This window comes from Deltaproteobacteria bacterium (assembly GCA_016874755.1).
In the GTDB taxonomy this organism is placed as follows: Bacteria; Desulfobacterota; Binatia; order UBA9968; family UBA9968; genus DP-20.
In genome coordinates this window covers 1-54773 of record VGTH01000038.1, presented here as the reverse complement: position 1 = coordinate 54773, position 54773 = coordinate 1, and the positions used below count along the sequence as shown (strand labels likewise).

General features: G+C 57.2%; 56 protein-coding genes and 1 tRNA gene. 23 read left to right on the top strand and 34 right to left on the bottom strand.

The window, feature by feature from the left end; all coding sequences use genetic code 11:
* Positions 1-92: 92 nt before the first annotated feature.
* Positions 93-314: a cold shock domain-containing protein gene (locus FJ145_20125; protein MBM4263719.1), complete on the bottom strand. Its 222-nt coding sequence runs from the start codon at positions 312-314 to the stop codon at positions 93-95.
* 310 nt (positions 315-624) lie between these two features.
* On the opposite strand from FJ145_20125, the gene FJ145_20120 reads away from it, so the two are divergent.
* Positions 625-1647: a homoserine kinase gene (locus FJ145_20120; GenBank protein MBM4263718.1), complete on the top strand. Its 1023-nt coding sequence runs from the start codon at positions 625-627 to the stop codon at positions 1645-1647.
* Between the two features lie 14 nt (positions 1648-1661).
* On the opposite strand, the gene FJ145_20115 is transcribed toward FJ145_20120, so the two are convergent.
* A complete protein-coding gene (locus tag FJ145_20115) occupies positions 1662-2051 on the bottom strand; it encodes a hypothetical protein (protein MBM4263717.1) in 390 nt (129 codons plus the stop codon).
* A 105-nt stretch (positions 2052-2156) separates the two neighbouring features.
* Here FJ145_20115 and FJ145_20110 point away from each other — a divergent pair, with 105 nt between their 5' ends.
* Both FJ145_20110 and FJ145_20105 read left to right on the top strand, forming a co-directional pair.
* Positions 2157-2885 (top strand): serine/threonine protein phosphatase, encoded by a 729-nt coding sequence (locus tag FJ145_20110; protein ID MBM4263716.1) that lies wholly within the window; start codon positions 2157-2159, stop codon positions 2883-2885.
* Between the two features lie 34 nt (positions 2886-2919).
* Positions 2920-2996: transfer RNA gene (locus tag FJ145_20105), tRNA-Met, on the top strand.
* Between the two features lie 10 nt (positions 2997-3006).
* Here the strand turns inward: FJ145_20105 and FJ145_20100 are convergent.
* Positions 3007-3522 (bottom strand): long-chain fatty acid--CoA ligase, encoded by a 516-nt coding sequence (locus FJ145_20100; GenBank protein ID MBM4263715.1) that lies wholly within the window; start codon positions 3520-3522, stop codon positions 3007-3009.
* 216 nt (positions 3523-3738) lie between these two features.
* Between FJ145_20100 and FJ145_20095 the strand changes: the two genes are divergently transcribed.
* The 3 genes from FJ145_20095 to FJ145_20085 all read left to right on the top strand — a co-directional run bounded on the left by FJ145_20095 (position 3739) and on the right by FJ145_20085 (position 8150).
* On the top strand, positions 3739-6831 hold the full coding sequence (locus FJ145_20095; GenBank protein MBM4263714.1) for a hypothetical protein: 3093 nt from the start codon (positions 3739-3741) through the stop codon (positions 6829-6831).
* Positions 6832-7209: 378 nt separating this feature from the next.
* Complete coding sequence (locus FJ145_20090) at positions 7210-7545, top strand: hypothetical protein (protein ID MBM4263713.1); 336 nt, start codon at positions 7210-7212, stop codon at positions 7543-7545.
* Positions 7546-7697: 152 nt separating this feature from the next.
* Positions 7698-8150: a GNAT family N-acetyltransferase gene (locus tag FJ145_20085; GenBank protein ID MBM4263712.1), complete on the top strand. Its 453-nt coding sequence runs from the start codon at positions 7698-7700 to the stop codon at positions 8148-8150.
* A 107-nt stretch (positions 8151-8257) separates the two neighbouring features.
* On the opposite strand, the gene FJ145_20080 is transcribed toward FJ145_20085, so the two are convergent.
* On the bottom strand, positions 8258-8980 hold the full coding sequence (locus tag FJ145_20080) for a lipoate--protein ligase family protein (protein MBM4263711.1): 723 nt from the start codon (positions 8978-8980) through the stop codon (positions 8258-8260).
* Between the two features lie 60 nt (positions 8981-9040).
* On the opposite strand from FJ145_20080, the gene aceE reads away from it, so the two are divergent.
* The 9 genes from aceE to FJ145_20035 all read left to right on the top strand — a co-directional run bounded on the left by aceE (position 9041) and on the right by FJ145_20035 (position 20259).
* Positions 9041-11758, top strand: a complete 2718-nt coding sequence (gene aceE, locus FJ145_20075) for a pyruvate dehydrogenase (acetyl-transferring), homodimeric type (GenBank protein MBM4263710.1) — start codon at positions 9041-9043, stop codon at positions 11756-11758.
* Between the two features lie 30 nt (positions 11759-11788).
* Complete coding sequence (locus FJ145_20070; protein MBM4263709.1) at positions 11789-13105, top strand: 2-oxo acid dehydrogenase subunit E2; 1317 nt, start codon at positions 11789-11791, stop codon at positions 13103-13105.
* A 2-nt stretch (positions 13106-13107) separates the two neighbouring features.
* Complete coding sequence (gene lpdA / locus FJ145_20065) at positions 13108-14538, top strand: dihydrolipoyl dehydrogenase (protein MBM4263708.1); 1431 nt, start codon at positions 13108-13110, stop codon at positions 14536-14538.
* A gap of 45 nt (positions 14539-14583) precedes the next feature.
* Positions 14584-15462 (top strand): hypothetical protein, encoded by an 879-nt coding sequence (locus FJ145_20060; GenBank protein ID MBM4263707.1) that lies wholly within the window; start codon positions 14584-14586, stop codon positions 15460-15462.
* A 325-nt stretch (positions 15463-15787) separates the two neighbouring features.
* A complete protein-coding gene (locus FJ145_20055; protein MBM4263706.1) occupies positions 15788-17008 on the top strand; it encodes a M20/M25/M40 family metallo-hydrolase in 1221 nt (406 codons plus the stop codon).
* Between the two features lie 51 nt (positions 17009-17059).
* The gene (locus FJ145_20050) at positions 17060-18505 is read left to right on the top strand and encodes a hypothetical protein (GenBank protein ID MBM4263705.1); all 1446 of its coding nucleotides are present in this window, start codon (positions 17060-17062) and stop codon (positions 18503-18505) included.
* Positions 18506-18513: 8 nt separating this feature from the next.
* Positions 18514-19503: a hypothetical protein gene (locus tag FJ145_20045; GenBank protein ID MBM4263704.1), complete on the top strand. Its 990-nt coding sequence runs from the start codon at positions 18514-18516 to the stop codon at positions 19501-19503.
* Between the two features lie 26 nt (positions 19504-19529).
* The gene (locus tag FJ145_20040) at positions 19530-19889 is read left to right on the top strand and encodes a hypothetical protein (protein MBM4263703.1); all 360 of its coding nucleotides are present in this window, start codon (positions 19530-19532) and stop codon (positions 19887-19889) included.
* 1 nt (position 19890) lies between these two features.
* On the top strand, positions 19891-20259 hold the full coding sequence (locus FJ145_20035) for a hypothetical protein (GenBank protein ID MBM4263702.1): 369 nt from the start codon (positions 19891-19893) through the stop codon (positions 20257-20259).
* 42 nt (positions 20260-20301) lie between these two features.
* Here FJ145_20035 and FJ145_20030 read toward each other — a convergent pair whose 3' ends face one another.
* The 3 genes from FJ145_20030 to FJ145_20020 all read right to left on the bottom strand — a co-directional run bounded on the left by FJ145_20030 (position 20302) and on the right by FJ145_20020 (position 22922).
* Positions 20302-20889: a hypothetical protein gene (locus FJ145_20030; protein ID MBM4263701.1), complete on the bottom strand. Its 588-nt coding sequence runs from the start codon at positions 20887-20889 to the stop codon at positions 20302-20304.
* 508 nt (positions 20890-21397) lie between these two features.
* Positions 21398-22180, bottom strand: coding sequence for a prolipoprotein diacylglyceryl transferase (locus tag FJ145_20025; protein MBM4263700.1), 783 nt, complete (start codon positions 22178-22180; stop codon positions 21398-21400).
* 37 nt (positions 22181-22217) lie between these two features.
* A complete protein-coding gene (locus FJ145_20020; protein MBM4263699.1) occupies positions 22218-22922 on the bottom strand; it encodes a hypothetical protein in 705 nt (234 codons plus the stop codon).
* Between the two features lie 61 nt (positions 22923-22983).
* On the opposite strand from FJ145_20020, the gene FJ145_20015 reads away from it, so the two are divergent.
* The 6 genes from FJ145_20015 to FJ145_19990 all read left to right on the top strand — a co-directional run bounded on the left by FJ145_20015 (position 22984) and on the right by FJ145_19990 (position 28700).
* Positions 22984-23421: a D-tyrosyl-tRNA(Tyr) deacylase gene (locus FJ145_20015; protein MBM4263698.1), complete on the top strand. Its 438-nt coding sequence runs from the start codon at positions 22984-22986 to the stop codon at positions 23419-23421.
* 3 nt (positions 23422-23424) lie between these two features.
* The gene (gene trmL, locus FJ145_20010) at positions 23425-23877 is read left to right on the top strand and encodes a tRNA (uridine(34)/cytosine(34)/5-carboxymethylaminomethyluridine(34)-2'-O)-methyltransferase TrmL (GenBank protein MBM4263697.1); all 453 of its coding nucleotides are present in this window, start codon (positions 23425-23427) and stop codon (positions 23875-23877) included.
* 53 nt (positions 23878-23930) lie between these two features.
* A complete protein-coding gene (locus FJ145_20005; protein MBM4263696.1) occupies positions 23931-25250 on the top strand; it encodes a hypothetical protein in 1320 nt (439 codons plus the stop codon).
* The gene (locus FJ145_20000; protein MBM4263695.1) at positions 25247-26179 is read left to right on the top strand and encodes an ABC transporter ATP-binding protein; all 933 of its coding nucleotides are present in this window, start codon (positions 25247-25249) and stop codon (positions 26177-26179) included. The genes FJ145_20005 and FJ145_20000 overlap by 4 nt, the downstream gene beginning before the upstream one ends.
* 2 nt (positions 26180-26181) lie before the next feature.
* Complete coding sequence (locus FJ145_19995; protein MBM4263694.1) at positions 26182-27105, top strand: ABC transporter permease; 924 nt, start codon at positions 26182-26184, stop codon at positions 27103-27105.
* 173 nt (positions 27106-27278) lie between these two features.
* On the top strand, positions 27279-28700 hold the full coding sequence (locus FJ145_19990) for a UbiD family decarboxylase (GenBank protein ID MBM4263693.1): 1422 nt from the start codon (positions 27279-27281) through the stop codon (positions 28698-28700).
* Between the two features lie 115 nt (positions 28701-28815).
* On the opposite strand, the gene FJ145_19985 is transcribed toward FJ145_19990, so the two are convergent.
* The 21 genes from FJ145_19985 to FJ145_19885 all read right to left on the bottom strand — a co-directional run bounded on the left by FJ145_19985 (position 28816) and on the right by FJ145_19885 (position 44510).
* Positions 28816-29292, bottom strand: a complete 477-nt coding sequence (locus FJ145_19985; protein MBM4263692.1) for a (2Fe-2S)-binding protein — start codon at positions 29290-29292, stop codon at positions 28816-28818.
* 31 nt (positions 29293-29323) lie between these two features.
* A complete protein-coding gene (locus FJ145_19980) occupies positions 29324-30178 on the bottom strand; it encodes a xanthine dehydrogenase family protein subunit M (protein MBM4263691.1) in 855 nt (284 codons plus the stop codon).
* 1 nt (position 30179) lies between these two features.
* Positions 30180-30632, bottom strand: coding sequence for a hypothetical protein (locus FJ145_19975; protein ID MBM4263690.1), 453 nt, complete (start codon positions 30630-30632; stop codon positions 30180-30182).
* A 129-nt stretch (positions 30633-30761) separates the two neighbouring features.
* On the bottom strand, positions 30762-31721 hold the full coding sequence (locus FJ145_19970; GenBank protein ID MBM4263689.1) for a sigma-70 family RNA polymerase sigma factor: 960 nt from the start codon (positions 31719-31721) through the stop codon (positions 30762-30764).
* A 128-nt stretch (positions 31722-31849) separates the two neighbouring features.
* The gene (locus FJ145_19965; protein MBM4263688.1) at positions 31850-32044 is read right to left on the bottom strand and encodes a DNA-directed RNA polymerase subunit omega; all 195 of its coding nucleotides are present in this window, start codon (positions 32042-32044) and stop codon (positions 31850-31852) included.
* A gap of 106 nt (positions 32045-32150) precedes the next feature.
* Positions 32151-32357: a hypothetical protein gene (locus FJ145_19960; protein MBM4263687.1), complete on the bottom strand. Its 207-nt coding sequence runs from the start codon at positions 32355-32357 to the stop codon at positions 32151-32153.
* Between the two features lie 186 nt (positions 32358-32543).
* Entirely contained in the window at positions 32544-32945 is a 402-nt protein-coding gene (locus FJ145_19955; GenBank protein ID MBM4263686.1) for a RidA family protein, read from the bottom strand.
* A gap of 17 nt (positions 32946-32962) precedes the next feature.
* A complete protein-coding gene (locus FJ145_19950; GenBank protein ID MBM4263685.1) occupies positions 32963-33979 on the bottom strand; it encodes an LLM class flavin-dependent oxidoreductase in 1017 nt (338 codons plus the stop codon).
* 7 nt (positions 33980-33986) lie between these two features.
* Positions 33987-34592 (bottom strand): thiamine pyrophosphate-binding protein, encoded by a 606-nt coding sequence (locus tag FJ145_19945; GenBank protein ID MBM4263684.1) that lies wholly within the window; start codon positions 34590-34592, stop codon positions 33987-33989.
* An 11-nt stretch (positions 34593-34603) separates the two neighbouring features.
* On the bottom strand, positions 34604-35125 hold the full coding sequence (locus tag FJ145_19940) for a sulfopyruvate decarboxylase (protein MBM4263683.1): 522 nt from the start codon (positions 35123-35125) through the stop codon (positions 34604-34606).
* Between the two features lie 34 nt (positions 35126-35159).
* Positions 35160-35402 carry a hypothetical protein gene (locus FJ145_19935; GenBank protein ID MBM4263682.1) on the bottom strand — a complete coding sequence of 81 codons (243 nt, stop codon included), beginning with the start codon at positions 35400-35402 and terminating at the stop codon, positions 35160-35162.
* A gap of 123 nt (positions 35403-35525) precedes the next feature.
* Positions 35526-35948: an acyl-CoA thioesterase gene (locus FJ145_19930; GenBank protein MBM4263681.1), complete on the bottom strand. Its 423-nt coding sequence runs from the start codon at positions 35946-35948 to the stop codon at positions 35526-35528.
* A 20-nt stretch (positions 35949-35968) separates the two neighbouring features.
* The gene (gene queG / locus FJ145_19925) at positions 35969-37123 is read right to left on the bottom strand and encodes a tRNA epoxyqueuosine(34) reductase QueG (protein MBM4263680.1); all 1155 of its coding nucleotides are present in this window, start codon (positions 37121-37123) and stop codon (positions 35969-35971) included.
* A 22-nt stretch (positions 37124-37145) separates the two neighbouring features.
* Positions 37146-37595 (bottom strand): DUF2203 family protein, encoded by a 450-nt coding sequence (locus tag FJ145_19920; GenBank protein ID MBM4263679.1) that lies wholly within the window; start codon positions 37593-37595, stop codon positions 37146-37148.
* Between the two features lie 12 nt (positions 37596-37607).
* Positions 37608-38897 carry a UDP-3-O-[3-hydroxymyristoyl] N-acetylglucosamine deacetylase gene (gene lpxC, locus FJ145_19915; protein MBM4263678.1) on the bottom strand — a complete coding sequence of 430 codons (1290 nt, stop codon included), beginning with the start codon at positions 38895-38897 and terminating at the stop codon, positions 37608-37610.
* Positions 38898-38908: 11 nt separating this feature from the next.
* On the bottom strand, positions 38909-41149 hold the full coding sequence (locus tag FJ145_19910) for a HAMP domain-containing protein (protein ID MBM4263677.1): 2241 nt from the start codon (positions 41147-41149) through the stop codon (positions 38909-38911).
* 14 nt (positions 41150-41163) lie between these two features.
* Positions 41164-41376 (bottom strand): DUF2905 domain-containing protein, encoded by a 213-nt coding sequence (locus FJ145_19905; GenBank protein MBM4263676.1) that lies wholly within the window; start codon positions 41374-41376, stop codon positions 41164-41166.
* A 10-nt stretch (positions 41377-41386) separates the two neighbouring features.
* Complete coding sequence (ruvB, locus tag FJ145_19900; GenBank protein MBM4263675.1) at positions 41387-42406, bottom strand: Holliday junction branch migration DNA helicase RuvB; 1020 nt, start codon at positions 42404-42406, stop codon at positions 41387-41389.
* 28 nt (positions 42407-42434) lie between these two features.
* The gene (gene ruvA / locus FJ145_19895; GenBank protein MBM4263674.1) at positions 42435-43028 is read right to left on the bottom strand and encodes a Holliday junction branch migration protein RuvA; all 594 of its coding nucleotides are present in this window, start codon (positions 43026-43028) and stop codon (positions 42435-42437) included.
* A 145-nt stretch (positions 43029-43173) separates the two neighbouring features.
* Positions 43174-43758, bottom strand: coding sequence for a crossover junction endodeoxyribonuclease RuvC (ruvC, locus tag FJ145_19890; protein MBM4263673.1), 585 nt, complete (start codon positions 43756-43758; stop codon positions 43174-43176).
* Between the two features lie 5 nt (positions 43759-43763).
* Positions 43764-44510: a YebC/PmpR family DNA-binding transcriptional regulator gene (locus FJ145_19885; GenBank protein MBM4263672.1), complete on the bottom strand. Its 747-nt coding sequence runs from the start codon at positions 44508-44510 to the stop codon at positions 43764-43766.
* A gap of 131 nt (positions 44511-44641) precedes the next feature.
* Here FJ145_19885 and FJ145_19880 point away from each other — a divergent pair, with 131 nt between their 5' ends.
* Positions 44642-45364 (top strand): septal ring lytic transglycosylase RlpA family protein, encoded by a 723-nt coding sequence (locus FJ145_19880; GenBank protein ID MBM4263671.1) that lies wholly within the window; start codon positions 44642-44644, stop codon positions 45362-45364.
* 107 nt (positions 45365-45471) lie between these two features.
* Here FJ145_19880 and FJ145_19875 read toward each other — a convergent pair whose 3' ends face one another.
* The 4 genes from FJ145_19875 to FJ145_19860 all read right to left on the bottom strand — a co-directional run bounded on the left by FJ145_19875 (position 45472) and on the right by FJ145_19860 (position 50675).
* On the bottom strand, positions 45472-45678 hold the full coding sequence (locus FJ145_19875) for a hypothetical protein (protein MBM4263670.1): 207 nt from the start codon (positions 45676-45678) through the stop codon (positions 45472-45474).
* A gap of 46 nt (positions 45679-45724) precedes the next feature.
* Entirely contained in the window at positions 45725-46534 is an 810-nt protein-coding gene (locus tag FJ145_19870; protein ID MBM4263669.1) for an MBL fold metallo-hydrolase, read from the bottom strand.
* Positions 46535-46707: 173 nt separating this feature from the next.
* Positions 46708-49398, bottom strand: a complete 2691-nt coding sequence (gene acnA, locus FJ145_19865; protein MBM4263668.1) for an aconitate hydratase AcnA — start codon at positions 49396-49398, stop codon at positions 46708-46710.
* An 800-nt stretch (positions 49399-50198) separates the two neighbouring features.
* Positions 50199-50675: a hypothetical protein gene (locus FJ145_19860; GenBank protein ID MBM4263667.1), complete on the bottom strand. Its 477-nt coding sequence runs from the start codon at positions 50673-50675 to the stop codon at positions 50199-50201.
* Between the two features lie 155 nt (positions 50676-50830).
* Between FJ145_19860 and FJ145_19855 the strand changes: the two genes are divergently transcribed.
* Positions 50831-52132, top strand: a complete 1302-nt coding sequence (locus FJ145_19855; GenBank protein MBM4263666.1) for an anaerobic glycerol-3-phosphate dehydrogenase subunit C — start codon at positions 50831-50833, stop codon at positions 52130-52132.
* 97 nt (positions 52133-52229) lie between these two features.
* On the opposite strand, the gene FJ145_19850 is transcribed toward FJ145_19855, so the two are convergent.
* Together FJ145_19850 and gor are read right to left on the bottom strand one after the other, a co-directional pair.
* Positions 52230-52976 (bottom strand): iron-containing redox enzyme family protein, encoded by a 747-nt coding sequence (locus FJ145_19850; protein ID MBM4263665.1) that lies wholly within the window; start codon positions 52974-52976, stop codon positions 52230-52232.
* Positions 52977-53201: 225 nt separating this feature from the next.
* A complete protein-coding gene (gene gor / locus FJ145_19845) occupies positions 53202-54557 on the bottom strand; it encodes a glutathione-disulfide reductase (protein ID MBM4263664.1) in 1356 nt (451 codons plus the stop codon).
* Positions 54558-54773: the final 216 nt, after the last annotated feature.

Genomic DNA, 54773 nt, shown 5'->3' with positions numbered 1-54773 from the left:
AAGAGCTTCCGCAAACTGAACGCACCACAGCTTGTCGGAAAAGTAGCGCGCGGGACGAAGTATGACAATGGCAAAGAGATGAGGGTCGCCGCCTAGTATCTTTTTACACACCTATTGACAACGGCTCGGATCGCCTGCGGTCCCTTGTCTCCATCCTTAATCTCGAACTGGACCAGGTCCCCTTCGGCAAGCGACTTAAAACCATCGGAGAGAATCGAACTATAATGAACAAAAACATCAACGCTGCTGCCCTCGCGCTCAATGAACCCAAAGCCCTTTTGATTGTTGAACCACTTCACCTTTCCTGTCGTCATCGCCCAGCCTCCTTTTCGAATTCGACAGGCCGCCTGTTGTGCAACCAGCACGGCTGCCGATCAGGGCGGGACATTAAATAACCACGCCGGTCATTGTCAAGGGAAAATTTCCTAGATTTAGGAAGAATCGAGTCATGGGCACCAATCGCAAATTGGCCGGGACACCGATCCAACGGCAGCCACTTTTTCCAAATTGTTACCTGAGAAAATGTCGAGAACTATCCTAAAAACCACAGATAAATCTTTTTATATTGACTTAGGCATATTTTTTCATTATATTTAGCGTAGTTAGAAAGACCCGTAACAACCCATGGCGATTTACACCACGCTCACTAAAAAGGACATTAGCGGAATCGTTGAAGAGTTCGCATTGGGCGATCTTGTGGCCTTTTCCGGCGTTAAGAATGGTTCAGTCAACACCCACTATCTCATCGAAACCAAGCGCGGGCGTTTCTTTGCGAAGATTGATGAGGTGAAAAGCGAAGTCGAAGTAAAGCAAGAGCTTGATCTGTTGTTTCATTTGAGAAAACAGAGTTTTCCATGCCTGCAACCCCTGAAAAGCAAAAGCGGCCGACTCTACATGACCTTCGAAGGAAAATGTCTGACCGTCAGCCGGTTTGTCGAAGGGACAGAGATCGCGGTTGAGGCGCTCACCAATGCTCAACTGAACGCGCTTGGACACACCTTAGCCAACCTGCACCTGATCGGTCGCACCTACAAGAAAGGCATCGACAACCGGTTCGGGTTTAGCCGAATAACCGCCATCTATCGTGATGTCCGCCGGCAGTTGCCGACTCATCTTAAGCATATCATTCGCGTACTCGACGACGAGTTCGTTTATCTGGAGAATTATCTCGACAACAATCTGCCGAAGGGCATCATCCACGGTGACCTGTTCCCCGACAATGTCAAATTCAAGGGTGGGCGGCTTACCGGCGTGATGGATTTCGAGGCGGCCTGCCGCGGCAAATTGATCTACGATTTGGCAACCGCAGTCAACGCACTATGCTATATTGACGAGCGCTATCGAATCGATCGTTTCGAGGCGTTGATTGCCGGCTATGAAAGCCTGCGTCCGCTTTCCTTGCCGGAATGGGACTCTTTCCCCAACGAACTGCGTTTCTCCGCGTTGCGCTTTACGGTGACGCGGATCAAAGATTTTTTCCTGCGCAAGCTCGACGAGAACCAGCGGGTTTACAAAGATTACAAGGAATTTTACGACCGCCTGTCGATCCTGCGGCGCGAAAAAAACGGCGGCATGGAAGACATTCTGCTGGCTATGGCAACCGGCTACGACTACCGGAAATACCAAAAATCCAAGACTCTAAAGTAGGCCTCATCCAAGCATCAATCCCGCTGCGCCGCGAGCTTCTCTATTTTAAAAGCGCTGTCGCGCCGTATCAGCCCCACTAAAGAAAACAGAGTTAACGCGGCGCCGGCCAGACAAAACAATTTGCCGCCGGCGGCAACCACGTAGTAAAAATTCAACTTCACTTTTGCCGCGTTGTATTTCTCGCGATCGGCATTGATGCGCCGCAGCACTTCTTGATTTTTCTGATGATCGAGCTCACGGAAATGTCGGTAGGAATCCTCCAAGCCGGTGCGCGCAGTCTTGTGAATGATGCCGTGAAAGCGATTGGTTTCATGGGCTCCGACGCCCCAGTTCGCCGCGCCCAGTATTAACAACACCGCACCGGCGAGGAACGGCCGGCTGGAGTAGAGATCGCGCAGCGTCATGGTACGACTTGGGTAACAGAATATCGCGCTGGCGTCAATTTGCCGTCGGCTCGTTCGCGGCCCCCGAATTGATCTCGCCTATGAACTAGCTTAGGATGTTGTGGTATGAGCTCCTTCGTTATCGGCGACATCCACGGTTGTCTATCCGAGCTCAGCTACTTAATCGAAGATCTGCCGCTAGCGAGCGGCGATCGCTTGGTCTTCCTCGGCGACTATATCGACCGCGGCCCCGATTCCAAGGGCGTCATCTCCTACCTATTGGATCTGCAACGTGAAAATAGCTACGACTTGGTTTTTCTCAAAGGCAACCACGAAGACATGCTGCTTTCCTATCTTGGCTTCGGCGGCAATCACGGCGACGTTTTTCTAGCCAACGGCGGCAAGCCAACGCTCGAGAGCTACGGCGTGCCGAGCGCGGTCGATGACTTCCGCGAGCTCACCATGCGCATGCCGAAGGAGCACCTGCAGTTCTACCGGGAGCTAAAAAGTTTCTATGTGATGGGCTCCTATTTTTGCGTGCATGCCGGCATCCATCCGGCAATACTGCTCGAAGCTCAAAGCGAAACGGAAATGCTCTGGATCCGCAATCAATTCATCTACCGCTCACATCGCCTCCCCTATACCGTGTTGTTCGGCCACACGCCGCAGAACGAAGTTTTCTTCGACTTGCCCTACAAGATCGGCCTAGACACAGGTTTGGTGTATGGCAATTTATTGAGCTGTCTAGATACCGACGCGAAAATCCTGTATCAAATAAAGCGAGGCAAAAAATCGGTGAAGCAAAGTTCCATTGCTAAGAAATGGGAAAGCCGCCCGCCGCTTTGGACTCCTTGATCTTTTTGCCAACCCAACGTACCTTACGCCACGTGGCGGTGTAGCTCAGTTGGTCAGAGCACGCGGCTCATATCCGCGGCGTCGACAGTTCGACTCTGTCCACCGCCACCAATTTTTTCTCTTAAAAATCCAAGACTTTCGAGGACTTTCGCAGCTTCTCGGATTTTTTCCAAGTTGGCCAGATCGAGCATCTTTTGGCCTTTGACGGCCTTTGATTGGCCTCCAGATTGGCCTCCAGGGTTTTTAACGGCGTGCCGCCTGCTTGGAGGACACCGTAGTAGCAAACAACGTAGTACGGTGAATTGGGCAAGCAGAGACCGACGTTCACGCCTTGCTGGACACCTAAAATTTGAAATCCTTTGGCCGCTCGCGCTGCCAGTTCGCCGATTTTTTTGTAGGTAAACCTTTTGCCGAGAAAGCTCACGGCCCGGTGGTCGGGGTAAGCCCGGATTGACTCAAGGAGCAAGGTTTGCAGGGGCGCCGGGGCAATTTCGAGGCGCCAACTAATCCCCTTTGGGTACGAGACTTCCCACGGATAGCATTCACCCGCCGTCCCACCGCGTTGGACCCTACCCTTTATTCTTTGCAACAGTCGTTGAATCGAACTTTTGACTGAAGTCCACCATTGAGGACTCATGATAACACCCCATTACACGCTAGCACCGGGTGCGAGTAGTTCCAGGTAGAAAATAAAATTTTCTACGTTGACATCCTGCAATAGCGTGCACAGAATTTATTTTGAACCTGGTATTATTTCTTCAGGCTCTAGAAGCGCGCGACCTGCAGTGGCCGGCGGCTTGTGGGGCTTAAGCACTCGGGCAAAAGCCTAGTCAGCCAGCTTAAGAGCAACCGTATGAGTGCGAAGGTTCTCCAGTTTCTTCAGCGGTTCGAAGGTGAATTCGATCTTACCTGGACCCATGCATTCGCGATTATTAGAAAATGGCGCTGGCGGATCTTCACCCTGTCTTTGATCGCGACCGTTGGCGTCGAGGTCCGCACGGCCGCGGTTCAAAGCTGGTTATTTACGCATGTCAACTCATGGCTGGTCTACGAAGTCGTCTCCGGCCCGAGCTCGCGGGTGGCTTTTCCACGCGGGGGTCCGCTCGACGGTCGACGCGGCTACAATCGCATACCCAAATTCATTCAACGTCTGGAGAAAGCCAATTATCGGATCACCGAACAGGTTCGCGCTTCGCGGGCTTTGTCATGGCTGATCTCCTTAGGCATCGCGCCACCGGTGCGGGAATCGACGACGGCCGGACTCAAGATCCGCAGCGCTGACGGCAAGCCGCTGTATGACTTTGGAGAACGAGACCGCGGGCGTCATTTTGAAACGTTTGAAGCCGTACCACCGTTGCTCGTCAACACGCTGCTCTTTATTGAGAACCGTGAGCTAGAGGGACAACATCAAGCCAATGGCCATCCGGCGATCGAATGGAGCCGACTTGCCAAAGCGCTCCTCTCTTATTCGGGCGGCAAGCTCGGTCTGCCGACGCCGCCTGAGGGGGGTAGCACGCTTGCCGTTCAACTGGAAAAGTTTCGCCATTCTCCGGCTGGACGCACCGGCTCGCCGACAGAAAAATTGCGTCAACTGGTTGCTGCAAGCCTTAAAGCCTACCGCGATGGCCCGGATACCACCGAAGAACGACGCGCCATCGTGCTCGACTACTTGAACACATTGCCTCTCGCCGCCGCACCAGGCTACGGAGAGGTTTATGGGCTAGGCGAAGCATTGCAGGCCTGGTTCGGTTTGGAGCTGGAGGATGTGCGCCAAGCACTCACGAGCGCAGCAGATCAGGGCTCCCAAGTCCATGCTTATAAACATACGCTCGCGTTGTTGCTGGCGACGCGCGCGCCGACGGCTCTGCTAGTGAAAAATCATGCCGCGCTGGAACGCAAGACCGATCAATATACACGGCTGCTGGCAAAAGCGGGAGTTATTAGCAACGCTCTTGCCGAGGCGCTGGTGAAACAACCACTGGTCTTTGCCGACACCGCGTCACCACAACCAGTCCCCCTGTACAGCCGCGACAAGGGTACCGCCATCGCGCGCGATCGGCTGGCCAAGCAACTCGGCGTCGGCAATCTTTATGATCTCGACCGTCTTGACCTTGAAGTCGAAACTACGCTTGACGCCAAAATGCAAACGAAGGTGGCGAACCTGTTACGGGCGCTGGGCGATGTCAAATTCACTCATGCTCAGGGACTCGACCAAAGGCAAATGTTGGAAAACAGCGATCCCCGTAAGGTTATCTACACATTTCTCCTGCTGGAGCGTGGCGCGCAGGCCAATTTGATCCGCGTGCAGGCTGATAACGCCAATAGGCCGTTAGATTTCAATCAGGGCATCAAGTTAGAACTCGGTAGCACGGCGAAACTCCGCACGTTGATCCACTATCTGGAAGTCGTCGCCCAGCTGCATCACGAATTGTCCTCTCTCAATCCTGTCAGTTTGGCTGCGCACGCCACCAGCGCCGGCGACCCAATCACCCAATGGGCAGCGAAAAGTTTGCTCGAAAACCCAGGCCAGAGCTTGAACCAGATGCTCGCCGCCGTGATGGACCGGCGCTATTCGGCCAGTCCCTATGAAAGCTTTTTCACCGGCGGTGGGGTTCACTCATTCAACAACTTCGATCCGGCGGACAATAGCCGGATCACGCCGCTGCGCGAAGGGTTCCAACGCTCGGTCAATCTCGTGTTTATTCGCCTGATGCGCGATTTGGTGCGCTATCACCGTGCCCATCTCGGCTACGATGCGGACGCGATCTTGAGCGACGTGCATCACCCTCTGCGAAAGCAGATGCTCGACGAGATCGTTGTAAAAGAGGAACAGGCCACCCTGCGACGGGCATACAAAAGCTTTTACGGGCTCTCGCAAAAAGATTTGATCGCTCGTTTGCTGCCGCAGCGAGACGCCTCGCCGCGCCATCTGGCGATCCTCTATTTTGCCTGGCAGCGTGGCAATGACGAGGACGGGCTGGCTGCCTGGCTAAGACAATTTATAAAAGGCCTCACTCCCGAAGATATCCATAAACTGTTTAAGGCCTACAGCAACCCGCGTTTGAACCTCGCGGACTACGCCTATCTGCTGGCGCGCCATCCGCTCGATCTGTGGAGCGCGGCGCAATTCTTCGATCGACCGAATCTCACTTGGGACGAGCTGTGGAATCGCAGCGCCGAGGCGCGCCGCGCTAGTTCTGCCTGGCTTTTCAAAACGCGCAACCGTGGCGCGCAGGATTTGCGCTTGCGTATCCGCATCGAAGCCGACGCTTTTGCTCGCATGACACCAGCCTGGCAGCGATTGGGCTTTCCTTTCGCCCATCTCGTTCCGTCGCTCGCCACGGCGATTGGCAATTCATCGGACAAGCCGATCGCGCTGGCCGAACTGATGGGGATTATCGTCCACGATGGCCTCCGTCGCGCGACCATAGACATAAACTCGCTGCGGTTTGCCGCAGGCACCGCCTATGAAACAGTGCTCGCGCCGAATTCATGGCGCGATGAACGAGTGATAGATCCGGCGGTAGCACGCACTGTGCGCGAGGTGCTCAAGGAAGTTGTTGACCTCGGCACTGCCAAACGCATCGCCGGTGCATTCCTTGCTGCAGACGATACGCCACTTCGGGTTGGTGGCAAAACGGGATCGGGCGATAACCGTTTCGAAACGTTCAATCGGTATGGCGGGGTTACTTCGTCGCGTGCAACCAGCCGCACGGCCGCGTTTGTTTTTTACCTGGGCGAGCGCTACTTCGGCGTCATTACCGCCTCGGTCTCAGGCCCCGAAGCAGCGCACTACCATTTTACCAGCGCTCTACCGGTATCCGTGTTGAAGCTCCTGGCACCGGCTATTAACACGCGGCTGCAATCGGAACCCCGTGTCAACGCCTACCGGGCTAACCCGCCTAACGCATCCCTTATCCCCAAGAATAAACCCTATAGCCGCTAACCGAGATGAGATCGTTCTCCTGGCCGGCGCCCGCACTCCCTTTGGCAAATTCGGCGGCGCGCCTGGTCATGAATACTAACCATGCGTCGCGGAATCTTTCAGATACTCGTTTCGACTCTGTAACCTTTTTCATTTTGCTTTCCTTCCGTTGAGTTGATTCGTCCTAAAGTCCTTTCTTCAGCATTTCGTCGATCTTTTCTTCTTTGGTTTTCTCGTTTTGCGGCAGGGCCGGTGGCGGCTGCGCAAGCGAAGAATCTACTGCATGCAACCGCGCGAAAAAGCAGATCCTTCGCTTGCGCTCAGGATGACAAACCCGGGAATTTTGCGCATTACGACACAGTCCCGAAACGGGGGAAGGAACTTTTCTGAGGATCGTGGCTGCCGCGCATTGTCGGCTTGGGAAAAGCGACCGAGCTGGTTTACTTCGGCGACACCATCGACGCCCAAGAAGCGCACCGCATCGGTTTGGCCAACCGCGTCGTTCCTGGCGATAGCTTGATGGAAGAAGCCCACAAATGGGCTGCGCGTTTGAAAGACGGTCCGCAGTACGCGATTGGCGTGACTAAAGAATTGCTCGAATACGAAGGCAACGTCGATTTAGAAACCGCGCTGGAAATGGAAGCCGCAGCGCAGGCGCGCTGCATGGAGACGGCGGATTTTATCGAGGGCTACAACGCGTTTATTGAAAAGCGCCCGCTGCGGTTTAACCGCTGATTTCGGAGATGCAAACATTCACCACGAAGACACGAAGAGCGCGAGGGGCAGAAAAGCAAATAATTTTATAAAAGTCCTTTTTCCGAACTTCGTGTCCTTCGTGTCTTCGTGGTGAGAAACTAGTATCCGATTCCAGTGCCCCGGAGGCGATCATGGACAAAGACATCCATGTTAGAAATTTAGAAAAACGCGACATACCGGCCATCGTCGACATGGAAGAGCGCCAAACCGGCGTGGCGCGGCCGCACTACTGGGAGAAACGCATCGAGATGTCCGAAGCGATTCGTCCGCACTGGCCTTCGCTAGTGGCCGAGATCGACAATCGCGTCGTTGGCTTTATCTTAGGCCGGACGGGCGAGCTCGAATTCGGCCTGCCCGGCACGGTCGCGTGGATCGAAATGATCGGCGTCGATCCGGTCTTTCGCTGCCGTGGCGTCGCCCAAGAACTGGTCCAAAAATTCACAGAATCCGCGGAAGACCACGGCATTCGCACGATTTTTACTCTGATCACAAGCAACCAGAGCGCGATGCAGCATTTCTTCGACCGTCTGGGCTTCGTTCACGGCAAGATGCTACACTACCAAAAAGAGATTGCCTCGGACTAGACAAGCATCGTGGCTCTGGGTCCGCATTTTGCTCCGGCACCCTATCAAGACTTACCCTGCGCCGGCAGTTCCCCTCTGTCCACGCCACCCAATTTTCCACCTGCGGCTCAAAATTTTCCAATCCATTCGGCTCGGCCGTAGCGCTGCTTCACGTATTGTCCAACCGTACTGGGATTGAACCGCTCGGCTGGCGCGAGCGCTTGCCACGCGTGTTTGAGCGCCGCGCACAACTCGTGTCGACCCAGCGGAATGTTTCTGACGAAATCTTTGTGGCCGCGGGCGCGGCGATAATGCGGCTGTCGGGAAGGCATCGGCAAGAGCGCCTCGATCAGCGCCACGTCGAACCCCAAGAGAAACGTCCCATGAAACAGCGTGAAGTTGCGGCTACGATATTGCGCGTTGCCGGAGAACTTCACACCGTCAACAGCAAGATCGCTGATACCGGCGATCTGAACCTCCTGTCCCAACAGTCTGGCCACTGCGTCGCGGTGGCGTTCCAAGACAAAATGGAACGACGCGATAATGTCGAGGGTGTCGCCTAATTGGTGATTGGCCATGACGAGGGCGTAATTGAGACAACCCGGCCCCTGGACCACCGTGCCGCCGCCGCTAAAACGGCGCAAAACCGGCACGCCCCGCGTTTTGCATTTTTCGACGTGAACTTCGGCATTCAACTTGTTAGAATAACCGAGTACGATGAAATGGTTCGGCGACTCCCAGAAGCGTAGCGCGCCCGGTTCCTCCTCGTGGTTCTCGCAAAAATGCAGCAACGCTTCATCGCAAGCGAGATTTTCCTCGGGTGACGGCAGTGTGAGGTCGAGATATTTCATTCGATTTTGTTGCTTTTGCAGATGATTTATTGTCTCCTACGAAACCAGGAGAGAGTCTAGATGGAAATTGACGACAAGAACACCCCCAACGGTGTTAATGCCAATGGCCAGCGTGATGCCAAAGGACTCCGCTCCGAAAAGCATAGATGGATTGAGTCGCTCGAATACACCCTGGAATACATCCTCAAGAATGAGCAAGCCGAACAAGCGACGATCTTAGTCGACGAGTTGATCGAGCGGCTACGCGAGTCCGGCCTCAAGATACCGTTCACGGTCAACACCCCCTACGTCAATACAATACCGCCGGAAAAGGAGCCCGCGTTTCCGGGCAACCGCGAGATCGAACGACGGATCAAGAGCTACGTGCGCTGGAACGCCATGGCCATGGTGGTCAAGGCCAACCGTTTGCACCCGGATATTGGCGGTCACATTTCCACCTTCGCCTCCTCGGCGACGCTCTACGAAGTCGCGCAAAATCATTTCTTTCGCGGCGGCGACAATGGGCAGTTGGCCGATATGATCTATTTTCAAGGGCATGCGTCGCCCGGCATCTACTCGCGCGCCTACGTGGAATGGCGCATCAACGCGCCCAAGCTGCATCATTTCCGTCAAGAATTATCGCAGGTCGGCGGCCTGCCTTCTTATCCTCATCCCTATTTGCTGCCGGATTTTTGGCAGTTTCCCTCGGTGTCGATGGGGCTTGCGCCCATCATGTCCATCTATCAGGCACGCTTTTCGCGCTACATGCAGGCGCGCGGCTTGATCAGCGGCGAGGAGCCAAAGATTTGGTGCTTCTGCGGCGACGGCGAAATGGACGAGCCGGAGGCATCGGGCGCGCTTTCTCTGGCCGGCCGGGAAAACCTCGACAATCTTGTCTGGGTGGTCAATTGCAATCTGCAGCGGCTCGACGGCCCGGTGCGCGGCAACGGCAAAATCATTCAAGAACTGGAATCGCTTTTTCGCGGCGCCGGTTGGAACGTAATAAAAGTCATCTGGGGTTCGGATTGGGATCCGCTCTTGGCCGCCGACGACAGCGGCCTCTTGCTCAAGCGCATGGAAGAAGCCGTCGACGGCGACTATCAAAAATATTCCGTCGAGCCCGGCAGCTACACGCGCAAGCACTTCTTCGGCAAATATCCCGAGCTGCGCGAGTTGGCCAACAAGCTCAGCGACGATCAGATTCGCAAACTCTTGCGCGGCGGCCACGATCCGAAAAAAGTCTATACTGCCTACAAAGCCGCCGTCGAACATCGCGGTGCGCCAACCGTCATTCTAGCGAAAACAGTTAAAGGCTACGGCATGGGCGAAGCCGGCGAGGGGCGCAATATCACCCACCAGCAAAAGAAAATGAATGAGCGCGAGCTGCGCGAGTTTCGCACCCGCTTCGATGTGCCGCTGCCCGACGAGGAAGTGGTCGAAACCCCCTTCTACCGGCCGCCGCTCGATAGCGAGGAAACCCAGTATTTGTTAGCGCGACGCAAGAAACTCGGCGGCTTTGTGCCCTCGCGCAAAGTCAAAGCCGCACCTTTGACGGTCCCCTCGGCCGATGAATATGCCGAGTTCCTCAAAGGCTCCGGCGATCATGCCATGTCGACGACCATGGCGACCGTGCGGCTGCTCACCAAGCTCCTGCGCCATGAACAGATCGGCAAGCGCATCGTGCCGATCATCCCCGACGAGGCACGCACCTTTGGCATGGACTCGCTGTTTCGCCAGTTCGGCATTTATTCGTCTAAAGGCCAGCTCTACGAGCCGGTGGACAGCGACGCGTTGCTCTTCTACAACGAAACCAAAGACGGACAGATTCTCGAAGAGGGCATTACCGAAGCGGGAGCGACGTCGTCGCTCATCGCGGCCGGCACCGCCTACGCCAACCTCGGCGTTAACATGATTCCGTTTTACTTTTACTACTCGATGTTCGGCTTCCAACGCATCGGCGACTTGGTCTGGGCGGCTGCTGACAGCAAGGCCAAAGGTTTTGTCCTCGGCGCCACGGCGGGCCGCACGACGCTCAACGGCGAAGGGCTGCAGCATCAAGACGGCCACAGCCATCTGCTCGCGAGCACGATTCCTACACTCTATACCTACGACGCCGCATTCGGCTATGAGATCGCCGTGATCATTCAAGACGGCCTCCGCCGCATGTACGCCGAGAACGAAGAACATTTTTATTATCTAACGCTCTACAACGAAAACTATCCGATGCCAGCGATGCCCGAAGGTGCCGAAGAGGGCATCCTCAGAGGGCTCTACAAAGTCAAGGCAGCGAACAAGGGCAAAAAATACAAAGTGCATCTGCTCGGCAGCGGGCCGATATTACGCGAAGCGCTACAGGCCCAAGAGCTCTTGGCGGAGCAATTCGACGTCAGCGCCGATGTTTGGAGCGCCACGAGTTATAAGCTCCTGCGCGGCGAGGCGCTCAACGCTAAGCGCTGGAACATGCTCCATCCGACGGCGCCACCAAAGATATCCTATCTTGAAGCGACGCTGCAGAAACAAGAGGGTGTCTTCGTCGCGGTCTCCGATTATATGAAAGCGGTGCCCGATCAGATCGCGCCGTGGGTGCCCGGCGGCTTGATGACTCTCGGCACCGACGGCTTCGGACGCAGCGATACGCGGGCCAACTTGCGCCGCTTCTTTGAAGTGGACGCGCCGCTAACAACCATCGCGGCGCTCTATGCGCTCTACCAAAAAGAAGCCTTTCCTGCCCACGTCGTCGACGAAGCGATTCGCAAGCTCGGCGTCGACCCGGAAAAGCCCTTTCCATTTTACGTGTAACTTCATAAAGGACTATGCGGCAATTTTTCCATGGATGTTAAGCTTCCGCAGCTCGCAGAAAACGTCGAAGGCGGCGTGATCGTCAACATCCTGGTCAAAGAAGGCCAGGAAGTAAAGAAAGACCAGCCGATCTTGGAGCTCGAAACCCAAAAAGCGGTGGGCTCCATTCCCGCGCCCGCCAGCGGCGTTGTCAGCAAAATCTACGTCAAGGAAGGCATGGAGGTGAGCGTCGGCCAGTTGCTGATCTCCATTGGCAATGACGGCGCCGCAGCGGCTGCGCCGACACAGAGCGCCACGGCGCCGGCCCAAGCCCCGGCCTTAAGTCCGATGCCTGCGCCAGCGCCCCCGGAGCGCCGCGATCACGCGCCCGCCGCGTTCGACTCCTATCGCCACGAGTCCAAGAGCGGTGCGGCGCCGCCGGCGGCGCCGTCGCTGCGCAAACTCAGCCGCGACCTCGGCATCGATTTGACCCGTGTGCGCGGCAGCGAATCCGGCGGCCGCATCGTCCTGGAAGACATCCGCGCCTACATCGAGCGGCTGCAACAGCTCGCCTTTCAAGGCGGCGCCCCGTTGCAAGCGCCCATGGCGGCGCCGGCGGCGCCGGTGGCGCGCCCCAGCGAAGCGCCCGATTTCAGTAAGTGGGGACCGGTCCGGCGTGAGAAGATGACGGCGCTGCGGCGCACGGTCAGTCAACGCATGGCCGAGTCGTGGACGGCCATCCCTAAGATCGATCAGTTCGACGATGTCGACATCACCGATCTCTTGGCGCTGCGCAAAAAGCACGCTCCAGCCTACGAGAAAAAGGATGCGCGGCTAACGATTACTACATTTCTGATAAAGGCCATCGCGGCGGCGCTCAAAAAACATCCGAAAGCCAACGCCAGCATCGACGAAGCCGCCCAAGAAATCGTCTTGAAGGACTACTGCCACATTGGCGTGGCGGTGGATACCGAGGCCGGCCTGATCGTGCCGGTGCTGCGCAACGTCGATCAGAAAAATCTTTTGGATATATCTCTAGAGTTGGCGCAGTTGAGCGACAAGGCGCGCCAGCGCAAGATCTCCCTGGAAGAGCTCCAGGGCGGAACCTTTACCATCTCGAATCAGGGCAGCATCGGCGGCAGCCACTTCACGCCGATCATTTACGCGCCCCAGGTGGCGATACTGGGAGTTGGCCAAGGATCGCAGAAACCGGTCGTCGTCGATGGAAAAATCGCCATTCGCACCTTGCTGCCGCTGTGCCTTTCCTACGACCACCGCGTGCTCGACGGCGCCGATGCGGTGCGCTTTTTGAAAGACATTCTCGCCAACCTGCTGTCGTTCTCCGATGCCGACGTGAAACTCAAGTAAGCATGGAACCGATCACCACTGAAATCGTTGTGCTGGGCGCCGGCCCAGGCGGCTACACCGCCGCTTTTTACGCCGCCGATCGCGGTAAGAAAGTTGTTCTGGTTGAACAGAGTGCGCGGCTGGGCGGCGTCTGCTTGAACGTTGGCTGCATTCCATCAAAGGCGCTGCTGCATGCCACCGAGATCATCCGCGAAATGAAGGACTCAGCCGCCCGCGGCATCGAGCTCGGCACACCGCAAATCAATCTAGATCGGCTGCGCAGTTGGAAGGACTCGATTCTGGAGAAGCTCGGCCAGGGCATCAAGACCCTGGGCGAGAAGCGCAATGTCCAGCTGATCCAAGGCCGCGGCCATTTTGAAGATTCACAAACCTTGCGAGTGGAGACCAAGGAAGGCCAGCAATTTATCAAGTACGACAAGGCGATCATCGCCGTCGGTTCCAAGCCGGCCATGCCGTCGGCGTTCGATCTTGGCAACCGCCGTGTCATGACCTCCAGCGAAGCGCTGGACGTCCCCGAGGTCCCGGAAAATCTTTTGGTCATTGGCGGCGGCTATATCGGCATGGAGCTCGGCACGGTCTACGCGACGCTGGGCAGCAGCGTGGTCGTGCTCGAAGCCCTGCCGTCGATCTTGACCGGCGTCGACGCCGATCTGGCGCGCCCGGTGATGCGCTACGCGCAGAAGAATTTCAAAGAGGTGCGCGTCAACACCAAAGTCACCAAGATGGCCACGGTTGGCAAGCAGATTAAAGTCACGATGCAAATCGACAAAGAGAGTCGCGACGAGCTTTACGATCGCGTCTTAGTCAGCGTCGGGCGCGTGCCGAACTACGTCGACATTGGCCTGGACAACACCCGGATAACCAAAGACGACAAGGGTTTCATCAAAACCAACGCCCAGCAGCAAACCGAAGATCCCAACATCTACGCCATTGGCGACATCAACGGCGGCACGCTGCTCGCCCACCGCGCGAGCCGCGAGGGACGCATCGCGGTGGATGCGATTCTCGGCGAGCCGAGTGCCTTCGAAAACATCGTGGTGCCGGCGGTTGTTTACACCGACCCCGAGATCGCCTGGTGCGGCCTCACCGAAAGCGAAGCCAAACAAAAAAATATCGAAATCAAAGTGGCCAAGTTTCTCTGGGGCGCCTCGGGCCGCGCGCTCACGTTGGACCGGCCCGACGGTTTGACCAAGCTGATCATCGAACCGGAAAGCGAGCGCATGTTAGGTGTCGGCATCGTCGGCCACGGCGCCGGCGAATTGATCAGCGAAGGGGTGCTGGCCGTCGAGATGGGCGCCACCGCCCGCGACCTCGCCGAGTCGGTGCATCCGCACCCCACCCTGTCCGAGACCTTGATGGAAGCGGCCGAATCTTTTTACGGCACCGCCACCCACACACTGTCAGCGCGCCGGAGTAGCCCGGATGCGAAGTAGTCGATTGCGAGTCCTGCGGGCGCACCGCTGAACGACCTGGACGGCATGCGCCCGCGGCTTTTTCTCATCGACGGCAACTCCTACATCTTTCGCGCCTTCTTCGCTCTGCCCCAGGTCTACAGCGCCGCGGGGTTGCCGACCAACGCGGTCTTTGGTTTCATCAATACCGTCATTGATTTGCTCAAACAGCACCGTCCCGACTACCTGGTCGTCACCCTCGATGCCGATCGGCGCAACTTCCGCCACCAATTATTTTCTGATTACAAGGCCAACCGCAGTGAGCCGCCGGCAGAGCTCACGGCGCAGCTCCCCTATGTACGAAAAGTCTTGCAGAACCTGGGCATCCCGCTAATCGAGTATGCCGGCTATGAAGCGGACGACATCATCGCAACCCTCTGCCGCATCTGTGCGGACGAATGCGACTGCGTGGTCGTGTCGAGCGACAAAGACCTCATGCAGCTCGTTAATGATCAGATCCAATTATTCGATTGCGCAAAGAATCGTTGGATCGGCCCCACGGAAGTCAGAAAAAAGTTTGGCGTCGCCCCCGAACAGGTCGTGGAAGTGATGGGGTTGACCGGCGATCCGGTGGACAATATTCCGGGCGTCTCCGGTATCGGCCCGAAGACCGCCGGCACCTTGATCGGCCACTTCATGACGCTCGAAGACCTCTTCGACGGTTTGGCAGAGGTCGAACGGCTGCGCCTGCGCGGCGCCCATCGCATTCGCGAACTGCTTGAGGAAGGCAAAGAACAGGCCTTTCTCAGCCGGCGCTTGGCCACCGCCAAAGCCGACGTCCCGATCCACATGGGTGTCGACGACCTGCTATGTCGGGCTCCCGATTGGAGTTGTGCCGAGCCGCTCTTCAACGAGCTGGGCTTTGCCAATCTCTTGCTGCTGCTGCAACACCAGCGACTCTGGTGAGGGCGGCGGCCTTGACTATTCACGGCGAAAAGAAACCATGCGAGATCGCGCGATCGAGGTGGAACCCTGTAGGAGCGAAGGCATGAGCGCAGACTTTTCGGTTAGCTTAGTCGATGCTTGGCACCACCACCTGCGCTCTTTTGCAAATTGTCGCAAAGCAGGGCGACCGTCCGGTCGCCACCGCAAGCGGCGTCGAAGCCATGCCCTGTTGCCTTCGCTCCGGAAGGGTTCCACCTCGATCGCGCCACGTCGCGAATAATTCCACTCTAGAGGCGCGATTTCGCACCGATTTTAGGTGGTTGGCTTGCGCCGAAAACTGTGACACATTCGCCTTGGCAGTACCTTTTATCCCAGGCATAGATCGAAGAAATTTTTTCGAGGGCGCCTTTTGATTAACCAAGCGAGACTCAAGAATCTGTTGATCGAGTTGATCAAAATCGACAGCCTGTCGCGCAAGGAGCGCGATGTCGCGATGCGCCTCAAGCGCGACATGGAAGAGCTCGGCGCCACGGTCACCATCGATGACGCCGGCGAAAAAGTTGGCGGCAACGTCGGTAACTTGATCGCGCATTTCCCCGGCAACAATCCCCACGCGCGTCCCCTGCTGCTGTCGGCCCACATGGACACCGTCGTACCAGGCGAAGGCGTCAAGCCGATCCTGGACGGCGATATTCTGCGCAGCGACGGCACCACCGTGCTCGGCGGCGACGACAAGAGCGGCGTGGCGATCATCTGCGAAGTGCTGCGGGTGATGATTGAAAACAAACTCCCCTGCGGCGCCATCGACGTGGTGTTTACCATCTGCGAAGAGCTGGGTCTGAACGGCGCCAAGCACTTGGACGTCAGCCGGCTGCGCGCGCGCACCGGCCTGGTTTTGGACAGCGACTCGGTGGGCTTTCTATTTACGAAAGCGCCGGCGGCCAACCGCATGGAGTTTCGCGTCTATGGCCTTGAAGCCCACGCCGGCGTCTGCCCCGAAAAAGGTATCAACGCCATCAAAGTTGCCGCCGAAGGCATCGCGCAAATGAAGCTTGGGCGCATCGATCACGAGACCACCGCCAACCTCGGCGTGGTCGAAGGCGGCCTGGCGGTCAACATCGTGCCCAACACCGTGGTGCTGAAAGGCGAAGCGCGCAGCCACAGCAGCGAGAAGCTGCAGGCGCAGACGGATCATATGCGCCATTGTCTCGAAGCCGCCGCGGCGCGCCACAGCTTGGCGCTAGACGGCAAAAACCATCAGGCGCGCGTCGAGGCGAAAGTCGAGCGCGACTACGATCGCATGGACGTGCCGGACGGCGCGCCGATCGTTCAGCTGGTCAAAGCCGCGGCGAAAAATTTGAACGTCAACATTGAAACCACCGCCACCGGCGGCGGCTGCGACGCCAACGTGCTCAACCAGAGGGGCCTCGAAGTGGCGAATCTGGCCACCGGCATGCGGGCGATCCACACCGTCAACGAATGGCTCGATTTGAAAGACCTTTACTTGTCGGCACAGATGGTTTTGGAAACCGTCAAGCTCAACGCGACGTCGCAAACTTCGCGCTGAGGCTGACGACCATTTGCCTCTCCGCCACAGAACTTTCCATGGATTGCAGCGATGCAGGGTGAAGAGATCGGCAGACTCCTAAAGCAGGAGCGCGGGCAGTTTCTTGATTTCTTGAGCGCCTTCGAGTTCCGCAAGAACGCCTCCCAGAAAAAACATCCGGACGATCTAGCGCGGGAGATCGCCCGCGTGCTTTCCGGCATGGCCAATGCCGACGGCGGCGCGTTGCTAGTGGGCGTCGAGCCCGACAAGACCATCACCGGCATTCCGCACGAAGGCGACGAGCTGCAAACCCTTATCCACGCCTCACAGACGCTCCTCACCCCGCCGTTGGTGCCGGCCTGGGATAAAATCCATCTCGGCAACCTGCTTTTGCTCAAGTTCGAAGTCACGGCTGCGTTGGAAGCCCATCGCGTCACCGCCGGTCGCTCCTATTATCGCATCGCAACGGAAACCCCGTCCCTGCCCACCGAGCAGGTGCAGAGCCTCAAAGAATCGAAGCGCCACGTCGCCTACGAGCGGCAGCAGCCGGCCGACGCGCGCTGGGCAGACCTCGACCCGACAGTGGTTGAATATTTCACACAAAAAACTAACGAGCTGCGCGAGCCGCAGGTGGCCCTCAGCCAGTCCTATCATCTGCTCGACAACTCGCGCGGCCAAGCGGCACCCAATTTGGCCGCGCTCCTGTTGTTCGGCAAAGAGCCCACCCGCTGGCATCCGCGCTGCGGCATCGACTTCGTCAAATACGAAGGCACCGCGCGCCAATACGGCGCCAGTCACAACGTGGTCAAAAGGATCCGCTTCGACGCGCCTTTGGTCAGGCTGATCGACGAAGCGGTCGGCCGCATTCGCGAACATGTGCGCGAGCGCACGATTCTCCATGACCTGTTTTTTCGCGAGCGGCTGGAGTATCCGACCTTCGCTTGGCAGGAAGCGCTGGTCAACGCCGTGGCGCACCGCGACTACGCTATCTCCGGCGCGTCGATTGAAGTCTGGATGTTCGACGACCGCATCGAAGTGCGCAGCCCCGGGCCGCCGCCGCCGCCGGTCACCCTGGAACAACTGCAACAACATCGCAGCGTGCATTTTTCGCGTAATCCATTAACGGTCCGCGTGCTCGCCGAGCTCGGCTACCTGCGCGAAATGGGCGAAGGCATACCGCGCATATTCGATGAAATGGAGCACTCGGGCCTGCGCCCGCCGGAATTTGCCATCGAAGGCTTTCTCTTCGTCGTCACCCTGCGCAACACACCGATCTACGACGAAGACACGCTGCGCTGGTTGAGCCAGTTTCGCCCCAACGAGATCAGCTTTCGCCAGCGCCGCCTGCTCGCCTACGCCTACTGCCACGGCAAAACCTTCTCCACGGCAGAGTATGAGCGCATCGCCGAGGTCGACCGCGACACCGCCTACCGTGAGATTAAAAACATGGTGAAGAACGGTTTAGTGGCGCCGCTCAAACCGAAGAGCCGGAGCTACAAAATCATCGAGCGGCTCTAGTCGCGCCCATGGACTTTTCCCAACTCAGCGGTTTGATCGGCGCCCACGCTGAAGCACGCATCATCCACGCCGCCGTCGATCTCGGCATCTTCGATGGCCTCGCTGGCAAACAACTCACCGTCGAGCAACTTGCGGCCGCCCTACGCACGGACGCGGCGGCCAGCGAACTTTTGCTCAACAGTCTCGTGGCGCTGCGGCTCTTGGAAAAGACTGAGAATCTTTATTCGCTCAGCGCGACGGCGGAAAAATATCTCGTTGGCAGCTCGCCTCACTCCTTGTGCGGTATGATCCGCTTTGAATCGTCAACCTGGGACTGCTGGAGTAAACTCGCCGACTCCGTGCGCAGCGGCAAACCGGCGCGCGTACCGAACATGTACCAGGACGACGCACAGGCCACCGCGATTTTCATCGAAGCGATGGACTCGCTGGTCAAAGCCCGCGGCGACGCGGCGGTCCTGGCGCAGGCGCTTGACTGGCAAAAGGTGACCTCGCTCCTCGACATCGGCTCCGGCCCAGCCACCTACCCAATTCATTTGTGCCGCGCATTCCCGCTGCTGCGCGCGACCCTCTACGATCTGCCTGGAACCCTGAAAATCACCGAGCGCTTTGTCCGCGCGGCTGAGCTAACAGACCGCATCGAGCTGGTCGCCGGCGATTATCGCAGCGACCCGATCCCGGGAAATTACGACGTCATTTTCCTGTCGAACATTATCCACGGCGAGAATGGCAACAAGAACGCCGCTCTCATGAGCAAGCTCGCGGAGAATCTGCATCCGCGCGGCCGGATCGTCATCAAAGACCATATACTTGACGACACCCGTGCCCATCCGCCAGTGGGCGCGATTTTTAGCATGCTGATGCTGCTCACCACCGACGGCGGGCGCTGCTACAGTTTCGATGAAATCAAAATCTGGATGGAGCAAGCCGGATTGACCAAGGTCGAGCAAATCGATCTGCCGCCGCCCATGACCTCATCTCTCGTCATCGCGCACAAGTGATTTAACTCAGCAGTGTGCTAAACTAAATTGCAAATAATTCTCGGGACGTGATTGATCACGCCCATACCGAAAGGCGGGTCCGCACCATTAACGAAGAAGAACAAAAAGCCAAGCAGCAAGCGGTGATCGAAAACCTCAAACCCGCTTGCATCTGCAACAAGATCCGCAAAGGCACCGTGTTGAAAGCGATCCAAGCCGGCGCCAAGGACTTTGCCCAAGTGAGCAAGCGCACCGGCGTCGGCACCGGTCCCTGCGGCGGCCGGCGCTGCGGCTCCCTGGTGCGCGGCCTGCTCGGCGAGCCGACGACGCTTTGCGCCGACTGCACCTGGCCCGTCTTGGTGGGCCAACCGTGCCCGCGCTGCGAGTACGCGCGCATGGGTGGCTAAAATGGTCATCCGTTACGCGACTCTTCTATTAACGCTTACCGGCGTGCTCGCGTTGATTCTCGGCCTGCTATTTTGGACCGGCAACGCCTTGCATCTCATCTCCATGCACATGCTTTTGGGCATCATCGCCGTGGTCGCGCTGTGGGTCGGCGGCTTCGCCCAGGCGCTTGGCGGCGGCAGTTGGCCGCTGGCGATCATCGCGTTCATCATCGGCCTAGCAACCCTCTTCCTTGGCATACATCAAATGACGCTGATGGTCGGCCCCAACCATTGGATCATTGAGGTCGTTCACCTGATCCTCGGCCTACTCACCATCGGCTTTGGCCACATGTGCGCGAAGCGCAATGCAAAATCAAAAATGAAAAACTAAAAAAGCCGGACCGCTTCGCGCAATGTTTTTAATTCATTATTTTTAACTTCTTTTGACTGGTTCTAAGCCCGGCCGATATTTCTTCTCGTCGAGAAACTCTTTCATGTCGCGCTCCCGGGTTTTTTCCGGATCGGCGGCGCGCAGCGCCATGCTCTTGGCGCCGAGATACTCGTAAGCCTGGTCCATGTTCATGCCGCGCACCGCTTTGATCGCCTGCTTGGTGTAGGCCAACACCGTCGGTGCCTTCGCCATTAGCTCGCGCGCGATCTCGATCGTTTCCGCGCGCAGTTTCTCCGGCGCCACTGACAGGGTCGCAATGCCCAGCTCCACGGCTTTTTTGCCATCGATGGTGCGGCCGGTCATCGCATAGAAAAGCGCATTGCGATAGGAGCACATGTCGCCGAAGACTTTGCTGACGTTGCCGCCGGGGATGATGCCCCAGTTTACTTCCGACAGACCAAATGTCGCGTTGTCGGCGGCGATGACAATGTCGCAGGCGGCCAGCGAGACGAAGGCGCCGCCGTAACAGTAGCCGTTGACCATGGCGATGGAACGCTCAGCCGCGAATGGCGTCGGCGCGACAAACGACAGCACCAGCGAAAAAACTCCGACCACGGGTAAAACCTGCACGGGGTCTCCACTTGTAAACAGTTTGCCAGCTCGGAAACCGAGCCTTACTGACCGTTGGGAAAAACCAAAGCTGCAGCGACGGGGGCCGCGCTAGATGCGCAGCACGGAGAGGAAAAGGTAGCTAGGGATGGAATCGGCTAGAACTCCCGGCGGACCGCGCCCAGAGGGACAGAGTGGATGAAACTCGCCGCCAGCTACGACGCGTGCCACGGGTGCAAAGAAATATTCATGTTGCTGGTAACTAGGGGCGAAGGACCGGGACAGAACGAAATGTTCGAACGGATTGGGGCAGTGAACCGCTGGCCCGCCCTCAGAATGGTGTTCGTGGTCGTGGCCGTCGTGCGCATGGGCAGCGGCTGGCTCACGGCTCTGCTCTAATAGCCCAAGCGCTTGGCAATTGGCCACGGCAAAACCCACGGTGACCGCAAACAGAACCACCGCGCTAGTGAAGATTGATAACCGATGCAAGCTCACTTTCACTAACATTAACTCTCCCATCTAGCCCATTTCAAGAGCTTGTTCTGATCGGCCGCGTCATCAGAAGGATGATCCCAAGCAACATAAAAGCCAGACTGAAGAGCTGCGCTTGCGACAGACCGAAAGCCGCCACCGGATTGATGCGCCAGAACTCGACCAAGAGCCGCGCCGCACCGGTGAGGAATAGATACAACCAGCCGAGCGTACCCGGCGCATAGTCTTTATTTCTGAGCGACCAAAGAATAGCAAAAGCCAACACACCGCCGGCAAATTCGTAGAGCGGCGTCGGATGGACCCGCACGCCGGGCGCGTATGGAATTCCGGTATTGGGATCGGCCCATCCGACAATCGCCTTGGTGTAGGCCACGCCCCACGGCACGTCGGTGACACTGCCCCAATCGCCGTCGCCGGCGAAGTGACAGCCGAGCCGACCTACTCCGTATGCCAGCGCCAGCGCCGGCGCGACGATGTCGGCGCCGACCAGCCAAGGGATATTATTTGTCTTGACCACCCAGCTAACCGCCAAGGTGCCACCGAGAAAACCGCCATACCAGGTAAATCCCGCGCCGGTGAAAACATAATTGAGCGGCGCGGCGAGAAAGTTGTTCCAGTCTTCGAGAACGAACAAGAGCCGCGCGCCGACCAGGCCGCCGATTGCGGCGGCGAATACCATCGTCGAAGCCAGCTCTGGATTGTAGCGACGCTGTTTAAGTTCCGCCGACGCGACCCATGCGCCTGCCATCGCAGCCAAGGCCATGAACGCGCCAAAGCTGTAAATCGTAATCGGACCGAGTTGAAAGACAATTGGGTACATTGAGCTGAAAGATAACAGATGGTCGGTGCAATTGCACTCACGGAGCTGCGTTGGCGCGGTAAACCACTTCCAAGACAGCCGTGACTCCCGGCGCAATCACGACGCGGGTCGATTGGGACCCTAACTTTTCATGCCAGATATCGACGCGGTACTCCCCTACTGGCACCATTGGAATATGAAATTCACCACGGCCATCAGTAAGCCCATGGTACGGCGTCGCGACAACCACAATCGCTGCGCTCATCCAGGTATGCAGCACGTCGCAATCGACGCGCACGATGCCCACTCTCGTCAACGATTTAGTAACCCGGCGCCACTTTGGCAAGCCGACATTGAACAACGTCTCGCGCCCCATGCGGGCGTGCACCGTATGCAAGATCGGATCGCTGTTCTTGAGCAACAATTCACTACCCACCGGCGCGATCTGAACATGCGGCACAAAGGCACAATTTTGGTTATCCAGTGAGATCTGTGCGGGCACGACTGGCGCGTGCGTCACCGGCTGCATGATAACGGCTGCGTTGCGCAACCCCCCGTCATGGTCGATTTGGAAAGTTTCATTTGCGACGTTGGCGCCGCAAAACGACCGATTCTTAAATACCGGGTGCGGTTTGGGCCGCGCCCATGTCCCGGTGACAATCACGCGGCCGCTGAGCTGACCGCTGTCACCGGCTCGCGCGAAGGGCGCGGCCGCCGCCAAAGTCACCAAAACAACAATCCCAGCAAATATTGCACGTCTCATGGGTTTGATTGTTTGTGCCATGTTTCTCTGTTAACAAAAAGCCTTGTCTCGTAAAGCCAACGTGCGCGCTGTGATTCAAAGAGTTAGCGAAGCTCAGGTCGTCGTCGATGCCGAAGTCACCGGCAAGATTGGCGCCGGGCTTTGCGTGCTTCTCGGCGTGCACAAACAAGATACGCCGGAGCGGGCCCATTGGCTGGCTGAAAAGATTGGCAATCTACGAATCTTCGCTGACGACCAAGGCAAGATGAATCGATCGGTGAACGATATCGGCGGCGAAATTTTGGTGGTATCACAATTCACTGTTTACGGCGATGGGCGCAAGGGCAATCGGCCGTCTTTTACCGATGCCGCCGAGCCGGCCCGCGCAATTCCCCTTTATGAGCAATTTATTGCCCGTCTTCGCGCCGCCGGCCTTGCTGTGGCGACCGGCCGCTTCGGCGCCGACATGAAACTCTCCCTTGTCAACGATGGACCGGTGACGTTAGTGCTCGATTCTTAAGCTATGCACGTCGTCCTCTACGAACCCGAGATCCCGCCCAACACCGGCAGCGTTGCGCGCCTGTGTGCTGCCACGCTAACCCCGCTGCACCTGATCGAGCCGCTGGGCTTCAAGATCGACGACAAGCACTTGAAACGCGCCGGCTTGGACTACTGGGAGTTTGTCGATTTGCATGTGCATAAATCGTGGGAAGACTTCATCGCCCGTCAAGCGCCGCAGAAGCTGTTGTACTTCTCCAAGAAGGCGATCTCTGCGTACACCGAAGTTCGTTACGAGCACGATGACTATCTCGTCTTCGGCCCCGAGACCCGTGGACTACCTGAGGCGCTGATGTCGGCCAACCGAGCGAGATGTTATCGGATCCCGATGCTGGGGACAGGAGTGCGCAGCCTCAACTTATCCAACGCTGTCTCCATCGTGCTCTATGAAGGATTGCGTCAACTGGGGCTGACATAGAACTGCACAGCGGGGAGCAAGCTACGGGAAATATTGGAATAAATTCTGCTCGCATGCGCCAGGTAATTACCAAAAAGGCCTTGACGCTGCGAGTTAGAATGATTATCTATGGCTACCAAATTTCTTGCCTGAGGGGGGTCGATATGAGGGTCCGGGTAAATGCATCGCGCATGCCCAAGTTTATGCTGCTATTGGCGACATTCTTGTTGTCAGCAGCCATTCCGTTGGGCTTCGGAGCCGAAAGCACACCCGGTTCCGCGACATTCAATTTGATCCTGCCATTTAAGGATCTAACCGTCGGCCAGGGGCAAGAAGCCACCATGGATGCCGAAGTCGTCAACCGGACCAAAGAGCCGGTTGAGATAAGCCTTACCATTGAGGGAGTGCCCGGTGGTTGGGACGTAAACTTCAATTCGCGCTATCCGAGCTTTCCCATCCGCTCAGTTCAAGTACCGGGCGGCGACCAAAATACCAACAAATCCACAACCCTCGAATTCAAAGCCAAGATTCCCGAGTTTACTAGACCCGGAGTCTATCCGATTCGGGTCACCGCAAAAGATAAGAACGGGTCGACGTCCTACAGTGAAACCATCAACTACCGTGTCACTTCGAAAAAAGTCGAAACCGGCGGCATCAAGCTCACGAGTCAATATCCGGCGCTAAGCACTGGTTCAGGGCAAACGTTAAAGTTCACCGTCGACCTGAAAAACGAAACCAACAAACCCTTGGCAACCAATTTGGCTGCGCAAGCGCCGCAAGGTTGGACGATTCGTTTCAAGCCGCAGTTTGGCGATCAGCAGCTTTCGTCGATCCAGCTAAAAGAATCCGGCTCTGAAACCCTCAGCGTCGAAATCGACACGCCGGTCAAAGCGGATGCCAAGGAGCAGCCGGTCACGATCACAGCGCGATCGGGCGCTTTCGAGGCCAACACCACGGTCAAAGTCAGCGTCAAAGGCGCGGCGGATCTAAAAATGGGCACCGCAAGCGGCACGCTCAACAGCTCGGTCACCGCCGGCAAGAAGGCGCCCATCGATTTTCTGGTTGGCAACGCCGGCACTGCGCCGATTCGCAACTTGGCTTTCGTTACCAAGAAGCCAAATGACAAGTGGACCGTCGAATTCAAGCCGGACAAGATCGATGCTTTGAATCCCGGCGAGGTGCGCGAAATCAAAATGGAGATTCTCGCGCCGGACCGGACCATCGCCGGTGACTATCTGCTAACACTGACAGCCAACGCCGCCGATGTGACCAAATCGGCAGAGTTCCGCGTCACGGTATCGACCCCGACGATTTGGGGCTGGATCGGTTTTGGTATCGTCGGTTTGGTCGTGCTCGGATTGGGCTTGGTTTTCTTCCGCTTGGGCCGCCGATGAGCGCCGTTGTCGACACCAAAAACTTGACCAAGCGCTACCGCGAGAAACTTGCGGTCAACGCGCTGAACCTCACCGTGGACGAAGGTGAGGTGTTCGGTTTTTTGGGACCCAACGGTGCTGGCAAGACCACCACGATCTTGATGCTCCTGGGTCTGACCGAGCCGACTTCCGGTCAAGTGGCGGTCTGCGGCTTCAACCCGACCCGCGATTCCCTCGAAGTCAAAAAACGCGTCGGCTACCTGCCGGAAAACCCCGGCTTCTACGACGACATCAGCGCGCGGGAGAACTTGCTCTATATGGCGCGCTTGAATCGGATCCCCGAGCAGGAAGCGCGTCGGCGCACCGCTGAAGTTCTCGAACAGGTCGGCCTGTCCGACGACGGCCGACGCTTGGTGCGCGAGTTCTCCCGCGGCATGAAGCAGCGGCTCGGCATCGCCGAGGTGCTGGTGAAAAAACCCTCGGCCGTGATTCTGGACGAGCCGACCCTGGGACTCGACCCGGACGGCGCGATTCGCATTCTGGAATTGATCAAGGGTTTGAATCGCGAGCACAAGCTGACGGTCATGTTGTCGTCGCACCAATTGCAGCAGGTGCAGCAGATCTGCAACCGCGTCGGCATCATCGTCAAAGGCCGGCTAATTGTGCATGGCGAGATGGACGCGCTCGGCAAAGCGATCTTGAAGGGTCGCCAGTGGAATTTCCTTGTCGAAGTGGCCGGCAATAGCGACGGCTTGGAGCGCGAGCTGCAGGCGATTGCCGGTGTTGACGAAGTGGAAAAGCGCACCCACGGCTGGTTTCTGCGCTGCACGGAAGACGTGCGCAGCGCCGTCGTTGGACTGGTCACGCGCAAAGGGCTGTCGCTCTTGCAGTTGCGCTCCGAGGACCCGACCCTCGAAGAAATCTACCTGAAATATTTTCGCGAGGCATAGCCATGAGCGTGGTGTTTTGGAAAGAGTTGGCGGATCACTTCAGCAGCCGCCGCTTCATGATTCTGTTGATCATCATCGTGCTCTCCGGCCTGTGGGCGACCTACGCCACTGGCCAGGCGATCCGCCAGAACACCGAAACCGTGCCCTCGCAGTACGTCTTCTTGCTGCTGCTCACGTCGAGCGGCGAGACGCTTTTCTCCCTGGCAACTTTCTTAGGATTTTTCGGGCCGCTCGTAGGTATCACGCTCGGCTTCGACTCGATCTCCGGCGAATACGCCCGCGGCACACTGAGCCGCGTGCTCTCGCAGCCCATCTATCGCGATAACCTAATCAACGGCAAGTTTTTCGCCGGCCTGACCACCGTCGGGGTGCTATGGGGCTCAATTCTGCTGCTGGTCATTGGCCTCGGCATCACGCTGCTCGGTTTTCCTCCCAACGGCGAAGAGATCTGGCGTATGCTCATCTTCACTACAGTTGGGGTTTTCTACGTTGGCTTTTGGCTCGCCCTTGCGATGCTTTTCTCATTGCTGTTTCAAAAGACTGTCACCGCGGCGCTGGCATCGATGGCGGTCTGGCTGTTTCTCTCACTATTTGTCGCAGTCGTAAGCTCCGCCATCGGCGGTTTGATCGTCCCCGAAGCGACGACCCCTGAAGCGCTGGCAAAGCGCGCGGATATCGAGAACATCGTCGGCCGCATATCGCCAAGCACACTGTTCAATGAAAGCGTTGGAATCTTGCTGAACCCGGCGGCGCGGGTTTTCGGCATGGCGCTGCAAAGCCAAGCCGAAGGTATTTTGCCGACCCCCCTCGCGTTGGAGCAGAGTCTGAATCTCATCTGGCCGCATATCACGACCATCTTCGGTTTGGTCGCGGTCTGCTTCGGCATCTCCTATATCATCTTCATGCGCGCTGAAATTCGCGCCTGAGCGGAATCCGTTTCGAGTTTGGCGTTTCGGGTTTCGCGTTCAAACCCGTCAGGCGGTCACTCGCCAACGCTCTGCAAAACTATTTCGCATTGGGATTGTTGATATATAAACCACTTCTGATTACTATCGGGAGAATTTCAATCTATCCCGCCTGTGTCACAAGGAGGAAATGAATGGCTTACCAAGATCTACGTGAGTACGTCGCGACATTGGAGAAGCATGGCAAACTGAAACGGGTCACCAAAGAAGTCGACAAAGATTGGGAGATTGCCGCGGTTTGCCGTCAGCTCTTCAAGAAAATCCCGCCGCACAAGCGCCCGGCGTTGGTGTTTGAAAACGTCAAAGGTTACGACATCCCAGTTGTTGCTGGAGTGCTCGGCGCGTCGCGCGAGATCTACGCGATGGGTTTGCAGACCGAATCGGTGGAAGGCATCAACCGCAAATGGGATCATGCCTTAGAAAACCCGATTGAACCGCGCATCGTCAAAACCGCGCCTTGCAAGGAAAACATTCTGCACGGCGATGATGTGGATATTACCAAGCTGCCGGTGCCGACCTGGACGGTCGGCGAAGATCCGGCGCCCTTTTTTACCTCGCCCTATCTGATCACTAAAGACCCTGAGACCGGCGTGCGCAACATCGGCACCTATCGCATGCAAGTCAAAAGCAAGAACAAGACAGGCCTGTTGATCGGCAAACGCCAGGATATGGCCTGGCACATCTACAAAAACAACGCGAAGAATCAACCAACGCCGTGCGCGGTTGTGATCGGTGCCGACCCATCCATCGGCTATGTGTCGGTGTCCAAGATTTCCGAAGCCCTCGATGAGTTCGCCGTCGCCGGTGCGCTGCGCGGCCAGCCGGTCGATTTAGTGCCCTGCGAGACGATTCCTTTGGAAGTGCCCGCAACTGCAGAAATTGTTCTTGAAGGCGAGATTCCACCCAACGCCGTCGAGCCCGAGGGTCCGTTTGGCGAATACACCGGCTACATGGGTCCGGCGGGGAACGAGCCGTTCTTCAACATCAAATGTATGACCTTTCGCAACAAGCCGCTCTATCAAGCGTTCATCAGCCAGATGCCGCCGTCGGAGTCGAGCTGCATCCGCGGCATCGGCCGCGAGTGGCCGCTGTTTAAACATTTGAAAGACACGCTGCGCATTCCGATCAAGGACTTGCGTTTGAAAGAAGCCGGCGGCAGCGGCGCCTATCTCGTTATTTCACTCAAAAAACAATTCGACGGCCAAGTGCGCCAGCTCATGTACGGCGCCTGGTCACAACGCACCGGCTTCGGCAAGCTTACGGTCGTTGTCGACGACGACATCGACGTCTGGGACGACTTCGCAGTCGACTGGGCGCTCAGCTGGCATGTGCGGCCGGCGCAAGATGTCTACATCGAGCGGGACGTGCAGGCTGTCGGCCTCGACCCGTCGCAGGCGCCGGCCGACGTCGTGCAACATCACCCGAGCCGCTACGTCGGCTCGCGCATCGGTATCGACGCCACGCGCAAACATAAATATCCGGCAATCTCCTTGCCGCCCAAAGAACACCTGGAGATAGTGGCGACCCGCTGGCACGAGTACGGCATCGAGGACTAAGCGCCATAGGGGTTAGTCCATTCCAGATTCCAAAATCAAGATTCCAGATTGCCAGGCTATGCCGATCCGATAATCTGGAATATGGAATCTGTAATTTGGAATCTAAGAAGCTGCGCTAAGCGCGCATCTTCTTGGCCGCCGCCATGATCGATTCGATGATCTTCTTATAGCCGGTGCAGCGGCAAATATTGCCGTGCATGAAATGTTTGAGATATTCTTCGGTGGGACTGGGGTTCTCATCCAGCAGCGCCTTGGAAGCCAGGATCATCCCGGGTGTGCAAAAGCCGCATTGAAAGCCGCCGTGCTCGATAAAAGCTTCCTGCAGCGGATGCAGCTTGCCGTCGTCGGCCAAACCTTCGATGGTCAATACCGATTTGCCGCGCACTTCGAACGCCAAGGTCGTGCAGGCGCTGAGCGGTCGGCCGTCCACGAGGATGGTGCACGCGCCGCACACTTGCACGTCGCACGAACGCTTCGCCCCGGTCATGCCCAAACGGTCGCGCACGACGTCGAGCAACAGCTCGTGGGGCTCGACTTCAAGTTCTTGCAAGCGGCCATTGAGAGTGAAGGAAATCGGAATGGTTTGAGACATCGCCTTAGACATTAGATTAACTCCCGGAAACTTAACACTGAGCTAGAGCGGCCTGGAACGCGCGCTTGAGCAGCACGCCGACAATGTGTTCTTTGTAATCCTGCGAGCCGTGCAGATCGCTAATCGCTTGCGACGCTTTGCCGGCAATCTCTCCAGCCCGCGCGAGATTGCGCGTCGCCTCATCGGTGCTCTTGCCTTGCAGCAGCGCTTCGGCCTCGGCGACGCGCTTGGGCGCCGGGCCGGCGCAACCGACCGCAACTCGCGCCTGGCTCACAGTACCGCCGTTGACCGTGATCGCCACGGCGACACCGACACTGGGTCGTTCCAAATAGCCGAACTTCAAATAGGCGATTCCCGAGCGGGGTGCCGGCACCGGCACCTCGATGGCGGTGAGCAATTCGTCGGCGCCGAGCGATGTTTCATAGGCGTCGACGAGAAAATCCTGCGCCGCGATGGCGCGCTTGGAACCACCCTTCTCGGCGATCATCTTCGCATCGAGAGCCATCAGCAAAGTGCCTGGGTCCGCATGCGGCTCGGCAAAGCATAGATTGCCGCCGAGAGTGCCGGCTTGGCGCACGCGCACGTTGGCAACGTTGTTTTCAAGTTTGACCAGTGCCGGCAGGGTTTGCTGCAGCAGCGCCGACTGCTCCAGCTGATGATGGGTACAAAGCGCACCGATGCGGATCGCGCCGTTATCGCGCGCCACTTCGTTCAAGCGAAGTTTTTTGATGTTGACCAGCCGTTCATATTGAACCAGGCCCTCTTTCATCGCCAACAACAATTCGGTCCCACCGGCGTAGACTTTGGCAGACTCACCAAAGCGCCCCAATAGCTCGGTGGCTTCGCTTACGCTACCCGGCTCCTCTAAGCGGAAACGTCGCAGCATTCTAGGAATCTCCTTCTAATTGCTTTTTTACCGCTTGAGCAAACTCATCGAGCACCTGATCGGCTTTGCGCTTGATAATGCCGTGCCCTAGTGCGGCGAGTTTACCGAGAATATCGACACCCGCGGTGAAACTGAGTGTGGTCTTGTCAGTGTCCCCTTGCAGACGGACGTCTAAATCGATCTTCATGCGGCTGCCGATCTTGTTATCCGCACCCGACGCTTGCGCCTTGATGCGCGACAGTTCCTCACGTTCCAGGACTTCGATGGTCGTCGGGAATTCCACTTTGAAGGGTCCGACCTTCTCCACCATCGTGGCCGCGTAGCGCTTGCCGGCTTCAACGGTCTTCGCCTCTTTGCAACCGGGGACGCAGGCGATAAAACGATCGACGTCCCAAATGAAGCTCCAGACTTTTTCTTTAGATGCGTGAATATCGACGGATTTTTCGAACTGCAACGGTGACTCCTTGCTTGATCATTTTTTGCTATCAGAAGCTTGCCAAACAGGCAAGGGAATTCGCGTTTTTTAGCGGGCTCGATGGGTGCTGCGCACCGGGAGAGGCGCGCGGAGATAGCGAATTATAGGTTAGCTCAGGCCGGCAGCGTCTTTGACGTCTTTCAGCTCTTTGCTCAGATAGATTTTGAGCTTTTTCTTGACTCGTTCTTCAATCTGACGCACGCGCTCGCGGCTGATACTGTATTTCTCGCCGATCTCGCGCAACGTTAAGGGATCTTCGTTAAGCAGCCGCTCACGGTAGATCACCAATTCTTTGTCCTTGAGCGATTTCGCGAAAGTCTCCATCTTTTCACGTAACAGCTGCTGGTACTGCGTTTCCGCAAACTGCTCCTCGGGGGTCTGTTTGTCGTCAGGCAAAAAATGCAGCAGCGTCGCTTCATCGTCGTTGCCAATCGGCACGTCGACCGATAAGTCCCGGCTCGCCAGCCGCTGTTCCATCTCGACGACTTCGTCTTCCTTGACGTTCAAGCGTTGCGCGAGCAGCTTTGGGCCAGGGGTGATGCCTTCGGCTTCGAGCTTTTCTTTTTCTTTTTGCAAATTAAAAAACAGCTTGCGCTGCGCCTGGGTGGTGCCAATCTTCACCATGCGCCAATCACTCATTATGTAACGAATCATGTAGGCGCGAATCCACCAGACCGCATAGGACGGGAAGCGCACGCCGCGATAGGGGTCGAAGTTCTTCACCGCCTCCATCAACCCCATATTGCCTTCTTGAATGAGGTCCAAAAGATTTTTCAGCGCCTTCTGATATTCCCGCGCGATCATCACCACCAAGCGCAGGTTGCCGGTGACCAATTTGTAAGCCGCTTCCAGATCGCCGTATTCTTTGTACTGCACGGCGAGTTTGTGTTCTTCCTCTCGGCTCAAAAGCGGAAATCGGCGAATCTCCGCGAGGTAGCGCTGCAGCGGATCATAGGGAACCAGCGCTTTGGCGCCCTCTTGCGGCTCCTCATCGTTGACAAGATCTTTGGAAAGCTCTGCCGTGAGGGCGGAGATGTCTTCCTGGAGGTCTTTATCTTCTTCGGCCATTAGCCCTGCCTAACCCAAGTTTGCCAAAGAAAGAAGGATTGCGAAGGACGCAACAACCGTTTAGGACCAAAAATTGAGAGAATGACCGCCTATCGAAATTTCGGCGGCAAAAAATTGGGTGGAACAACCTATAACGAATTGGCAACCTTGCGCACTTTCCCGTCAGCGATCTCGCGCAGCGCCACGACAACTTCACGGTTGTCGGATTCGATCAGCGGCTTGGCGCCCTTGAAGAGCTGGCGCGCGCGCTTCGATGCCAGCATCACGAGCTCAAAACGGTTGTTCACGTTCTTTAAGCAATCTTCCACGGTAATACGCGACATTGCACGCTCCCCTTTTATGACTTTAATGAATATAAAACCAAATTTCGCCGAGGCAGTCAACGAACGATCTGCCGCGATTGGAGGTGGGAAACAGTAAACGGGGGAATTAATGCTCGATTTCTCGAGCGGCGCGCGGCTTAGCAAAGGCCATATCCAATGCGATGCCGGTGACAATCGCTTGCCAAGCCTCGTCCTCAGACAGCCCATGACCCTTAATGGAGCGCCAAAGATAGATGATCTCTTCCTCGGAGACCGACTCAAGGAAGTCTTGATCGTGATTCAAATCAGTGTCGATTGCTGGAGTCTGCCGCATAAGTTTTCGCCGTGCTTAGTGAATAACCTGCTGCAGAAACATAACAGCAAGCAACATGCCAACAGCTTGAAAGGGCAAAATCGCGGTATATTGGGGGGTTCCAATATTCCCCCAGCCGGTAGCTCTGCTGATCCTTTGGCACCTGCGCTCAAAAAACTGACAACCTGCGCAGGGAAATTCCCACAATCAGTCGATCACGGCGATACCGGAAATCTCAATCATGCAATCAGGATTGTACAGCCGCTTCACTTCGACGAGAGTTATGGCGGGAAAGAACTTGCCAAAGACCGCGCGATAGGAGCTGCCGAGCGGTTTGGTATTGTTCCAATAGGCTTCTAGCTGCGTAACGTAAATCGTCAAAACTGCGTATTGATTGGGCCGCCCGCCCACCGCTTCGATGGCGGTTTTCAAGTTGCGCATCACGCGGTCGAATTGCGCAACAAAATCGCCCTTTCCGACCACCTGGCCGTTTTCGTCGAAGGGCGCCTGGCCGGCAATATGGACCACCGTGCCGCCGGTGATCTTGGCGACGTGGGCGTAACCGACCGGCTTCTCCAGGCCATTGGGATTGATCAACTCGAAAGGCATTGCTGCTTTTACTCCTGCTATCCGTTGAGACCAGTGGTTGCCGGACTCCAGTACTCGATAAAATTCTTAAGCTCACCAACTATGTCATCGGATGCCGCCACGTACGGCAGAATCACCCGCGTCGCTCCCGCTTCTTGATAGGGCTTGATCTGTGCCACAACTTCCTCGGCAGAAGTCGCCGCCGCCATCGGCAAACTGTTGAAGAGTTTGTCCGTAATCAGCTTGCGCGCTTCATGAAAACCACCGCTCTTCCATGCCGCGCGCATCGCTTCCACTTCGGCTTGGAAACCCATGCGCCCCAAAAGATCGCGATAATAATCCGCCAGCGCGTAATAGGTCAACGCATGGCTCAACGCGTCGCGCGCCGCCGCATAGGTTGGCGCAATCGAGCAGCGAATCTTGCAGATGATCTCCATCTGCGCCGGGTCCTTGCCCACCTCTTTGCCGCCCTCGCGCACCGCATCGGCGATGCGACGAATCTCGGCAGGATTGGCCATGTTGATCAACACGCCGTCAGTGATACGACCGGCAAGCTTGGTCATTTGCGGACCGAACGCAGCGAGGTAGACGGGTATGGGATTTTTGCTCGGCTTGAAAGCCATCTTGAACGCATGGGACGAGAAGTATTGGCCGTCAAAATCGAGCTTCTCGCCGCGCATAGCGCGCCGGACGATTTCCAAGTACTCCTGAATGCGCCCGAGCGGATGATCCATGGTCAGCCCATGCCAACGCGCAATCGTTGGATTGGAAGAGCCGACGCCGAGCAAGAAGCGCCCGCGCGAAAGCTCGTCGAGACCGACCGCTTGCAGGGCCAACGTCGCCGGCGTGCGGCCGAGAATGTGATAGACCGCTGAGCCGATTTTCATGCGGCTCGTCACCGCCGCCACCGCGCTCAACATCACCGTCGGGTCTTTATTATTCGCCTCACCGCCCCAGGCGCAGCCAAAGCCATGCTGCTCGGCCAAACGCGCCAGCTCGGGAATGGCATCCATCGGAAGCTGCGCGCCGGAGTTAAACTCGATGTCGATCTTCATGGACTAATCAGACGTAGCTCGCCGGCAAGGCGGTGGAAAAGACTTTTATATTCTCGGTCTTTTCGACGTGGCGAATGAAGCGATATTTGTTTTCGACTTCGTCGAGGGGAAACGGCGCCACATCGACTCTTTCGGCGGTCACCTTGGCGCCGATAAACGTGCCGGCATTGCCCGCCACCGCGTCCCTAACCAGCTTGGCGAATGAATCGACCGATTCAGCCCAAAAAGAATTTTCAATGCCAGCGGCGCGGGCGATGCCGACCAAGTCGGTGCCGCAGCCGGTGGCGGTCTTTTTACTGCCTGAAGCTTCATAGACCTCGTTGTCGAAGACGATATGAACGAGATTCTTTGGCTTCATGCGCGCGACGGTTGGCAGCGAACAGAGATTCATCAACAACGAACCGTCGCCGTCGAGGGCGATCACTTTGCGATGCGGAAGCCCTAACGCCATGCCCAGGGCAATCGACGAACACAGCCCAAGGGTGCGCACGCGAAAATTGCCGTCGCTGGGGTGCAGCGCGTTCCACTCCAGTGTCATCGCGCCTGCCGAGCTAACGACTAAGGCGTCTTGCGCCTCTGCAGCGACTGCTTTGAGACAATCAAACCGTTTCACAAATGTTCCTGCTATAGCGACTTCAGAACCGAGCGCCGCCCCAAAACTTCCTTGGTCAACAACAACGCCACCGGACGCTTGGCGTCTTCCGTCAGAATCTGTGCCCGTTTGATCAGCTCCGGCGCGTCGTCCGGATCGCGCATGATGTAGTAGCGGATACCCAAAGCCTGAAGCACGGGCTCGGTCATGCTGCCGCTGGTGGCAAAGGTGCGGTCGCCGATGTCGCCGGCGTAGTAAATCAACAGCAACAGCGGAATCTGATATTGCAAGAGCGTACTGACAATCGCGTTATTGCTATTGAAAAACCCGCCGTTTTGCATGATCGCCGCACACTTCTTACCGACCAGATAAGCGCCGGCGCAGATGCCAATGCCCTCTTCCTCGCGGCACAGCGGCACGTGAATAACGTCGCGGTCTTCCTCCACTTCGTGCAGCAGCTGGGACAGATTGATATCGGGCAACGTGGCAATCAGACTGATGCCTGCGCCTTTCAACCCGCTGACGATTGTTTTGGCTGCGCTTTCCGCGCTCACGAAATTTCCTTCCCTGCTGGATTGAGTATTTCGCTTAACACCAAACGGTTAGGGGTTCAATCGCCGCCTCGCCAATTGTTCCCCAAAAAAAGTTCCGGCCGATATTGGCGTCGGTGTTACAAAACAGAAAGTTGATTTCATCGGCCGCCAGCGCCACGCTGCCGCCGCGGACTACCACATCTTCGGCATCGAGGCCATGCTTATCGAACAAACGGTTTTCCAAAGCAGCGTAGAGATGCATGAAACCACCGGTGACGGCGCAGGTGCCGATCCGCACTTACGCCGCAGGCTCTCCCGGCTTGGCCAAGTAAAGATTCGCCTGGGCCCCGCCTGCCCCGAGCATGAGCAGGGTAAGACCAAGAATACCTCTCGACAAATGCCAATGGTTCATAGGGGCTCCTCAACGATCGTGCCGATTCAATGCTTCCTGGAGAACCTTCGGGATACGCGCAATCCGCCCCGCGTTATCGATGCAGGCATGCTGGGTCGAACCGGTCGCCAAAAGAGCTCTGTCCGCTTCGCGCGTGATCCGATAGTTAAACACGAGCGACGCGCGGCCCATCTCTGTCAACGTCGTCTCGATCGCAACCACGTCGTCATAGCGCGCCGATTGTGAATAGCGACACTGCACTTCGGTTACCGGGAAATGCAGCCCCTCTGCCTCGATTGTCGAGTATGAAACGCCGATCTCACGCAGGAACTCCGAGCGCCCACGCTCGAACCAGCGCAAATAATTGGCGTAGTACACCACACCCATCTGATCGGTGTCACCATAGATGACCCGATAGGTACAAGTATTCTTCGGTGGAGTGCTGAGCTTCATCGCCTGACGGCTGCGCGACCCTACCGCTGCGCTATTTCATCCAAGGCCCAGCGAATTTCTTCCCGCACGGCGCCGTCGTCCTCTATCCCTAAGCGCTCGTCGAGTGCCCGCCGGGCCGCTTGCGTCGCAACCCGCCCCAACGCCCAGGCGACGTGACTGCGCACCAACGGCTCGTGATCGCCAAGCGCCAGGGCCAATGCCGGCACAGTCTCGGGGTTGCCGACATTGCCGAGCGCCACTGCGACATTGCGCAACAAGCCGCGGCGTTTGGCACGCAGGATCGGGCTGCCGCGAAAACGGCGGCGAAACTCGTCGTCGGTGATCGACAGCAGCGCGATCAAGTCCGGCGCATGAAGTCCGGCGCGCGGCAGAAAAGCATTCTCCAAAGTCGCTTGCGCCTTGACGTTGTAAGGGCAAACCTCCTGGCAGATGTCGCACCCGAAAATATGATTGCCCACCAGCGGCCGCAGATGGCGCGGCATGGCACCTTTTAGCTCAATCGTCAGGTAGGAAATACAGCGCCGCGCGTCGAGCACGTAGGGACCGACGAAGGCCTGCGTCGGACACGCTTTCAGACAGAGCTCGCAGTGTCCGCAGCGGTCGCGGATCGGCCGGTCATAGGCCAACGGCAGATCGAGAAATAACTCACCTAAAAAAAACCAGCTGCCTTTCTTGGGCGAAATTAGCTGGGTGTTCTTGCCGATCCAGCCAAGGCCGGCGATGCCGGCAAAATCGCGCTCCAGCACCGGTGCCGAATCGACAAAGGATCGCCCTTGCACCGGGCCGCCATGAAGTCCACGAATCTCTTCGAGCAACGCGTCGAGCTTGGCTTTCATCACATCGTGGTAGTCATCGCCCCAGGCGTAGCGCGAAATCCACCCTTCTGGCTCGCTAGAAAGCTCTGGCCGCAACCCCGAGGTGTAATAGTTCATGCCCACGGAAACAATCGAAGCCGCCCAGGGCGCCAATTCCTTGGGCTCGCGCCGGAGTTGCTCAGTGCGCGTCATGTAGCCCAGCTCACCGGCAAAGCCTTCACGCAGCCATTGGGCGAAAGACTGCTCGTGCAACGGCGGCCGCGCAGCCGAAATGCCTGCCAGCTCAAACCCTAACTGCTGCGCGCGTTCTTTAATCTCTTGCGACAGCAACGCGGATGGGTCCAAGTCACTCCGCTTCATGGGGGGTCCCGCAGCTCGCGGTTTAATGCAACGAAGGCTTGTTGTCGGGATCTGACTCTTCTGGCTCGAGAAAAGGCTTGCGTCCGGCGAACCCGTCTTCGATACGATGCCAGAAATTCACGCTCGGCTCACCGATCTGCCAGCAAAGAAAAACCACTTCGTTACCCAGCATGCAGGGAAAATCGATCAAACCTTGCTCAGCGCCTTTACAAATGCAGCCGTGGCTCTGAATCTCATTGACCCATTCTTTCACTTGAGCGATGAGCCGCGCGATGTCGCCGTTTTCCTGCAAACGATCGAGCAGATTGGGCGCTTCGGGATCAAGCCGCTCGGTGCGAATGACGGTTTCACTGGCGCTGCGCAGGCGCCGAATATTTTCCAGAATTTTTTCAACAATCGGCCGCACTATGGGCAGCAAAGCGTTGGCTTCGTTGATAGTGAAAAGCTTGGTGAAGTTTTCTGCCTGTGCCATGACCGCGTGCCACTAAGAAGCTAAGGTTTTTCTGATTTCGCGCAGGAGCGCGATGTTGTCCGAGTGGCCCGTCATGCGCGCCGTGATCGCGCCGCGAATGGGTCTGCCAAGTAGAAAGAAATCTCCGAGGATATCGAGAATCTTGTGGCGCGCCAGCTCATCGGGGAAACGCAACTGCGTGTTGACGATCTTTTCGTCGTCGATCAAAATAAAATTGCTCAAGCGTCCGCCGTTGGCGAGCCCCATGGTCTGCAGCATGGCGATGTCCTTAAGAAAGCCAAAGGTGCGCGCCGGAGCGATCTCTTTTTTGAATGAGGCCGCGCCGCGGTGCCGGTAGAGATACTCTTGCTGCCCCACCGGTTTCGGATACTTCAAGACGTAGCGCACTGAAAAATCTTCCGCCGGTTCGATGGCGATCGCTTCGCCGCCCTGGGTCTCGACAGCATAGCGCCGGTCGATTTTGATTTCGCCGCACTCTTCGTCTTGTTCTTCGACACCGGCCTCTTCGATCAGGCGGCAAAACTCGATGGCGGAGCCGTCCAAGATCGGCACCTCACTTTGTACTTTCACCAGCAGATTCGTAATGCCATGGCCGTGCAGCGCGGCGAGAAAATGCTCCACCGTCGCCACCGAAAAACCGCCGTTGCGCAGCGAGGTGGCAAAACCGGTGGAGACGACGTTATCCAGGTGCGCGCGCACGGTTTCATCCGCCGACAAGCCGGTAAAAACAATCCCGCTGTTGGCCGGCAGCGGATGCAGCACAAGGCCGGTTTTTACTCCCGAGTGGAGCCCCTGTCCGGAAGTCACCACGCTCTTCCTGAGCGTCTTCTGCTTGAGCACGGCGGTGGCGCGCGCTTCGCTCGCTTTGCTGCGTTTTTTGGTTTTGGTCTGGCTTTGCGCGAGCTCGCCTACGTCATCGCTGGGGAGCTCACCCAGCGCGCGCCGCACGGTTAACAGTAGCCCATCGATGGACAGCGGCTTCTCGATAAAATCAAACGCGCCGTGCTTGGTCGCCGTCACCGCCGTATGAATATTACCGTGGCCGGAGATCATAACCACGTTGAGCTGCGGTTTCTTGTGTTTGATCTCTTTCAGCAACTCGATGCCGTCGGTCTGCGCCATCCAGATATCGAGCAAGACCAGCCCTGGCTTGTCGCGGTCGATCATCTGCAAAACCGCGCCGCAATCGCCAGTGTCCAAGACGCGATAGCCTTCATCACTTAAGACTTCGCGCACCGACTCCCGGACCGCCGGTTCGTCGTCGACGACAAGTATAGTCTTTTCGGCAACCGCTACGCTCACCCGCGCCTCCCTCAACTGTTAAGAACTGTCCGCGCTCGCTGCGCTTCTTGCACTTGCGCAGCCGGCAGCTCGATCACGAACTTGGTCCCTCTGGGCTCATTGGCCACAACGCGAATGCGTCCATGATGATCGTCCACTATAGCATTTACGATCGACAAACCCAGACCAGTACCGTTCTTCTTGGTCGAAAAGTAGGGCTCGAACATCTGCGCCCGGACATGGGCGGGCAACCCCGCGCCGTTATCAGCAATGGTGAGGCGCACACAGCCTTGGGCAGCGTCGTGCTGCGAGGTCAAAATAATCTGCCCGTCACTGTGGTTCTCGGATTGCACGGCAGCCACCGCATTATCCAAGAGATTGACCAAGGCCCGTTTCATTTGCACGCGATCGAGATTGACATCCGGCAGCGTCCCTGAGTTGAACTGAAAATCGATCTCATCATGCCCCTCCTGATACAAGAAGAGCGCATCGCGGACGATTTCGTTCAAGTCGTTGGCGCTAATTTGCGCCGTCGGCAGACGGTTGAACTGCGAGAAGGAATTGACCAGGTTTTTCAGTTCTTCTACCTGGGCGATGATGGTCGACGTGCACTTGTCAAGGATCGCGCCATCGCCCTGCAACAACGGCGCGTAGCGTTTGCGCAGGCGCTCCGCCGATAATTGAATCGGGGTCAGCGGATTCTTGATTTCATGGGCCAAACGCTGCGCAACCTCGCGCCAGGCTTCCATGCGCTGCACTTTCTGAATCTGGGTGATGTCCTCGAGAAACAGCAGCACACCGAGAGGCTTGCCATCCTCATCGCACAGCGCCGCTGCGATAACGACCAAAGTCACCGGCGGGTCCGCCTGCGGCAGCTGGATCTGCCGGTCCAGCGTCTCCTGCCCTTGGGCGTTGTCGACCAGCTCACGCATGGCCGCGAGAAATTCCGCTTGAAACACTTCTTGATATTTTTTCCCGAGCGCGCCGGCGGCGCTTATATTCAGCATTTTCGCCGCGGCTTTGTTCCACGTCGTGATCGTCCCCGAAGGATCGATCGAGACAACCCCCGCGGCAATATTGGCAAGCAGCATCTCGACCAGTTTGCCATGGCGCTCAATTTCAATCCTACTGCGCTTCAAATCGGCGGTCATCGAGTTAAACGAATTGACCAACACGCCGACTTCGTCATCGCCGGCGGCTTCGATCTTATAATCTAAGTTGCCCTGGGCCACTTGATGCGTGCCATCGGCAAGTTTCTGTATCGGCACGGTAATGCCGCGCGCCAAGTAGAGCCCAAACCAGAGCGCCACCAAAATCACCACCAGCGTCACCAGCAAGAGTGTGCCAACGTAGGTGTACTTGAGGGGCCCCTCCATCACCTCCTGCCGTTTGAATTGTCCGTAGGATTCCGAGATCAGCTTGGATTGCTTCCTTAGACTCTTGTCGACGTAGTAGTCGACCACCAGCGCGCCGGCGATTTGCTCTTGGGAATTGCGCAGCGGCGCGGCCGCGCGAATCACTTCGCCTTCACCGAATTCTTGGGTCGTCACCGACTCCTGGCCGCGCAGCGCTTGCTTGAGAAACTCACCGTTGGCTTCGATGGGCGCCACCTTGTAGGCTTCCGGGTCGACCGATACGGCGAGGATTTGCCTTTCAGGGGAAATCACCTGGAGCGCCCCCAAACGGTATTCGCGCTGCTTGGCCTGCACGTAGCTTCTCAAGCCATCGCTCCGCCCCGCATCCACCAAGCGTTGTTGTGAAATCTGCTGGCCCAGCTGCTTGGCGAAACCGATGGCGTTGTCCGCCGCGCTTTGGTAGTAGGTTTCTTGAATTCCCGCCGCGCCTTTAACCGCGGCGCCGATCTGCGGATCGAACCACCGATCGAAGGCGCGCGTGACAAATCCTCCGGCAACGAAAAACAAAAGCAGGTTGGAACCCAAGGACAAGCCCACCATCGCCAGGACCAATTGCCACTGCAGCCGGGACCGGCGCGCACCACGCTTGCTTTCCCAAAATACTTTGACCAAATTGCGCACCACCAGAAAGGCCAGCAAGCCGAACAGGATGATATTGAGATTGATCAAGAGAAAAAAGCTGATGTTGCTGAGCAGCGAGCTCTCTGTGGCCGCATCCGGAGGCTGCACTTCGATGAAAGCAAACACCAGAATCATCACCACGGTCACGGCGATGACAATGCCCTCGCGCCGGCGGCGCTTGAGGTCTTCGAGCCGCAGAGTCTCTTCAATCGGCAGGCTGGTCGCAGGGGCGTTCATGGGTCAAAAAAACTCTATCGTCGCAGGAAATAAAGGACAAGCGAAACTAGGACGCTGATGACAATGCAAGTGGTCAACGGGAAATAGAAATTAAAGCCGTCGCGCTCGATCTTGATATCGCCCGGGAGATTGCCGAGCCAGGGGAACTTGCCCGCCAAAGAAACCAACACGCCGACAGCCACCAGAGCCAGACCCACAACGATCAGAGTGCGACCGATACCGCCCATAGGTATCTCGCTAGAACAGGCTTCCTTGATTGTTTTTCGGCGCGGCCACAGCCTGCTTGCGGCCGAAGTGATCGAAGGCGAGCGCCGTCGCCACACGCCCGCGCGGCGTGCGCTGCAAAAAGCCGGCTTGGATCAAGAACGGTTCATAGACATCTTCGATGGTGTCCTTCTCCTCGCCGATGGCAGCCGCCAACGTATCGACGCCCACTGGGCCGCCGGCAAACTTGTCGATGACGGTGAGTAGCAGTAGCGTATCCATCTTGTCCAGGCCGAGGCGATCCACTTCGAGCATTTTTAGCGCCGCTTCGGTCAAGCTTTTCGTAATCGCGCCGTCGCCTTTGACTTGGACGTAGTCGCGCACCCGGCGCAACAGCCGATTGGCGATGCGCGGCGTGCCGCGCGAGCGCAGCGCGATTTCGCGGATGCCATCATCGTCGCCTTTGACGCCGAGGATCGACGCCGAGCGTTTGAGAATCCGCGACAGCGCCGCTTCGTCATAGAAGTCCAAACGAAAAATATGGCCAAAGCGATCGCGCAGCGGCGAGGTCAGCAAGCCCGAGCGCGTGGTCGCGCCGACCAACGTAAAGCGTTTCAGCTCCAGCTTAATCGAGCGCGCCGCCGGCCCCTGGCCGATCATGATGTCGATCTGGCAATCTTCCATCGCCGGATAAAGCACCTCTTCGATGACCGGATTCATGCGATGAATTTCATCAATGAAAAGAATGTCGCCATCGTCGAGGTTGGTCAGCAGCGCCGCCAAATCGCCCGGCCGCTCGACCACCGGCCCCGAGGTCGCTTTGATATTGACGCCCATCTCGCGCGCGATGATGTAAGCCAGCGAGGTCTTGCCCAAACCGGGCGGGCCGTGAAACAGCACATGGTCCAAGACATCGCTGCGCGCCCGCGCCGCGGCGATGGCGACCTTGAGATTTTCCTTGACGCTGTCCTGGCCGATGTACTCGTCGAAACCGCGCGGCCGCAGGCTGACATCGAAGCTGAACTCTTCGTCGCTCCGGCTACCGTCGACCATCGTGTTGCGTGTTGTTGTCATGGCCGGTTTACAGACTCATGTTGCGCAACGATTCTTTGAGCACGTCTGCCAACGCAGCAGAACCGTTCTTTAACACCTCACGAACGTTCTTTTCTGCGTCGACCTTACGATAGCCCAAATTGACCAGCGCCGAAACCGCGTCAATAAACAGCTCCGAACCGGCATCGTCCGTGTGGGTCGCCGAGGCCTGTGCCAAAAAGTTCACGAACTTGTCTTTCAGCTCGACGATCATCCGCTCGGCAAGTTTCTTGCCGACGCCTGGAATCGCAACCAGCCGCAGCTGATCGCCATCGCGCAGTGCCCGCGCCAGATCTTGCGCCGGAATGCCCGAGAGAATATTCAGCGCGAGCTTGGGCCCGATGCCGCCGACGCCGTTGAGCAAGAGAAACACTTGCTTTTCTTGCCAGTCGTGAAAGCCGAATAGTTGAATGGCATCTTCGCGCACATGCGTGTGAATCTGCAAATACAGCGACGAGCCGACCTCCGGCAAACGGTAGAAGACGTTGAGCGGGATGAAGACTTGATAGCCAACGCCGGCAACGTCGATGACGACCTCGCCGGGCATCTTGGCTGCTAGGGTGCCGCGTATTTGGGCGATCACAGGATAGCGACCTACTGAGGAGTCTCGTTAGTGCCGAAATTCAAGAATGCTTCGACAAGCGCAGCATGAACGGATTCGAGAAACGAGTCCAACTTCCGTTCGGCCTGAGCCTGTCGAAGGACTCTGACGGGATAACGCGACATCGCTATTTTTGCGCCGCCGGCCGATAGTCGCGCCAACGGACCACTTTCACTCGACCGCCGGCGGCTTGCGCCAAGCGCGATTGGAAAGCCTGCCGGTGCGCGTGGCAGATCGCCGCGGCGACGGCATCGGCGGCGTCGGCGCGCAGCTCGCCATTCAAGCACAAGAGCGCCGTCACCATCTTCTGCATCTGCGGTTTGGTCGCATGGCCGTAGCCGACCACGGCGATTTTGATTTCGTTGGCCGAATACTCGCTGACCGCGATCGCTCTTTCGGCCGCCGCTAGTAGCGCGACGCCGCGCGCCTGGCCAAGCTTGAGTGCGCTTTGCGCGTTGCGCGCAAAGAAAACTTTTTCCAGACTCATCACGTTCGGCGAGTAGCGCCGCATGACGTCTTGAATGCCATGGAAGATTCGCCCCAACCGCTGGGCTTGATTCTGCACCGCCGCGGTCGCAATCGTGCCATGGGCGACATGGCTCAACTGGTTGCCGCTCACGTCGACCACACCCCAGCCAGTGGTGAGCGACCCCGGATCGATGCCCAGGATGCGCTCGCTCGGAGTATTTGCTGCGAGTCGTTTCGCCGGCAAGTGTTTCAGCTCGCTTTTTCTAATAACTCGGTAGGAATGTTGAAGTTGGAGGAGACGTTCTGCACGTCGTCGTGATCCTCCAGCTCCTCTGTCAGCTTCAAAATCTGCTCGACGTTTTTTGCATCCACGTCGACGGTATTTTTGGGGACTAAGGTTACCTGGGCGCTGGCGACGGCGATTTTTTCTTGATCGAGTTTCTCTTTGACGGTGTTGAAGTCCTCCGGCAGCGTGATCACTTCAAACACATCTTCTTCATCGCGGACGTCTTCGGCGCCGGCGTCGAGCACAATGGTCATTAACCGGTCTTCATCGATTTGCGATTTCTCGACTGTGATCAAACCTTTTTTGTCGAACATCCAAGAAACCGAGCCGGTCTCCCCCATGTTGCCGCCATGTTTGGAAAACAACCGGCGGATCTCCGACACCGTGCGATTCTTATTGTCGGTCAACACCTGGGCGATGATCGCGGTGCCGCCCGGGCCGTAGCCTTCATACTGAATCTCTTCGTAGCTCACACCCTCAAGCTCGCCCGTGCCCTTCTTGATCGCCCGCTCGATGTTATCGCTCGGCATGCTGGCCGCGCGCGCGGTAGTCACCGCCGTGCGCAGGCGCGGGTTGGCGTTGATATCGCCGCCGCCCATGCGCGCCGCGACGGTAATTTCCTTGATCAGCTTGGTGAAAATCTTACCGCGCTTGGCATCCTTGGCGGCCTTCTTGTGCTTGATCGTACTCCACTTAGAGTGACCTGACATAACTGTTACTCCCCGCTTAATTTGAGTTTGAAGCTACCATAAACCAGCGGGGGCGTAAACGGTGCAAAGCGCAGTTCTAAAATATAATGCCATTATATTGAACTTGTGAGCGATTTCTGTAACATCGGGCGATGTTGAAAACCAAAAGCTTTCCCCTCATCGGATCGATGTCTTTGCGAGTTTTTTTGTTCGGTGCCTTCACGTTAACGTTAGCGGCTTGTTCGGTGCCGCAATCGCGCGTACCCGCGCCGGCATCACCTGCACCATCGGTCCCACCGGTAGCGGCACCGACGCCCCCCACCAGTCGTGCAACTCAGACAGGCATCGCTTCCTGGTACGGCCCGGGTTTTCACGGCAAGCCGACGGCCATGGGGAACATCTACGACCAAAACGAAATCACCGCCGCGCACCAAACGCTGCCGCTAGGCACCAAGATCATGGTAACCAACTTAGATAACAACCGGTCGCTGGAAATGCCGGTCACCGACCGCGGCCCATTCGCCAAAGGAAGAATCCTCGACCTCTCCTACGCCTCCGCGCAGTCCCTCGGCGCCGTCGGTCCCGGGACCATTCCAGTGCGCATCGAAGTCCTCGACGGCCCCATTCCGGTGAGCACCATCCGAGCCACCCTCGACTACACTTTACAGTTGGGCTCCTTCAGCCAACTACAAAACGCCCACGAGTTGCGCGACCGCGCCAAATCCCACGGCGAGGTCTACGTCGTTCCAATCCAAACCAAGGCAACCACCTACTACCGCGTGCGCCTGGGAACCTTCACCGACAGAGGCGCCGCCGAAGAAAAAGCCAAGCAAGTAGCCCAGGCAGGCTTCCCGGTTGTGATTATGGAGAAGTAACGGGCGTTGAGGTGAGGGATTTGTCTCTGCTGTTTAACGTGAGTGGAAGAAATGGCTGAAGCGCGGCTTCACCCAGGTTGCTCTGGGCCGAAACGAAAGGATAACGCTCAGGATTGCGCATCATTTGTCAGCAGCTTAAGCATTGTCCCTGCCGCATCCTGCGCATCATAGGGGGACCCGACAGAATATTCAGTGTCAGCCCTAAACAAACCCATTTTCTCCCGAGCCAAGTCAGAAACCAACACCTGCAACACGTGGAACTCTTCAGCCCGATCGAGAGCGTGCAAAGTTTTCAGCAATTCTTCAGTAACCAGCAGAATGACAAGGACCGATTTGGCGCATCAGTCACGGATGACTTGGCTAATTATCGCTCAACAGCAAATACCGCGCCGCTTCTACTTTCACCCGGCCTTCGCGCACCAACTTTTCCAAGTGCGCCTGCACGGAGAACTCGGCGACGCGTTTGAGTGCCGCCGAGATGTCGACATAAATCGCTTCGGTGATATCGCCGATGGTGTTGCGGCCGCTGCGCATGGCGTTGATGACCTGCTGCTCACGCTCTAAGCGGTGCTTGATATATTCGCGCACTTTGGCTTCTGGCTTGCCAACCAAAGGGCCATGGCCGGGAAGAATTAACGTCATTTCAAAACCGAGCAAACGCTCCAGCGTTTTCATGTAATCACTCATGTTGCCGTCGGGCGGATGAATGACGGCCGTCCCATAGCCGAGAATATTATCGCCGCTGAAAAGAACTTTGTCGCTGTTTTCGTAAAAGCAGCAATGCCCCGACTCGTGGCCCGGCGTGTGCAGCACTTTAAGTTCGCCGCCGCCGAAGGTCAGCACATCGTTGTCGTCGTAAACAAAATCTTCACCACCAAGGTAGCCTTTGCGCGAGCGGTGAATGCCCAATTTCGCGCCGCAGCGTTTGCGCAGCGCCAGCGCGCCGCCGCAGTGGTCGCTGTGAATGTGTGTCAGCAGAATCTTTTCGATCTTCTTGATGCCCATGGCTTCGGCTTGCTCGATGATGCCGTCCATGTTCGAGTCGGCGCTGAGCGCCACGTCAATTACCAGGCCGCTCTCTTTGCCGACGACGTACTGATTGGTCCCCTGGAGCGTCATCAAACCAGGATTGTTAGCCGTAAACTTTCCGATGAAACCGGGCGTGTCCATGGTGGTCCTTTCGGCGGCCCAGGATTGTTGGCCTAAAAACAAAAGCGCCAGCGACGATTTGCCGAGGGTCGCTAGCGCTTGTCGTCGAGTGATCAATGGAATTATGAATTCAGAATTATGAAAGCGGAAACCGGCATTCGGTCAATTCATAATTCCGCTTTCATAATTCATACTTATGCAAGTAGCTGCCGCAATACGTACTCCAGAATGCCGCCGTGCCGGTAGTAATCCAGCTCTGCCGGTGTATCGATACGGCAGATAACTTTAAACTCGGTGCTCTTGCCATCGTCGGCCGTCGCTTTCACCGTCAGCTCCTGGCGCAGTTTCAAATCGGGGCCGATGCCGGGGATATCGAACTTCTCAAAGCCGGTAAGGCCATGAGTCTGTAAGTTCTCCCCCGGCTTGAACACCAACGGCACGATGCCCATGCCGATCAGGTTACTGCGATGAATGCGCTCGTAGCTCTCGGCAATAGCCGCCTTGATGCCCAGGAGCCGCGGCCCTTTGGCGGCCCAGTCGCGCGACGAGCCGGAGCCGTACTCTTTGCCGGCGATGACGATTAAAAACGTGCCTTCTTTTTGATACTGCATCGCCGCATCGTAGATCGACATTTGCTTGTTGTCCGGCAGGTGGACCGTCACCCCGCCTTCGGTGCCGGGAGCCAACATGTTTTTCAAACGAATGTTGGCAAAAGTCCCGCGCATCATCACTTCGTGGTTGCCGCGCCGCGCGCCGTATTGATTGTAGTCCTTCGGCAGCACGTCGTTGCCGGTCAAATAGCGCGCTGCGGGGCCGTTCTTTTCGATGGAGCCCGCCGGTGAGATATGATCGGTCGTCACGGAATCGCCGAGCAGCGCCAAGGCCCGCGCACCGCCGATCGGTTTAATCGGCGCCGGGGTTTTGCCCATGCCTTCGAAATACGGCGCTTCACGCACATAGGTCGACTGCATGTCCCACTTGAACAGCTCGCCTTGCGGCACCGGCATACCCTTCCAGCGCGCGTCACCCTCGGTGGCCTGGCTGTATTCTTTTTTGAACATCTCCTGGCGCACCGACTTGGTCATGACGGCGTCTACTTCTTCCGGCGTCGGCCAGATGTCTTTCAAATAGACCGGCTTGCCGGCCGTATCGTTGCCGAGCGGATCGTTGTAGAGATCGACGTCCATGCTGCCGGCCAACGCGTAGGCGACCACCAGCGGCGGCGAAGCTAAATAGTTGGCACGCACATTGGCGTGGATGCGCCCTTCGAAGTTTCTATTGCCTGACAAGACGGCAGCGGCGACCAGATCGCCCTCTTGAATACCATTGGCCACCGGATCGGGCAGCGGGCCGCTGTTGCCAATACAAGTCGTGCAGCCGTAACCGACGACGTGAAAACCGATTTTTTCTAAGTGCGGCAGCAAGCCGCTGTCTTTCAAATACTCAGTCACGACGCGAGATCCTGGCGCTAGGCTTGTCTTGACCCAAGGTTTTCTCGTCAAGCCTTTTTCGCCGGCTTTCTTCGCCAACAGGCCCGCGCCAATCAACACCGACGGATTCGAAGTATTGGTGCAGCTGGTGATCGCCGAGATGACCACCGAGCCATGTTTAAGATCGAACTTGTCGCCGTTTAACTGCACAGCAACTTTCTTGCTGGCATCTTTGGTTTTCATCAAGGACGGCAGCGCGTCAGCAAAAGATTTTTTGCTATCGGTGAGGGGAATCCGGTCCTGCGGCCGGCGCGGCCCTGAGATGCTCGGCACCACGCTGGCGAGATCCAATTCTAAAGTATCGCTGAACATTGGATCGGGCGACGAATCGGTGCGGAACATGCCCTGCTCTTTGGCATAGGTTTCGACGAGCTTGATCAAATCGGGATCGCGCCCAGTGAGCGTCATGTAGCGCAGCGTCTCGTCATCGATCGGGAAGTAACCAATCGTGGCGCCGTACTCCGGCCCCATGTTGCCGATGGTCGCGCGATCGGCCAGGCTCAAGCTCGACAGGCCGGACCCATAGAACTCGACGAACTTTTCCACGACACCTTTTTTGCGGAGCATCTGCACTACAGTCAGAACTAGATCGGTCGCCGTCGCCCCAGCGGGCAGCTTGCCATAGAGTTTGAAGCCAATCACTTCGGGGATCAGCATGATAATCGGCTGGCCGAGCAGCGCCGCTTCCGCTTCGATGCCACCCACGCCCCAACCGACTACACCCAAGCCATTGATCATCGGCGTGTGCGAGTCGGTGCCAACCACTGTATCGGGATAGGCGAAATGCGCGCCGTCCTTCTGGGCACGGAAAACCACCGGGGCCAGATACTCAAGATTGACTTGATGACAGATGCCGACGTCCGGCGGAATCAAACGAAAATTATCGAAGGCCATCTGCCCCCAGCGGAGAAATGCGTAGCGCTCGACGTTGCGCTCAAACTCGATTTCAGAGTTCTTATGAAACGCATCCGCCGAACCGAAGTAATCGACTTGAACGGAGTGATCGATCACTAGATCCACCGGCGCCAGTGGATTGATCTTTTTCGGATCGCCGCCGAGCCGCTTCATCGCCTCGCGCATGGCGGCGAGATCGACCACGGCGGGCACGCCGGTTAAATCCTGCATCAACACCCGCGCCGGCATGAAGGCGATTTCTTTTTCGGATTTTACTTTCGGGTTCCATTCGGCCAGCGCTTCGATATCGCCTTTGTTAACGTGATGGTTGTCCTCTTGGCGCAGCAAATTCTCAAGCAAAACTTTCAGTGATACGGGCAGCCTGGAAACGTTGGGGAAGCCGGCTTTCTCTAAAACATCGAGGCGAAAAATGTCGTAGCTCTCGCCGCCGACTTTCAGCGTTTGTCGGGTGCCGAAACTGTTTGCGTACTTCTGTGCCATGGGGCGCTCCTTACTTCGAGTAGAAATTCTAGCAGCCGGCTGAATGGAAGCGGATCATGCTTTGACTAGCTCACCATGAACGATTTCGCTCGAATTCTGTCCGTTCGTCCTGAGCCTGTCGAAGGACTCCGAAGGCTTTGGCACGCTGCCAGGTCGATTTCTTTTGTAGCTAGGGTAACCGCATAAAGCAACAGGGATTTCCCTTGACGGCGGCTTCACGCTTCGACTACTGTTCGGCCTCATCGTTCCCACGCAGAGAATACCATGAGCAAAGAAAACACTTTTGACCGAAGGGAATTCATCGGCGCCGACGATCCACGACTGGTCGCACAACATCATCGATGGCAAATACGCCGATGCCGACCTGCGCGCGCTGCGCGACTGCGGCATGCGCGCGCGCTTCCTACGGCTACAGCCGAAACTTGCAGCAGAGACCGAAAGAGACCGCTGATTTCAACGCCATTGCCAGGGTCAAACGGGAATCGATGGGCGCGTCCAATGACGGCATGCTCACCATGGGCTTCGCTTCGCGCGGCGCCGGCCACACGCCGCCTGAGGCTTCTACAGCACTTCGGAAAAAGAGCGCGGGATAATCGCCGCAACCAATCACACGTGAGCTGCGCCCCGCTCACCGCCTCGCGGCTAGCTTCCGGACTGCCCTACGTCGGCGATCTGCTCAAGCGCGGGGTCCAGTGCAGTCTCTCCGTCGATACCACCACCGTGGGCGGCAAAACAAGCCGGGATCGAGATTCACGATCCCGGCTCATCAAGATAGCTGGGTAAGATTAGCAATGAAATCGCTATTCGCCCCAGCGACCGTAATCCCAGCGGTCGTAGCCGCGGCCCCAGCGGTCTGAGTTATTGCCATGACCCCACCAACCATGGTTGCCGTAGCGGCGGTCGTTGTCATAGCGGTCGTACGGTCGCTCGTGGCGCAATGACCAGAAACCCTCGCTGATTTCACGCCTGCCCTGCTCGATCTCCGCCCTGCCCTGGCGCAGCTCGGCGCGTTTCCTATCGATCTCGGCTTGGCTGGCGCCATGGCGGTAGAGCCGCCGCAAATCCTGCCGGTCCCGCTGATACTCTTGCAAATCGCGGTGCAGCTCTGCGCGGTCGCGCTGGATTTCAGCCCAGATTGAGTTGTGCGAGCGAGCGGCGCGGCGATCGAGATCGCGCTGCCGGCTGCGCCAATCGGCATCCGCCGAGTTGGGTTGACCAATGGCCACCAAAGACAAGACGCTCAGCGCTAAAATTCCAATTTTGGTTACTTTCTTCATGGGAACCTCCTTGCAGACTTAGACGGGCCATCCCCTCCGACGTTAACGCGCACAAGGAAGGCGATTTCCGAGTAGCTATAGCCAAGTTCGAAACCTTGGGGTAGATTGAGGTGCCTCGCAGTGGAATCAATCTACAGAAGCAAGGGGTGCGGTAGATGGCCAATAACCCAGCCTACGATCCGATCGATCCACGTTATTACGACGCCAAGGATTTGCGCGGCGAAGTCGAGCGGATTTTCAATTTGTGCGCCGATTGCCGGCTCTGTGTGAAATTCTGCGGCAGCTTTCCCAAACTATTTGACGCCATCGACGATTACTGCACCGAAGGCAAGTACGCCGAGGTCAACACCAAGAAACTCAAGAACGAAGACGTCAAACAAATCGTCGACCTCTGTTTTCAATGCAAGCTCTGCTACATCAAATGCCCCTATACGCCGGGCGATCATGAATGGGCCATCGATTTTCCCCGGCTCATGGCGCGCGGCAAAGCGCAAGAAGTGAAAAAGAACGGCGTGCCGCTGGTCGACAAACTGCTCGGCAACCCAGACCTCGTCGGCAAACTCGGCACCATGACCGCGCCGATCGCCAACTGGGCCAATGAGAACGGGCTCAACCGCCAACTAATGGCAAGCACCATTGGAATTCACAAAGACAAGAAGCTGCCGCCTTTTGCGTCAAAGACGCTAGCCGCGCAATTCGCCGCAAAAAAGCCTCAAGTAAAGGGCGAACCCGCGGGCAAAGTGGCGTTCTTCTCGACCTGCTACGTGAACTACAATCAACCGGAGATCGGTATCGATACACTGGAAGTGCTGGGCCACAACAACGTCGATGTTGAATTCGCCTACGAGCGCTGCTGCGGCATGCCCCATTGGCATAACGGCGATATGGAGAGCGCGAAGGAAGCAGCGAAGCAAAATGTCGCCAGCCTGCTCCGCCATGTGCAGGACGGCCGCACTGTCATTGCGACCAATCCGACCTGCTCGCAGATGATCCGGGTGGAATATCCGCGCTTGCTCAGCAGCGCCGATGCCAAAACCGTAGCAGCCAAAACCACCGATCCGATGGACTTCCTCGTCCGGCTCGAGAGCGTCGGGAAGCTAAAGAAAGACTTTAAGACCGGTGCCGGCAACATCAGCTACCATATCCCCTGTCACTTGCGCGCGCAGAATGTCGGTTACAAGACTCGGGAGGTACTTTCTCTGCTCCCGGATACGAAGGTCAAAGTGGTGGAGGAATGCTCAGGTCACGACGGCACCTGGGCGATGAAAAAGGAAAACTTCGAGAGTTCGATGAAGTGGGGCAATCGCGCTTTTCAACAGATGTCCGAAGGCCAGCCGAAAACCACCTGCTCTGACTGTCCCCTGGCAGCGATTCAGATCGAGCAAGGCACCGGCAAGCGACCGCTCAACCCGATTCAAATTATTGCGAAAAGCTATCGGGGGGAACCGATCGGTTAAAAAAGACGCTGTTCCAGCCGTTCAAACAGTTCAAGCCGTTCCGGCCGCTTTCCGGAGGTTTCGAGGTCGGAACGCGGCGCGACTATCGCGCCGCTGATCAGCCGGCGATCCGCACGCAGCTACAATGAGCGCGTTCTCCCCCGCAAACGGCGGCCACCGCGTCCCTATAAGCAAGCCAACGCTCCAGCACATCGTTCATTGTCCGCACCACGGCACCGCGCCGCAGCGGGGTAACGTGATCGAGAATCGCCCGCCAGGCGGCAGTCCGGTGCCCGCCCTCCACTTGGCGATGCGCCTTGGTCAACGCCAAACTTTCGACAGGTAAGCCGTAGTGTTTGACGAGCGGGTGCTCTTGCAACGGCGCAGGAACGTGAGAGGCATCGGGATCGAGGGCGCGGCGCTCGTCTTTGGTTCCTTCAACGAAAATCGTCACGATTGCCGCGGCCACGTCCCAGCCGTAATGCTGGATCGCCTGGTCGAGCAAATCCCGATAAGCCTTGGCTTCCGGCAAAAGCGTTATCGAGCGAAAGCGGTTCAAGTCCATGCCCAAACCGCGGGGATATTCCAAGAACAAATCGGGATGCGGCCGCCCCGCAGTCAGTCGGCCCGTGGCTTCTTCATAGAGGTTTTCCGCCAGAGTCTGGCGCACCTCGGGAATTGGGCAGCGCACGTAGGCCCAGCCCACCATGACCGGAAAATCGCGCACGTAGGTGGCGTACTCCTGCTCGAAATGAAAATGGAGCCGGTCCTTGGCCACGAGCCCGGCAGTAAATGCCGGCCAGGCCCAGTGGTCCTTGCGTTCCATGACTTCGAGCAGCTGTTCGCGGAAAGTGTGCCGGTCCATAAGGCCCCTCTATTTAGTTAGATCATCGACCCTTCTGGTCGAGTCCATAGAGCAACCGTTATGCCAGCGATTGGAACAGGCAATAAGGCTGTAGGCAACAGGCAACCGTAAGACTCGGATTTATCGACGAACGAAATCGGGCACCGAGCAACAGCAGCGCCAGCGCTATCAACCTACTCTCGCCTACCGGTTTTTGACCATTGCCTATTGCCCAATGCCTGTTGCCTATCCAGCGACCTTCGTGCGCATGGTGACAAACTCTTCCGCGGCGGTGGGATGAATTCCGACGGTAGCGTCGAACTGGGCTTTGGTGGCGCCGCAATTGAGGGCGACGGCTAGCCCCTGGATGATTTCCCCGGCGTCGGGGCCGACCATGTGACAGCCCAGCACTTTGTCCGAGTCGTGGTCGACCACAAGCTTCATCATGGTCCGCTCGTCGCGCCCGGTGAGGGTGTGGCGCAGCGGCCGGAAGCTGGTGCGGTAGATATCGACGTTATGCTTTCGCTCGCGTGCCTGTCCTTCGGTCAAACCGACCGTGCCGCAGTTGGGCGTGCTGAAAACCGCCGTAGCAACATTAATGTAGCTCGGCTGGGTCGGTTTGTTGTTGAATAACGTGTTAGCCAGCGCCATGCCCTCGGCGATCGCCACCGGGGTTAGCATCATGCGATCGGTGCAGTCGCCGATGGCATAGATGCTATCGACGTTGGATTTGGAATAGTCATCGACAGCGATCGCGCCGCTGGCCTTGAGAGAGACCCCGGCTTTTTCCACGCCCAACTTGCTCGTCAGCGGCACGCGGCCGGTGGCGTAAAGGATCTGCTCGGCGTCAAGAGTGTTTCCATCGGTCAAAGTTGCTTTCAGGCCGTTAGCCCTCTTTTCAATCTTTGCGATGTCCACTTTGAAACGTAGATCGATGCCGCGCTTGGGCATTTCTTCAGCCAGGGTCTTACGGATATCGTCGTCGAACCCGCGTAGAAACAGATCGCCGCGGTACAGTTGAGTCGTCTGTGCGCCCAAGCCGTGAAATATTCCGGCGAACTCGACGCCGATGTAGCCGCCGCCGACAACAATCACGCGCTCCGGCAATTTGCTCAGGTAAAACGCTTCGTTGGAGCTAATGGCATGTTCGATACCGGGAATCTGTGGCAACATTGGCCAGCTTCCGACCGCGATAAGAATGTACCTAGCCGTGACTCTTTTGCTGTCCACCAAGACCGTATGGTCGTCGACAATCGTGGCGTGGCCTTCAAGGATTTCTACGCCAGCGTCGCCGAGCAATTTTTTGTAGATGCCGTTTAGCCGGCTGATCTCCTTATTCTTGTTGGCGATCAGCTTCGCCCAATCGAATTTTTTTTCTGGCACGGTCCAGCCGTAGCCGGCCATATCATCGAAATCTTCGCCGTAATGGGAAGCATAGACAAGGAGTTTCTTTGGAATGCAGCCAACGTTGACGCAGGTGCCGCCGAGATAGCGCTCCTCCGCAACGGCAACTTTAGCGCCGAACGATGCCGAGACGCGGCTGGCGCGCACGCCGCCCGAGCCGGCGCCGATAGTAAAAAGGTCGTAGTCGTATTGAGCCATCGGTTAATCCTTTGTTTTGATGCGCGGTAGCCCTAAAAAGTGAACAACCACCGCCTAAAAGGCGGTGGCATCGGATAACGGACTGAAAGTCCTGGTTCCGGCTAAGAGCCGGCTCAAAGTCTCCGCCCTCAGGGGCGTTTGTAGACGGCCTTAACCGTCTACTTTGAAGTCATCATCTCGATCATGAATCTGATTCGCTATATATTCTGCTATGAC

Bases quoted from the DNA above. Each gene is read 5' to 3' on its own strand.
- FJ145_19850 (MBM4263665.1), bottom strand. From the start codon at position 52,976: ATGGACCGGCACACTTTCCGCGAACAGCTGCTCGAAGTCATGGAACGC.
- FJ145_20025 (MBM4263700.1), bottom strand. From the start codon at position 22,180: ATGTACCCAATTGTCTTTCAACTCGGTCCGATTACGATTTACAGCTTT.
- FJ145_20120 (MBM4263718.1), top strand. From the start codon at position 625: ATGGCGATTTACACCACGCTCACTAAAAAGGACATTAGCGGAATCGTT.
- FJ145_19920 (MBM4263679.1), bottom strand. From the start codon at position 37,595: ATGGCACAGGCAGAAAACTTCACCAAGCTTTTCACTATCAACGAAGCC.
- FJ145_20085 (MBM4263712.1), top strand. From the start codon at position 7,698: ATGGACAAAGACATCCATGTTAGAAATTTAGAAAAACGCGACATACCG.
- FJ145_20060 (MBM4263707.1), top strand. From the start codon at position 14,584: ATGCGCCCGCGGCTTTTTCTCATCGACGGCAACTCCTACATCTTTCGC.
- FJ145_20100 (MBM4263715.1), bottom strand. From the start codon at position 3,522: ATGAGTCCTCAATGGTGGACTTCAGTCAAAAGTTCGATTCAACGACTG.
- FJ145_20080 (MBM4263711.1), bottom strand. From the start codon at position 8,980: ATGAAATATCTCGACCTCACACTGCCGTCACCCGAGGAAAATCTCGCT.
- FJ145_19980 (MBM4263691.1), bottom strand. From the start codon at position 30,178: ATGCTGCGACGTTTCCGCTTAGAGGAGCCGGGTAGCGTAAGCGAAGCC.
- FJ145_20035 (MBM4263702.1), top strand. From the start codon at position 19,891: ATGGTCATCCGTTACGCGACTCTTCTATTAACGCTTACCGGCGTGCTC.
- FJ145_19965 (MBM4263688.1), bottom strand. From the start codon at position 32,044: ATGTCGCGTATTACCGTGGAAGATTGCTTAAAGAACGTGAACAACCGT.
- FJ145_20070 (MBM4263709.1), top strand. From the start codon at position 11,789: ATGGATGTTAAGCTTCCGCAGCTCGCAGAAAACGTCGAAGGCGGCGTG.
- aceE (MBM4263710.1), top strand. From the start codon at position 9,041: ATGGAAATTGACGACAAGAACACCCCCAACGGTGTTAATGCCAATGGC.
- FJ145_19880 (MBM4263671.1), top strand. From the start codon at position 44,642: ATGTTGAAAACCAAAAGCTTTCCCCTCATCGGATCGATGTCTTTGCGA.
- FJ145_20115 (MBM4263717.1), bottom strand. From the start codon at position 2,051: ATGACGCTGCGCGATCTCTACTCCAGCCGGCCGTTCCTCGCCGGTGCG.
- FJ145_19960 (MBM4263687.1), bottom strand. From the start codon at position 32,357: ATGCGGCAGACTCCAGCAATCGACACTGATTTGAATCACGATCAAGAC.
- trmL (MBM4263697.1), top strand. From the start codon at position 23,425: ATGCACGTCGTCCTCTACGAACCCGAGATCCCGCCCAACACCGGCAGC.
- acnA (MBM4263668.1), bottom strand. From the start codon at position 49,398: ATGGCACAGAAGTACGCAAACAGTTTCGGCACCCGACAAACGCTGAAA.
- FJ145_19905 (MBM4263676.1), bottom strand. From the start codon at position 41,376: ATGGGCGGTATCGGTCGCACTCTGATCGTTGTGGGTCTGGCTCTGGTG.
- FJ145_20005 (MBM4263696.1), top strand. From the start codon at position 23,931: ATGCGCCAGGTAATTACCAAAAAGGCCTTGACGCTGCGAGTTAGAATG.
- FJ145_19930 (MBM4263681.1), bottom strand. From the start codon at position 35,948: ATGAAGCTCAGCACTCCACCGAAGAATACTTGTACCTATCGGGTCATC.
- FJ145_20095 (MBM4263714.1), top strand. From the start codon at position 3,739: ATGAGTGCGAAGGTTCTCCAGTTTCTTCAGCGGTTCGAAGGTGAATTC.
- FJ145_19870 (MBM4263669.1), bottom strand. From the start codon at position 46,534: ATGGACACGCCCGGTTTCATCGGAAAGTTTACGGCTAACAATCCTGGT.
- FJ145_20045 (MBM4263704.1), top strand. From the start codon at position 18,514: ATGGACTTTTCCCAACTCAGCGGTTTGATCGGCGCCCACGCTGAAGCA.
- FJ145_19910 (MBM4263677.1), bottom strand. From the start codon at position 41,149: ATGAACGCCCCTGCGACCAGCCTGCCGATTGAAGAGACTCTGCGGCTC.
- FJ145_19955 (MBM4263686.1), bottom strand. From the start codon at position 32,945: ATGCCTTTCGAGTTGATCAATCCCAATGGCCTGGAGAAGCCGGTCGGT.
- FJ145_20020 (MBM4263699.1), bottom strand. From the start codon at position 22,922: ATGAGACGTGCAATATTTGCTGGGATTGTTGTTTTGGTGACTTTGGCG.
- lpdA (MBM4263708.1), top strand. From the start codon at position 13,108: ATGGAACCGATCACCACTGAAATCGTTGTGCTGGGCGCCGGCCCAGGC.
- FJ145_20000 (MBM4263695.1), top strand. From the start codon at position 25,247: ATGAGCGCCGTTGTCGACACCAAAAACTTGACCAAGCGCTACCGCGAG.
- FJ145_20050 (MBM4263705.1), top strand. From the start codon at position 17,060: ATGCAGGGTGAAGAGATCGGCAGACTCCTAAAGCAGGAGCGCGGGCAG.
- queG (MBM4263680.1), bottom strand. From the start codon at position 37,123: ATGAAGCGGAGTGACTTGGACCCATCCGCGTTGCTGTCGCAAGAGATT.
- FJ145_19855 (MBM4263666.1), top strand. From the start codon at position 50,831: ATGGCCAATAACCCAGCCTACGATCCGATCGATCCACGTTATTACGAC.
- FJ145_20110 (MBM4263716.1), top strand. From the start codon at position 2,157: ATGAGCTCCTTCGTTATCGGCGACATCCACGGTTGTCTATCCGAGCTC.
- FJ145_19885 (MBM4263672.1), bottom strand. From the start codon at position 44,510: ATGTCAGGTCACTCTAAGTGGAGTACGATCAAGCACAAGAAGGCCGCC.
- FJ145_19970 (MBM4263689.1), bottom strand. From the start codon at position 31,721: ATGGCCGAAGAAGATAAAGACCTCCAGGAAGACATCTCCGCCCTCACG.
- ruvB (MBM4263675.1), bottom strand. From the start codon at position 42,406: ATGGTCGACGGTAGCCGGAGCGACGAAGAGTTCAGCTTCGATGTCAGC.
- FJ145_20125 (MBM4263719.1), bottom strand. From the start codon at position 314: ATGACGACAGGAAAGGTGAAGTGGTTCAACAATCAAAAGGGCTTTGGG.
- FJ145_19995 (MBM4263694.1), top strand. From the start codon at position 26,182: ATGAGCGTGGTGTTTTGGAAAGAGTTGGCGGATCACTTCAGCAGCCGC.
- gor (MBM4263664.1), bottom strand. From the start codon at position 54,557: ATGGCTCAATACGACTACGACCTTTTTACTATCGGCGCCGGCTCGGGC.
- FJ145_19860 (MBM4263667.1), bottom strand. From the start codon at position 50,675: ATGAAGAAAGTAACCAAAATTGGAATTTTAGCGCTGAGCGTCTTGTCT.
- FJ145_19985 (MBM4263692.1), bottom strand. From the start codon at position 29,292: ATGTCTCAAACCATTCCGATTTCCTTCACTCTCAATGGCCGCTTGCAA.
- FJ145_19950 (MBM4263685.1), bottom strand. From the start codon at position 33,979: ATGAAGATCGACATCGAGTTTAACTCCGGCGCGCAGCTTCCGATGGAT.
- FJ145_19990 (MBM4263693.1), top strand. From the start codon at position 27,279: ATGGCTTACCAAGATCTACGTGAGTACGTCGCGACATTGGAGAAGCAT.